Source organism: Streptomyces sp. NPDC002574, from assembly GCF_042889545.1.
Lineage (GTDB): Bacteria > Actinomycetota > Actinomycetes > Streptomycetales > Streptomycetaceae > Actinacidiphila.
This window is the reverse complement of record NZ_JBIARB010000001.1, coordinates 707,629-763,068: the sequence shown is the minus strand read 5'-3', so window position 1 is coordinate 763,068 and position 55,440 is coordinate 707,629. Positions and strand designations below refer to the sequence as shown.

Below are 55,440 nucleotides of genomic sequence, written 5' to 3'. Positions count from 1 at the left end.
AACTACATCATTCCGAGCGTCTTCAACGACAAGGTGGCCGGGGCCGTCGCGGGCGCCGTCCGCGAGGCGGCCAAGGCACAGGGCCTTACCGCGACCTCGTGACGACGCAGCGTCATCGGGCCGTATGAGAGACGCTTTTTGTGTGACTCTCCCGGGTGCCGGATTGGCGTTTCCCCCAGAAATGGGGGCAGGATGCGTACCTGGGCGGTGAGGGCCGCACCGCAGAAGCGCTAACAGCGACTTCAATGCGCCTTCCCCGACGGTCGACGTTGGGGGATTCCATGCAAGGAGAACTAGATGAACCGCAGTGAGCTGGTGGCCGCGCTGTCCGAGCGCGCCGAGGTGACCCGCAAGGACGCCGACGCCGTTCTGGCCGCGTTTGCCGAGGTCGTCGGCGAGATCGTCGCCAAGGGCGACGAGAAGGTCACCATTCCCGGCTTCCTGACCTTCGAGCGCAGCCACCGTGCCGCTCGTACCGCGCGCAACCCGCAGACCGGGGACCCGATCCAGATCCCGGCCGGCTACAGCGTCAAGGTCTCCGCGGGCTCGAAGCTCAAGGAAGCCGCCAAGGGCAAGTAAGGCCTCAGGTGTGCGAAAGGGCGGCCCCCCGAATGGGGGGCCGCCCTTTCGCACACCTGAGGCCGGCTGGGGCCCGAGGGCCCCTGCGGGTCAGCCCGCCGCGGGCAGCTCGACCTTGGCGCCGAGCTTCTCCAGCTTCTCCATGAAGTTCTCGTAGCCGCGGTTGATCAGGTCGATGCCGTGCACCCGCGAGGTGCCCTGCGCCGCCAGGGCGGCGATCAGGTACGAGAAGCCGCCGCGCAGGTCCGGGATGACCAGGTCGGAGCCCTGGAGCCGGGTGGGGCCGCTGACGACCGCGGAGTGCAGGAAGTTGCGCCGGCCGAAGCGGCAGGGGGTGCCGCCCAGGCACTCGCGGTAGAGCTGGATGTGGGCACCCATCTGGTTCAGTGCCGAGGTGAAGCCCAGCCGGGACTCGTAGACCGTCTCGTGGACGATGGACAGGCCCGAGGCCTGCGTCAGCGCCACGACCAGCGGCTGCTGCCAGTCGGTCTGGAAGCCGGGGTGGACGTCGGTCTCCAGCGCGATGGCGTTCAGCGGGCCGCCGGGGTGCCAGAAGCGGATGCCGTGGTCGTCGACCTCGAAGGCGCCGCCGACCTTGCGGAAGACGTTCAGGAAGGTCATCATCTCGCGCTGGCTGGCGCCGCGGACGTAGATGTTGCCCTCGGTCGCCAGGGCCGCGCAGGCCCAGGAGGCGGCCTCCAGCCGGTCCGGCAGGGCGCGGTGGTTGTAGCCGCCGAGCTTGTCCACGCCGGTGATGTGGATGGTGCGGTTGGTGCCCATCGTGATGATGGCGCCCATCTTCTGCAGGACGCAGATGAGGTCCTCGATCTCCGGCTCGATCGCGGCGTTGCCCAGCTCGGTGACGCCCTCGGCCAGGACGGCCGTCAGCAGCACCTGCTCGGTCGCGCCGACCGACGGGTACGGGAGCTCGATCTTGCAGCCGCGCAGCCGCTGCGGGGCCTCCAGGTACTGGCCCTCGGGGCGCTTCTCGATGACCGCGCCGAACTTGCGGAGCACGTCGAAGTGGAAGTCGATCGGCCGGCCGCCGATGTCGCAGCCGCCCAGGCCAGGGATGAAGGCATGCCCCAGACGGTGCAGCAGCGGGCCGCAGAACAGGATCGGGATGCGTGAGGAACCCGCGTGCGCGTCGATGTCGGCGACGTTGGCGCTCTCGACCTTGGACGGGTCGAGCACCAGCTCGCCGGACTCCTCGCCCTCCTGCACCGTCACCCCGTGCAGCTGGAGCAGGCCCCGCACCACGCGCACGTCGCGGATGGAGGGCACGTTGCGCAGCCGGCTCGGCTCGCTGCCGAGCAGGGCGGCCACCATCGCCTTGGGTACGAGGTTCTTCGCGCCGCGCACATGGATTTCACCCTCCAGCGGGGTGCCGCCGTGGACGAGCAGTACATCGTTAAGGCCGGTCATTGCTCTCGCGTTCCTGGAGAGGGGCAGAAAAGAGGCGGGGTCCCCGCAGGCACCAGAGGGAAATGGTAATCGGCCTTCCAGGTCCGCCGTCAGGGCTGTGAGGTCCCACTCATGTAATGGCTTCGCTACAGCACGCAGCGCGGTCGCGCGGTGCCGGAGGGTCGTCGGAACGGCTGTCCCGGGCGCCCCAGGAGTACCTGAAGCGCCGCATTGCCACCCCGCGCGGAGGAGTAATGCGGGATCATGTTGACCATGACCGAAGTGTCATCGCTCACCGGCAGGCTCCTCGTCGCGACGCCCGCCCTCGCGGACCCGAATTTCGACCGGGCGGTGGTGCTGCTCCTCGACCACGACGAGGAGGGCTCCTTGGGCGTGGTCCTGAACCGTCCCACGCCGGTCGGCGTCGGTGACGTCCTGGAGCCGTGGGCGAGCCTCGCCGGCTCCCCGCAGGTGGTCTTCCAGGGCGGCCCGGTCTCCCTGGACTCCGCGCTCGGCCTGGCGGTCGTCCCCGGGGAGCCCCGGGACGGCGAGGACGGCGAGCCGCTGGGCTGGCGCCGGGTCTTCGGCGCGATCGGCCTGGTGGACCTGGAGGCGCCGCCGGAACTGCTCGCGGCCGAGCTGGGCTCGCTGCGGATCTTCGCCGGGTACGCCGGATGGGGGCCCGGCCAATTGGAGGACGAGCTCGTCGAGGGCGCCTGGTACGTGGTGGAGTCCGAGCCCGGGGACGTGTTCTCGCCCGATCCGGAGCAGCTGTGGCGTTCGGTGCTGCGGCGGCAGCGCAGCGAACTCGCGATGGTCGCCACGTACCCGGACGATCCGTCTCTCAATTAGGCTTGCGTGCCATGAGCACTCTTGAGCCCGAGCGCGGGGCGGGCACCGGCACCCTCGTCGAGCCGACCCCGCAGGTGTCGAACGGCGATGGCGACCACGAGCGCTTCGCGCACTATGTGCAGAAGGACAAGATCATGGAGAGCGCGCTCTCCGGATCGCCGGTGGTCGCGCTGTGCGGCAAGGTCTGGGTTCCCGGCCGCGACCCGAAGAAGTACCCGGTGTGTCCCATGTGCAAGGAGATCTTCGAGTCCATGCCCGTCGGCGGTGGCGGCGACAAGGACAAGAGCGGCAAGAAGTAGCCGCCGCGGGCCCGGACAGGTGCGGCCGCCGGAACCGGGCGGTCGCACCTTTCGCGTTGCCCGCGTCCGGCCGGGCGCGGCACGGTGTCCGGGCGGCGCGGGGACCGCGGGCAGCACCGGCGCCAAGATGGCGTGAATGGTCTATGCCAATCTCGCCCCGCCCGGCAGGATGAGCGCCATGGATCTCATCCCGGCGCCCGTGGAGGCGCACCGGCACGCCGACATCGGTCACTTCGAGCTGCGCCCCGGCACGACGCTGTCCGCGGGCCCCGAGGCCGGGGGGACCGCCCGCTGGCTGCGGTCCGTCCTCGGCGCGGCGACCGGCTTCGCACTGCTGCCCGGCGACGGCGGGGGCGACGGATCGATCACCCTGCGCCTGGACCCCGAGGTCACCGCGGAACTCGGCGCCGAGGGCTACCGGCTGTCGGTGGCCCCCGGGCAGGGGGTCCGCATCGACGGCGGAGGGCCCTCGGGGCTGTTCTGGGGCGCGCAGACGCTGCGCCAGCTGCTGGGGCCCGAGGCGTACCGCAGGGCGCCGCTGCCGGGCCGGTCCTGGCGTCTGCCGTACTGCGACATCGCCGACGCCCCCCGCTTCGCGTGGCGCGGGGTGCTGCTGGACGTCGCACGGCACTTCATGCCCAAGGACGTCGTCCTGCGCTACGTCGACCTGTTGGCGGCGCACAAACTCAACGTCCTGCACCTGCACTTGACCGACGACCAGGGATGGCGGGTGGAGATCCGCCGCCACCCCAGGCTCACCGAGGTCGGCGCCTGGCGCACCCGCACCAAGGTGGGCCTGCGCGAGTCGCCGCTGTGGGACGAGCGGCCGCACGGCGGCTTCTACACCCACGACGACATCCGCGAGATCGTCGCGTACGCCGCCGAGCGGCACGTCACCGTCGTCCCCGAGATCGACATCCCCGGGCACTCGCAGGCGGCGATCGCCGCCTACCCCGAACTCGGCGTCACCGACGTGGTCGACACCACCGCCCTTCCGGTGCTGACCGGTTGGGGCATCAACCCGAACGTCCTGGCCCCGGTCGAGGGCACCCTGCGCTTCTACGAGGACGTGCTGACCGAGATCCTGGCGCTCTTCCCGTCCACCTTCGTGCACATCGGCGGCGACGAGTGCCCCAAGGACCAGTGGAAGGCCTCGGCGACGGTCCAGGCCCGGATCAAGGAGCTCGGGCTGCGCGACGAGGACGAGCTGCAGAGCTGGTTCGTCCGGCACTTCGACCGCTGGCTGGCCGACCGCGGACGGCGCCTGATCGGCTGGGACGAGATCCTGGAAGGCGGTGGCGGCGCCCGGGGCGGCGGACGCGGGCCGTCCCCGGCCGGGGACGGGACGACGGAGTACGGCCTCACGCCGGGCGCGGCGGTGTCCTCCTGGCGCGGCTACGAGGGCGGGATCGCGGCCGCCCGTGCGGGACACGACGTCGTGATGTGCCCGGAGTCACAGGTCTACCTGGACTGGCGGCAGGCCGCGGGCGACGACGAGCCGGTGCCGATCGCGCACGTGCGGACCCTGGAGGACGTCTACCGCTTCGAGCCGGTACCGGACAGCCTCGGTCCGCGCGAGGCCGCGCACGTGATCGGCGCGCAGGCCAACATCTGGACCGAGACGATGGACTCGGTCCGGGCGGTGGACTACATGGCCTTCCCGCGGCTGGCCGCGTTCGCCGAGACCGCGTGGAGCCCGCTGCCCGCGCCCGCCGAACGGGACGTCGAGGACTTCGTCGCGCGAATGGACACCCACTACGGGCGACTTGACGCACTGGGGGTCGAATACCGGCCGCCGGGCGGCCCGCTGCCGTGGCAGCGGCGTCCCGGAGTCGTCGGACGCCCGATCGAGGGCCCGCCCCCGATCGTGTGAGCCGGGCCACAACCGCCGGCCCCGGCAGGTCCGGGGCTGGCAGGGTGGATTGGTCAATCGTCGCAAGACGTGTGAAGGATGCCATTTCCCCCGCAGGATGGAGAAAGGTGCGAAGCGGACGGTTGTCCATCCGGAGGGCGGGCCCTCCTTTGCGACCCTCGCGTTGATCACCCCGGAAGATGTGCCAGAGTTGCCACGTCCGGGCTGTCAGCACGTACCGTACGGCTACCGCACCGCGGACAGCCGGGGAAGGGGCAGCTGCGTGAGCACGTACGCACGGCAGGCAATGCGCAATGTCGCGTTGCCGTCCTCGCTCGACGAGGCCGTGGCGGCCTTGGCCGCCACGCCCGCCGCCGTGCCCGTCGCCGGAGGCACCGACCTCATGGCGGCCGTGAACGCCGGGCTGCTGCGCCCCGCCGGACTCGTCGGCCTCGGACGGATCAGCGAGATCCGCGGCTGGCAGTACGCGGACGGCGCCGCGCTCCTCGGCGCCGGCCTCACCCACGCCCGCATGGGCCGCCCGGACTTCGCCGCGCTCATCCCCGCCCTGGCCGCCGCCTCCCGCGCCGCCGGGCCCCCGCAGATCCGCAACGCCGGCACCCTCGGCGGCAACATCGCCGGTGCCGCACCCGCCGGCGACTCGCTGCCCGTGCTGGCCGCCCTGGAGGCCTCGGTCGTCGTCGCCGGTCCCGAGGGCAACCGGGAACTGCCCGTCAGTCACCTGCTCACCGGTATGGACCCGCTGCGGCCCGGTGAGCTCCTGGCGTACGTGCGGGTCCCGCTGCTGCACGCGCCGCAGACCTTCCTCAAGGCCACCGGCCGCACCGGGCCCGGCCGCGCGATCGCCTCCGTCGCCGTCGTCCTCGACCCGGCCCGGCGGGGCGTACGCTGCGCGGTGGGAGCTGTCGCACCGGTGCCGCTGCGGCCGCTCGAGGCCGAACGCTGGGTCGCCGGACTGATCGACTGGGACGGCGAGCGGACGCTGGCGCCCGAGGCCCTCACGGCCTTCGGCGAGTACACCGCCGCCGCCTGCATCCCCGACCCGCTGCCGGCCCCGGACGGGGCCCCGGCCCCCGAACTGCCCGCCGCCGCCCTCCAGCTGCGGCGTACGGTGGCCGCACTGGCCCGCCGTGCGCTGGGGAGGGCACTGGCATGAGCGACGAGTACGACGACAGGACATCGGACGGGCGTATGACCGATCAGCCCCCCATGGGGACCGCCGGCCCGGAGGCCGGGGGATTCGCCCCCGGGCACGGGGTGTGGCAGCCCGTGCCCCACGGCGAGTACGACGCCGACCAGACCATGCACGTCTCCTTCGCCGCCCAGCTGTCCATGACCGAACCCGGCGCCGACCCGCTCGCCGCCCCCGGCCACGGCTACGCCCCGCAGCCCCCGCAGGGCCCCGCCGACTTCCCGGTCACGGTGGGCACCGCGGGACCCGCCGCGCCGGCGCCGGGCGACGACCCGGCGACGACCTGGGCCATCCCTGTCGTGCGGGAGGAACGCTCCGACGAGACGGCCGACTCGGGCGAGTACTCGGTGGGGGCCTTCGCCTCCGCCCCCGAGCCCGCCCCCTGGTCGGCCGGCGCCGCCCCGCAGGCACCGCCCGCGGCTCCGCGGTCCGAGGGCTGGTCGCTGCCGCCCGACGCCACCGGCCAGTGGAAGCTGCCGCTCGCCCCGGACGGCACCGCGGAGGAGTCCGGCGAGTACCGGCTGCCGGACACCGCGCCCACCTCGCCCGCGGCCGCCGAGCCCGCGCACCACGACGGCCCCGGGGACCCCGGCACCGACGGCGCCGGCGACGAGCCCGGGACCGGCGAACCGGCAACCGGCGAGTCCGGCGACCCGCACAGCGAGCACCCGCTCGCCTCCTACGTCCTCAACGTCAACGGCACCGACCGCCCCGTCACCGACGCGTGGCTCGGCGAGTCCCTGCTCTACGTCCTGCGCGAGCGGCTGGGGCTGGCCGGCGCCAAGGACGGGTGCGAGCAGGGCGAGTGCGGCGCCTGCTCGGTCAAGGTCGACGGCCGGCTCGTCGCCTCCTGCCTGGTGCCCGCCGCGACCGCCGCGGGTTCCGACGTCCGCACCGTCGAGGGGCTGTCCGCCGACGGCCGGCCCTCGGACGTGCAGCGGGCGCTCGCCGCGTGCGGGGCCGTGCAGTGCGGCTTCTGCATCCCGGGCATGGCGATGACCGTGCACGACCTGCTGGAGGGCAACCACCGCCCCAGCGAGCTGGAGACCCGGCAGGCCATCAGCGGCAACCTCTGCCGCTGCAGCGGCTACCAGGGTGTCCTGGAGGCGGTCCGCACGGTCGTCGCGGAGCGCGAGGAGGCCGCGGAGGCGGCCGACGGCGCCGACGGCGAACCGGCCGCGGAGGCCGCCCGCGTCCCGCACCCGCGCCCCTCCACCGGAGGCCAGGCGTGACCCCGCACAGCCACCGCACCCCGCACCCCCTCACCCCTCGCGGCAGCGAAAGGTACGCGCGATGACGGGCCCCGACGCCGCGACGGCCACTCCGGCCATGGGCACCTCGGCGGCCGCCGCCGAGACGCCCGCCGACGCGCACCCCCACGGCATCGGCGCGTCCCTGGCAGCCGCCGACGCGACCGCCAAGACGCAGGGCACCTACCCGTACGCCGCCGACCTGTGGGCCGAGGGCCTGCTGTGGGCGGCCGTGCTGCGGTCCCCTCACCCGCACGCGCGCATCGTCTCCATCGACACCGCGGAGGCCGTCGCGATGCCCGGCGTACGGGCCGTGGTGACGCACGAGGACGTGCCCGGCGACGCCATGCACGGGCGCCGTGTCGCCGACCGTCCGGTCTTCGCCAAGGACACCGTCCGGCACCACGGCGAGGCCATCGCCGCCGTGGCCGCCGACCACCCCGACACCGCCCGGCTGGCCGCCGCCGCCATCCAGGTCGAGTACGAGGTCCTGGAACCCGTCATCGACCCCGAACGGGCCTTCTCGGCGCCCCCGCTGCACCCCGACGGCAACCTGATCCGGCACATCCCGCTGCAGTTCGGCGACCCGGACGCGGTCGGCGAGGTCATCGTCGAGGGCCTGTACCGGGTGGGCCGCCAGGACCCCGCCCCGATCGGCGCCGAGGCCGGCCTCGCCGTGCCGCGCCCCGACGGCGGGGTCGAGCTGTACGTCGCCTCCACCGACCCGCACACCGACCGCGACCTGGCCGCCGCCTGCTTCGGCCTGGAGCAGGACCGCGTGAAGGTCGTGGTCACCGGTGTGCCCGGCGCGATGGGCGACCGCGAGGACTCCGGCGTGCAGATCCCGCTCGGGCTGCTGGCGCTGAAGACCGGCTGCCCGGTGAAGTTCGTGGCCACCCGCGAGGAGTCCTTCCTCAGCCACAGCCACCGCCACCCCACGCTGCTGCGCTACCGCCACCACGCCGACTCCGAGGGCCGGCTGGTCAAGGTCGAGGCCCAGGTGCTGCTGGACGCGGGCGCGTACGCCGACACCTCCTCCGACGCCCTGGCCGCCGCGGTGGCCTTCGCCGCCGGCCCCTACGTCGTCCCGCACGTCTTCGTCGAGGGCTGGGCGGTGCGCACCAACAACCCGCCGTCCGGGCACGTACGGGGCGAGGGCGCGATGCAGGTCTGCGCCGCCTACGAGGGCCAGATGGACAAGCTCGCCGCCAAACTCGGCCTGGACCAGGCCGAGATCCGTATGCGCAACGTCATGGCCACCGGCGACCTGCTGCCCACCGGGCAGTCCGTCACCTGCCCGGCGCCCGTCGGCGAGCTGCTGAAGGCCGTGCGCGACGCCGACCTGCCGCCGCTGCCGGTGGACGACGACGAGTCCGAATGGCTGCTCCCCGGCGGCCTGGAGGGCGCCGGCGAACCCGGCGCCGTGCGCCGCGGCGTGGGCTACGCGCTCGGCATGGTGCACATGCTCGGCGCCGAGGGCACCGACGAGGTCTCCACCGCCACCGTGCGCGTGCACGACGGCGCCGCCACCGTCATCTGCGCCGCCGTCGACACCGGCCAGGGCTTCGCCACCCTCGCCCGGCAGATCGTGCAGGAGGTCCTCGGCATCGAGGACGTCCGCGTCCTGCCCTCCGACACCGACCAGCCCCCGGCGGGCGCCGCCGCGCGCGGCCGCCACACCTGGGTCTCCGGCGGGGCCGTCGAACGCGCCGCCAAGATGGTGCGCACCCAGCTCCTCCAGCCGCTCGCCGGGAAGTTCGGCATGTCGGCGGAACTGCTCTCCATCGCCGACGGCAAGATCACCTCGTACGACGGTGTGCTCTCCACCACCGTCGAGGAGGAGCTGGCGGGCAAGGAACTGTGGGCCACCGCCCAGTGCCGTCCGCACCCCACCGACCGGCTCGACGAGACCGGCCAGGGCGACGCGTTCGTCGGCCTGGCGTTCTGCGCCGTGCGCGCCGTGGTCGACGTCGACATCGAACTCGGCGCGGTCCGGGTCGTGGAGATGGCCGTCGCACAGGACGTCGGCCGGATCCTCAACCCCGCGCAGCTGCGGGCCCGCATCGAGGCCGGCGTCACCCAGGGCGTCGGCATGGCCCTCATGGAGGACCTGCGCGCCCCCCGGGGCGTCGTCAAGCGGCCCAACCTCACCGGCTACACCCTGCCCACGGCCCTGGACGCCCCCGCGGTGCGCATCGTCAGCCTGGTCGAGGAACGCGACGTGCTCGCGCCCTTCGGCGCCAAGGCCGCCAGTGCCGTCCCGGTCGTCGTCTCCCCGGCCGCCGTGGCCTCCGCCGTCCGCGCCGCCACCGGCCGCCCGGTCAGCCGCCTGCCGATCCGCCCCCAGCACGCGGTGGTCCGCCCCCAGGCGTGACCCGCCGCGTGCGGCGGGCGATCCGCCGTCCGCGTTCCCGCGCCGGCCGCGCCGGCGTCACCCCCTTGTGCCACGCAGATGTCCGAGCCGTGCAACCTTCCCGCCGCCTCAGGAGTCTTGGCGCTGTACGTCTTTACCCGCCTATTACGAAAGGCCCCCGTGCATCACAAGAGATCCGTCGTCGCACTGGCCGGCGGCGCCTTGTCCCTCGTCGCCCTCGGCGGTCTGGTGACCCTCGCCCCGCAGGCGTCGGCCGCCGATGTCACGTGTGCGACGAACGTCTACAAGCGCACGTTCTACAAGAACACCGCGCTCTCCGGCTCCCCCGCGCGGACGGACTGCGACAGCGCCGTCAGCGAGAGCTGGTCCGGCAGCCCGGCCGCCGGTATGCCGTCGAACAACTTCGGTGTCCGCTGGTCGGTGACGCGTGACTTCGGCTCAGGCGGGCCCCTCACGTTCACCGCCTCCGCCACCGACGGCGTCCGTGTCTACCTGGACGGCGTGCGGAAGATCGACCTGTGGAAGAGCACCGGCGACACCGCCCGCTCCAAGAGCGTCAACCTCACGGTGCCCTCCGGCAAGCACACCTTGCGCGTCGACCATGCGAACTGGACCGGCGCCGCCAAGGTCAAGTTCACCTACGCGCCCCGTACGTCGGCGACGTACGACAGGACGAAGCCGCTCGCCCCCACCGGCGTGAAGACCGTGTACAACACCAAGACCCGCAAGACCACCGTCTCCTGGGCCGCCAACAAGGAGATGGATCTGGCGAATTACTCCCTCTACCGGCGGCCCGTCACCTCCACTGTCTGGACGGGGGTCACCACGACCACCGCCCGCAGCTACACCGACCCCCTCGTCAACCCCGACGACCGCACCCCCTACTACTACGAGGTGCGCGCCAAGGACAAGGCGGGCAACACCTCCTCGGGCAGTGCGGACACCATCGTCCGCCCGCTGCCCGTGGTGACCTCCCTGACCGGTACGTACAGCGGCGCGACCGGCAAGGTCACCCTGAAGTGGCCGCTCAACACCGAGCCGCAGTTCAACCACTACACGGTCCTGAGCTACGACCTGGGGAACGAGGGGTACTTCAGGTGGGTTTCGCTCGGCACGACCATGCAGAACACCTGGACCACGGGCCCCATCCCGGCCGACGGTGAGTGGCGCCACTACCGCATCCTCGTCACCAACGACGCCGGCACCACCACGCTCGGTGCGAGTTCCCTCGACGGCAGCGCCGCCAACGAGCTCTGGCTCGGCATCCCCGACGGCATCGCCCCGCAGCGGGCTCCCGAGCTGTCCCTGAGCTTCTGCACGGGCGGCGTGCGCGTGACCGCGACCGACTACACGCCGGCTCCGATCCGCGACTTCTACGGATTCGAGATCGAGCGCCGGACGGCCGGGGCGAGCGACTGGTCGGTGGTCCTGCACTCGGGCTACGACCCGCGCACCACCTTCGCCACCGTCGGCGTCTGCGACGCCCTGACCGCCGGCAGCACCTACGAGTACCGGGCCCGTACCTATGACGCGGCCGGCAACTACTCGCCCTCCAGCGACATCAAGGCGTTCACTCCCGCCGCCGGCTGACGGCCGACGGACCGGACGGACCTGGGACCGGAACGGGTGGCACCCCTCAGGGGTGCCACCCGTTCGCCTGCCCGGTCCGGGCGGTGGAGGCCGTGGCGGGAATCGAACCCACGTCACTCGATTTGCAGTCGAGCCCCTGAACCACTCGGGCACACGGCCGGGCGTCGCCGACGTATCCCGACCATAGGCGGCCCCGCCCGGGGCGGGTCAACGGATCGGGCGGGGCCGCAACAGGACTGCCATACGCCGTTCACGAAGGGCCGGGAAGCTCCCCGCTCGACAGGAACTCCTCCACCACCGGGCGGAACAGCGCGGGTTCGTCGACCCAGGGGTAGTGGCCGACGGCGTGCAGCGGCCGCAGGCGGGCATGCGGGAAGGAATCCGCGACGACCTCGCCGGCGTGCATGCCGGTGACCGCGTCGCGGCCACCGGTGAGGACGAGGACCGGGCAGGTCACCTCGCGCAGCCGGTCGAGGAGGGAGCTGCGGGCCTGCTCGTCGACTCCCTGCCAGAAACCGGCACGGGGGACCGGGTGCAACTGGGCGCCCTCGGCAGCGGCATGGGCGCGCTGTGGGGCGTCCCAGCGGCCGTACGCCATGGGGGCGACCTGCAACAGCAGTTCCCGGACCCGGTCGAGGTCGTCGGCGGTCTCCAACTCGCCCAGTGCCGCGACGGCTTCGGGCCACCAGGGCTCGCCGGCCCGGCTCTCGAAGATCGCGCGGGCGTCCTCGGGGAGGGCGCCCTGCAGGCGTGAGCCGGGCGTGACCAGGACCAGGTGCGTCAGCCGGTCCCCGTACTCGGCGGCATACGCCTGCGCGGTCGCCGCGGCGGCGTCGTGCGCGAGCAGTGCGAAGCGCTCCAGGCCGAGATGGCGGCGCAGCGCCTCCACGTCCTGCGCGAGCCGCGGGAAGGAGTACGCCAGCGGGTCGGCGGCCGGAGCGGTGTCCCCGGTGCCGCGGCTGTCCGGGACGACGAGGCGTCTGACGGTGTCCAGTCCGGCCAGGTCCCCGAGGTACGCGGCGTCGCGCCCGGGCCCGCCGGCGAGCGCGAGGAGCACCGGGCCCTCGCCCTGGTCGCGGTAGGCGATCTCGGTTCCGTCGTACGAAGTGCAGTGCGGCATGGCGTACGCCTTCCCCGGCCCGGCCCGGGCCATCTCCGGTCCTAGGCCGAAAGGCCGACCCCGGCGTTCGTGGACGCCAGGGGCAAGACGCCTCTACGCCCCTTACCCTGTCGGGGTGACGACCGCCGAAGCCGAGCCGATTCCCGGCAATTCAGACAGACCTCTGCTCCTTGAGCCGGACACCGGCACCGACACTGTGCTGGGCAGCCGCTACCGCGCGCTGACCCTCGCCATGGTCTCGGTGGTTCTGCTCATCGCCTTCGAGGCCACCGCCGTCGGCACGGCCATGCCGGTCGCCGCGCGCGAGCTGGACGGCCTGCCGCTGTACGCCTTCGCCTTCTCCGGCTACTTCACCACCTCGCTGTTCGCCATGGTCGTCAGCGGCCAGTGGTCGGACCGCAGCGGCCCGCTCGCGCCGCTCGTCGCCGGCATCGGCGCCTTCGCGGCGGGCCTGCTGATCTCCGGCGCCGCCCAGTCGATGTGGCTGTTCGTCCTCGGCCGCGCCGTGCAGGGGATCGGCGGCGGGCTCGTCATCGTCGCCCTGTACGTCGTCGTGAGCCTGGCCTATCCCGAACGGCTGCGACCCGCCGTCATGGCGGGCTTCGCCGCGTCCTGGGTGCTGCCCTCCATCGTCGGCCCGCTCGTGGCGGGCACCGTCACCGAGCAGTTCGGCTGGCGCTGGGTCTTCCTCTCCATCCCGGTCCTGATCGTGCCGCCGCTGCTCATCGGCCTGCCCGCGATGCGCAGGATGCCCGTCCAGCCGCCCCCGGACGACCGGCGCGCCCCCGACGGCCGCCGCATCCGGCTCGCCCTCGCGGTCTCGGCGGGCGCCGGTCTGCTGCAGTACGCCGGGCAGGACCTGCGACCGCTGTCCCTGGTCCTCGCGGCGGCCGGCGCGGCCCTGATCGTCCCGGCAGCCCTCAAACTGCTGCCGCGCGGCACGATCCGCGCGGCGCGCGGCCTCCCGTCGGTGGTCCTGCTCCGCGGCGTCGCCTCGGGCACCTTCCTCGGCGCCGAGACCTTCGTGCCGCTCATGCTCGTCACCCAGCGGCACCTGTCGCCGACGCTGGCCGGGCTCTCCCTCGCGTCCGGCGGCATCACCTGGGGCATCGGCTCCTGGATCCAGGGCCGCCCCCGCCTCGAGCCGTACCGGGACCGCATGGTCGTCACCGGCATGTTCCTCATGGCCGCCGCCATAGCCGGTGCCGCCCTGCCGCTCGTCTCCGGAGCCCCGGTCTGGAGCGCGGCCGCCGCGTGGGCCGTGGGCGGCCTCGGGGCCGGCCTTGTCATCTCCTCCCTGAGCGTCATCCTCTTCAAGCTCTCGGCCCCCTCCGAGGCCGGCGCCAACTCCGCCGCGCTCCAGGTCTCCGACGCCCTGGCCAGCGTCGTCCTCGTCGCCGCCGCGGGCACCGTGTTCGCCGCCCTGGGCGGCGCGACGGGCGCCTTCGCGGCGGTCTTCCTGCCGCTGTCCGTGCTCAGCCTCGCCGGCGTCGCCGTGGCGGCCAGGCTCCGTCCGAAATCCGGGTGAGTCGAGCGCGCCGGGGGACTACCGTCGCGGTGTGAAAGAGCTGACCCTCGTCTTCACCGACGCCGAGTGGGAGTCCCTCGACGACCTGGCCGATGCGCACGGCGTCCCGGTCGCCGAGCTGGTGCGCACGGCGGTACGCGCCTACCAGGACGCGGAGGCGGCCCGCGCCGCCGCATCCGGGGCGTCCCTCGCGGACGCCCACGCGGACCTGCTGCGCAGGCTCGGGGAGTGAGCGTGCGCCATCTCACTGTGGGCGAGGTCACGGAGCTCGCCCGGCTCGCGTGCGGCGGCGAACCGCCCGCGGTGCGCGAGCCCGGGCTGCTCGCGTCGGCCGTCCACCGCCCGCGCGCCCGCATGTTCGGCGTCGCCGCGTACGTGGACCTCTACGCGTGCGCGGGCGCCCTCCTGCACGGCATCGCCGGCAACCATCCGCTCGTCGACGGCAACAAACGCACCGCGTGGCTCGCGGCGGCGGTCCTCCTCGACCTCAACGGGGTCGACCTGCGGCCCGCTGACCAGGAGGCGGCCTACGATCTCGTGATCGCGGTCGCCTCGTCCGCGATCGCGGACCCGACCCTCATCGGCAACACCCTGCGCGCGTTGGCGGCCGGCTAAGTTTTTTCCCCGCCCGCCCTCCCCCAGCCTTCGGCCGGGGGTGCCCCCACCTCCCCCGCCCCCTCCGTAGGTTGTCGCGCCTGATCCCCGGTGGGGGGGGGTAGAGGCGGCACCGTGCTCGGGCCATTCGTTGGCGCGGCGCCGTCCAGGTGCCCAGCCGTCACCCCCAACACCCCCCACCGGGGATCAGGCGCATGAGCTCACCGGAGGGGGCGGGGTCGTAGGGGTGGATGTTCTGGACGGTGCGGCATATTTGTGCGCGGTATCCGGGCGGGGATGGGATGGGCAGGTGCTGGAAAGGCGCGTAAATATGCCAGTCCAGGACGTGCAGCCCCGGAGGCCCCGAACCCGGCCCACCCCGCACGCGCGCCGGGGTCACTGACTTCACAGGGCACCCGGGCGGGCGGGCGGGGAAAAAACCACCCGGCCCGCGCCCGCAGGTACGCTGGGACGGCTTCGCCCCCCAACCCCCAACCCGTCACCCGGAGACCGTGACTACCACCGCCCCGCACAGCGCCAGCGCCAGCACCTCGCACCACCTCTCGCCCGCCTTCCCCGGCCGCGCCCCCTGGGGCACGGCCGGCAAGCTGCGCGCGTGGCAGCAGGGCGCGCTCGACCGGTACATCGCGACGCAGCCGCGCGACTTCCTGGCGGTCGCGACCCCGGGCGCAGGCAAGACGACCTTCGCGCTCACCCTGGCCTCGTACCTGCTGCACAACCACCTGGTGCAGCAGATCACCGTGGTCGCCCCCACCGAGCACCTGAAGAAGCAGTGGGCGGAGGCGGCCGCGCGGATAGGCATCAAGCTGGACCCGGAGTACAGCGCGGGCCCGGTGGGGCGGGACTACCACGGGGTGGCGGTGACCTACGCGGGCGTCGGCGTACGCCCGATGCTGCACCGCAACCGCTGCGAGCAGCGCAAGACCCTGGTGATCCTGGACGAGATCCACCACGCCGGTGACAGCAAGTCGTGGGGCGAGGCGTGCCAGGAGGCGTTCGAGCCGGCGACCCGCCGTCTCGCGCTGACCGGGACGCCGTTCCGGTCGGACACCAATCCCATCCCGTTCGTGACGTACGAGGAGGGCAACGACGGCATCCGCCGTTCGTCCGCCGACTACACGTACGGCTACGGGAACGCGCTCGCGGACGGGGTCGTCCGTCCTGTGATTTTCCTCTCCTACAGCGGCAACATGCGCTGGCGGACGAAGGCCGGCGACGAGATCGCCGCGCGCCTGGGCGAGCCGATGACGAAGGACGCGATCGGGCAGGCCTGGCGCACCGCGCTGGCCCCGACGGGCGACTGGATCCCCAATGTGCTGCGGGCGGCGGACGTGCGGCTCACGGAGGTGCGCAAGTCGATCCCGGACGCGGGGGCGCTGGTGATCGCCGCCGACCAGGAGTCGGCGCGGGCGTACGCCAAGCTCATCCGGGAGATCACCGGCCACAGGGCGACCCTGGTGCTCTCCGACGACGCGGGCGCCTCGTCCCGCATCGAGGAGTTCAGCGCGAGCGAGGACCGCTGGATGGTGGCCGTCCGCATGGTGTCGGAGGGGGTCGACGTGCCGCGCCTGGCGGTGGGCGTGTACGCCACGACGATCTCCACGCCGCTGTTCTTCGCGCAGGCCGTGGGCCGTTTCGTGCGGTCGCGGCGGCGCGGCGAGACCGCTTCGGTGTTCGTGCCGACCATCCCGATGCTGCTGGACTTCGCCAACGAGATGGAGGTCGAGCGGGACCACGTCCTGGACAAGCCGAAGAAGGACGGCGAGGAGGACCCGTACGCGGAGTCCGAGAAGGAGCTCGCCGAGGCGGAGAAGGAGCAGGACGAGGACACCGGCGAGCAGGACATGCTGCCCTTCGAGGCGCTGGAGTCGGACGCGGTCTTCGACCGGGTGCTGTACGACGGCGCCGAGTTCGGCATGCAGGCCCATCCGGGCAGCGAGGAGGAACAGGACTACCTGGGCATTCCCGGCCTGCTCGAACCCGACCAGGTGCAGATGCTGCTGCAGCGGCGTCAGGCGCGGCAGATCGCGCACAGCCGCAAGAAGCCGGACGCCGAGGCGGATCTGCTGGAACTGCCCGCCGAGCGGCGGCCGGTGGTCAGCCACAAGGAGATGCTGGAGCTGCGCAAGCGGCTCAACACCCTTGTGGCCGCGTACAACCACCAGAGCGGCAAGCCCCATGGGGTGATCCACAACGAGCTGCGCAGGGCGTGCGGCGGGCCGCCGAGCGCGGAGGCGACGGCGGGGCAGCTCAACGAGCGCATCAAGAAGGTCCAGGAGTGGGCCACCCGGATGCGCTGACCGGCGGACGGTCCCGTGTCCGGCGATCTGACGTGACGTCAGCCATGCTGTGAATCTTCCGGCGTGATGGCCTGTTGGGTGAAGAATTTACGTTTCGTGAGCGGGCATGCCCGGTTGCATGACCGGATTGTGGACGAAGTCTTCCGCTGAGCGGTACGCATCGCTACCGTTCCGGTCACGCAACGCACCGTGGCAACGCAGCCTCGGGGCGCAGCCGGTACCGCCGGACCGACCGGTGGCTTCTCCGCGCTCTGCCGCGGGACCGGCAGTGCTTCCCGCGTGAGAGAAGTGCCACCACTCACGAGAAGGGGGCGTCGTGACCGCGGAGACGTCTCAGACGCTCGACCGGGGCCTGCGGGTCCTGAAGTTGCTGGCCGACACCGACCACGGGCTCACCGTCACGGAGCTCGCCACGAAGCTGGGTGTCAACCGCACGGTCGTGTACCGCCTGCTGGCCACCCTGGAACAGCACTCCCTGGTGCGTCGCGACCTCGGCGGTCGCGCCCGGGTCGGCCTCGGCGTGCTGCGCCTGGCCCACCAGGTGCACCCGCTGCTGCGCGAAGCCGCGCTGCCCGCGCTGCGCTCCCTGGCGGAGGACATCGGCGCCACCGCCCACCTCACCCTCGTCGACGGCACCGAGGCGCTGGCCGTGGCGGTCGTCGAGCCCAGCTGGACCGACTACCACGTGGCCTACCGCACCGGGTTCCGGCACTCGCTCGACCGCGGCGCCGCGGGCCGCGCGATCCTCGCCGGGCGCAGCACGCAGCCGTACGAGCCCGACCCCCGCTGCGCCGAGGGGCCCGGTTACGTGCTCACCCACGGCGAGCTGGAGGCCGGCGCCAGCGGCGCCGCGGCCCCGCTGGTGGGCGTGCCCGGCATAGAGGGGAGCGTCGGGGTCGTCATGCTGGCCGACTCGGTGCCCGAGCGGGTCGGCCCGCGGGTCGTGGAGGCGGCGGTGGAGGTCGCGGACGCCCTGCGTTAGCGGCCCCCACGGGGGAGGCCGTGGCACGTCCCACCCGGCGCGGTGAACTACATTCACCCCATGCCCTTCGCCACCGCCCGCAGCCGGACCCTCGCCGTGTGCGCGGCCCTCGTCGTCGCCCTGCTGGCGGTCGCCGCGTTCGCGCCGCTGCCGATCTCGATCGTCGTACCCGGGCTGACGGCCGACGTGCTCGGCAGCGACCACGGCAAACCGGTGATCACCGTCACCGGCACCCCGACGCGCGACACCTCCGGTCAGCTGCGGATGACGACCATCGCCGCGACGAACCCCGACGCCGTCGTCCGTCTCGGCGATGTGCTGAAGGCGTGGTTCGCCACCGACCAGGCGGCGATGCCGCGGGACGCGGTCTACCCGACCGGTGGCAGCGTCAAGGAGATCGAGAAGCACAACCAGGCGGAGATGACCGAGTCGCAGGACGCCGCGACCACCGCCGCCCTGTCGCACCTCGGGCTGTCGCCGTCCAAGGTGAAGGTCGGCCTCCACCTCGCGGACGTCGGCGGCCCGAGCGCCGGCCTGATGTTCAGCCTCGGCATCATCGACAAGATCAATGGCAATGGCCGCGGCGGCGACCTCACCGGGGGCCGGCGGATCGCCGGTACGGGGACGATCACCCCGGACGGCGAGGTCGGCGCGGTCGGCGGTGTCCCGCTCAAGGAGCAGGCCGCCCGGCGCGACGGGGCGACCGTCTTCCTCGTCCCCAAGGGCGAGTGCTCCGACGCCAAGGCCGAACTCCCCAAGGGGCTGCGCCTGGTGCCGGTGACCACGCTCGACGGCGCGATCGACGCCCTGAAGGCGCTGGGCAGCGGCGGCAGGGTCCCCAGCTGCTGAACGGCCGCCCTACGCGGCCTTGGCGTCCATCGTCCGCCAGGAGGGGAAGACCAGCGGGCACAGCGTCGCCGCGAAGTAGACCGCGCCGAGCGCGAGCAGCGTCGCCGGCAGCCCCAGGCCGTCCACCAGGTAGCCCGCGGCCAGGCCGCCCACCGGGGTGGTGAGCAGCACCCCGGCACCCAGGGTGCCGAGGGTGCGGCTGCGCAGTTCGTCCGGGACGTGCTGGAAGAGCACCGTCGACAGGATCGGGTTGAGCGCCCCCGCCGCCAGGCCGCCGACGAACATCGTCACGGCCAGGGCCTCCCATCCGGGCACCCACGCGGCGACCAGGAACCGCGGCGCACCGCAGAGCAGGAAGCACACCGTGTAGACCGGCCACCGCGGCAGCCGGTGGCCCAGCGCGCCGTACGCCAGCGCCCCGGCCAGCGCTCCCGCGCCGAAGAGGCCGGAGAGCAGGCCGAGTTGCACCGAGCCGCCGAGCTCGCGTTCGGCGTGCACGGGCAGCAGTACCGAACTCCACCCGACGTCCAGGCCGTTGGTGACCATGATCATCAGCGTGATGGCGAGCAGCAGCCGGCTCCGGACGAGGAAGGTGTATCCCTCGCGCAGTTCGGCCCGGTACGTGCGCAGGGAGACCGGCGCCCCGCCGGTGGCCGGTTCCGCGCCGGCCAGACCGCGGATGCCGAAGGCGATCAGCAGCGCGGACACCCCGAAGGTCGCCGCGTCCACCAGCAGCACCGCTTCCGCGCCCATGACGGCGATGAGCACCCCGCCCAGCGAGGCGCCCAGCATGCGCGCCCCGCGCGAGGCGCCGTCGAAGTAGCCCGCGGCGCGCCCCAGAGGCGTCCCGGCACGCTCGGCCAGGACGGGCAGCAGCACTTCGCGGGCGGTCTCACCGGGGGCGTGGAACAGCCCGCTGACCGCCATGAGCGCGCACAACTGCCAGAACCGCAGGACCCCCGCGAAGTGCAGCAGCGGTATGGCCGCCACGGCGATCCCGCACACCGCGTCCGAGACCACCGACGCCCTGCGCCGCCCGAAACGGTCGATGACCGGTCCGCCGCCGATCGCGGCGATCACGATCGGCAGCGTCCCGCAGAAGGCCGCCAGCCCGGCGCGGGCGGCGCTGCCGGTGGTCTGCAGCACGAACCACGGCACGGCCAGCACCGTGAGTGAATTGCCGCTGATCGACACGACGTTGGCTGCCAGGACCAGGTGCAGCGGGCGCCGGTCGGGCGCCGGTGCGGGTCCGCCGGTCAGTGTGGAGCCGTCGGATATGCCGGTTCCGGTGTCCATGGTTCTTCCCCCGTGGTCGGTTCGGCCGGCCGTGCGGCCGGTCGGTCAGTCCGTGGTGCGCGGGATGACGTGCAGATGGACCCGGACGGGCTCGGCCTCGGGTTCCTCCGGGGCCGGGGCCGGGTCGCGGTAGCTCTCCAGCACGGCGTGCAGTTCGGTCCGCAACGCGCGGGCGCGGGCGGGCGTGAGCCGCAGGCTGAAGTCGCTGAGGTCGAAGCTGCCCTGCCACTCCTGCGACCAGTCGTCCAATCTCGTGACCCAGGAGTCGAGCTCCGCGGCGTGGTGGAGGGCGACCCCCCGGGCGAACAGGCCGATGGCGCCGCGCACTTCGGGGTCCGGGTGGGAGAGGAACGTCCCGGCGTCGAAGCGGGTGCCGCGGTGCGCGGCCCGCCACCAGCGCTCCCGGGCCGTACCGCGTTCCGGGTCGTCCTCGACGAAGCCGTGCGCGGCCAGTTGGCGCAGGTGGTAGCTGGTGGCGCCACTGGACTCGCCGAGCCGGGCGGCGAGCCCGGACGCGGTGGCGGGCCCGTGCTCGCGCAGCGCGGCGAGCAGCCGGATGCGCAGCGGGTGCGCCAGCCCGCGCAGGGTGCGCGGGTCGAGGCTGACCGAGCCGTCGCCGTCGCCGCCGTCGTTGCCGGCGCCTTCGGCGTCCGCGGGGGAGGGGGTGTCCGTCACGGCTTCACCGTACCGAGTGCAAAGACATCTTTGCAATGCTTTCTTTGCACCCTGCCTATCCCTCCTTGATGAAGCCCTCCTCGACCAGCCAGTCCTTCGCCACTTGGCGCGGGTCCTCGCCCCGCACGTCCACCCTCGCGTTCAGCTCCCGTCCCACGGCCGTGGTCAGCTTCCGCGAGATCGGGTCCAGCAGATCCCGGATCACCGGCCAGCGCTTGAGCGCCTTGCTGTTGATGACGGGGGCGGCGTCGTAGTTGGGGAAGAAGTGCTTGTCGTCCTCCATGACCTCCAGGTGCAGGGAGGCGATCCGGCCGTCCGTCGTGTAGACCTCGCCGAGCAGGCAGGAACCCCGCTTCGGGATCTGCGTGTAGATGACCCCGGTGTCCATCTTCCGGATGTTGGAGGCGGGCACCTGCATGTCGTACGCCTTGACCATCCCGGGCAGTCCGTCGTCGCGGGAGGCGAACTCGTTCTCCACGCACAAGGTGACGGCCGAGGGCTTCCTGCGGGAGAGGGCGGCGACGTCGGAGAGGGTCCGCAGCCCGTAGGGGCGGTTCTTGGCCCGGGTGGTGGCCAGCGCATAGGTGTTGTCGAGGGTGGACGGCGGCAGCCAGGTGATGCCGTTCTTCAGGTCCGCGTCGCGGACGGCCTGCCACTGCGCCTGCGGGTCGGTGATCGGCTTGGCGTTGCCGAGGTAGGTGATCCACGCGGTGCCGGTGTACTCGTACATGGCGTCCGCGTCGCCGGAGCGGACGGCCTCGCGGGCCCCGATCGAGCCCTGGATGTTCGTCCGGTCCAGTACGTCGGCGCCGGCGGCCTTGAAGACCAGCCCGATCATCGAGCCGAGGATGATCTGCTCGCTGAAGCTCTTGGACGTCACGGTCAGGGACGCCCCCTTCAGCGGCAGGCCCTGGCCGAGGGTGCCGGGACGGACGTCGTCCGCCAGCGGGCTGCCGCTCTTGAGCCCGCAGCCCGGCGCCGCGGCGAGCAGGGCCGCGCACGTGGCCAGGGCCACGGCCGTGCGCCGGCGCGTCACGTGCCCTCCAGACCGCGCGGGCGCATCATCTGCTCGGCGAGCGAGGCCAGCCAGTCCACGAGCAGCGCCAGCACCACGGTCAGCACCGAGCCCAGGATCAGCACCGGCATGCGCTGCGTGACGATGCCGGTGGTGATGATGTCGCCGAGGCCTCCGCCGCCGACGAAGGTGGCCAGCGTCGCCGTGCCGACGTTGAGCACCAGCGCCGTCCGCACCCCGGCGAGGATCAGCGGCACGGCCAGCGGCAGTTCGACCCGCGACAGCGTGCCCAGTGCCGACATCCCGATGCCGCGCGAGGCCTCGACGAGCGTGGGGTCGATCACCCGCAGGCCCGCCATGGTGTTGGACAGCACCGGCAGCACGGCGTAGACCACCATGCCCACCAGAGCGGTGCGCGGCCCGATGCCGAGCCAGATCACCAGCAGCGCCAGCATCCCGATGGCGGGCGTCGCCTGCCCGATGTTGGCGACCGCGGTCACGACGGGCGCGGCGGCCCGCAGCCCCCGCCGGGTCAGCGCGGTACCCAGCGGGATCGCGATGACCAGCACCCAGAAGGTGGACCAGGCGGTGAGCTTGACGTGCTGCCACAACCGCACCTGCACGGTGTCGCCGGCCAGGGCGTTCTCGGCGATGGAGTCCAGGTGGACGGTGCTGATCCAGAAGTACGTGGCGACGAGCACCGCGGCCAGCACGGCGGGGGTGAGGAGGAGGTGGCGCCAGGTCGGCCGCCGCCGCTGCGGGGGGCCGGACGCGCGGGGCCGCTCGGCCTCGGGGGGCTCCGCGACGTACGGGCCGTCCGGGAGGCCCGGAGCGCCCGCGGAGTCCCCGCGGCCGGTCACGCCCGCGCTCCCGGCTCGTGGTCGGCGCCCTCCTGCTCCGCCCGGGTCAGCGGGGCGCGCAACTCCTCCAGGTCGTGCCGGTGCTCCAGCGCCGCCAGCCGGTCGGCCTCCAGCATCTCGTGGACGGAGTTGAGCAGCGTCTCCATGTCCACCACGCCGGTGAACTCCCCGCGCCGGCCGGTGACCGCGACCCGCCCGCTGCTGTCGGTCAGCACCGCCTCCAGGGCGTCGCGCAGCGTCGCGTCCCTGGTGACCGTGTCGCCGACGAGCGTCCCGGCCCGGGCGAGGGAGCCCTTGGCCCGCATGAGGTCGCCGCGCCGCAGCCACTTGTAGGGGCGGCCCTTGTGGTCGAGCAGCAGCAGTTCGTTGGTCAGGCTGGACGCCCGCAGCCGGTCGAAGATCGACTGCAGCGGGTCGTCCACGCTCACCGTCGGGAAGTCGGCGACACCCACGTCACGCACCCGGGTGAGATTGAGCCGTTTCAGGGCGGCGCCCGCGCCGACGAAGCCGGAGACGAAGTCGTCGGCCGGGTTGGTCAGGATCGCCTCGGGGGTGTCGAACTGGGCGATGTGGGAGCGTTCCCGCAGCACCGCGATGCGGTCGCCGAGCTTGATGGCCTCGTCGAAGTCGTGGGTGACGAAGACGATGGTCTTGTGCAGTTCGTGCTGGAGCCGGATCAGTTCGTCCTGGAGGTGGTCGCGGGTGATCGGGTCGACCGCGCCGAAGGGCTCGTCCATCAGCAGCACCGGCGGGTCGGCGGCCAGCGCCCGCGCCACGCCCACCCGCTGCTGCTGACCGCCCGAGAGCTGGCGGGGGTAGCGGCCGCGGAACTCGCGCGGGTCCAGGCCCACCAGGTCCAGCATCTCCGCGACCCGGTCCCGCACCCGGGCCCTGGACCAGCCGGTCATCCGGGGGACGAGCGCGATGTTCTCCGCGACCGTCATGTGCGGGAAGAGCCCGGAGGACTGGATCGCGTAGCCGATCTTGCGGCGCAGCTTCACCGGGTCCATGTCGGTGACGTCCTCGCCGCCGATGCGGATGCGCCCGGAGGTCGGCTCGATCAGCCGGTTGATCATCTTCAGGGTGGTCGACTTGCCGCAGCCGGACGGCCCGACGAAGATCACCGTCTCGCCCGCCTTGATCTCCATGGAGACGCTGTCCACGGCCGGTTCCGCGCTGCCCGGGTAGCGCTTGGTCAGCTGCTCCAGCTCGATGGTCGCGCCCGCCGCCTCAGCCACGGATCCCCCTCGGGATGGTCAGCCGCCCGATCAGCGCGTAGGCGGCGTCGAAGAGCAGCGCGAGGACGACGATGCCGATGGTGCCGGCCAGCACCTGGTTGAGGGCGTTGGCACTGCCGAGCGAGGCGATGCCGCGGAAGATCTCGTTGCCGAGGCCGGGGCCCGAGGCGTACGCGGCGATCGCGGCGATGCCCATCAGCATCTGGGTCGCCACCCGGATGCCGGTCAGGATCGGCGGCCACGCCAGCGGCAGCTCCACCCGGGCCAGCGCCGCCGGCCGCGACATGCCGATCCCGCGGGCGGCGTCCACCAGCGCCGGGTCGACCCCGCGCAGGCCCACGATCGTGTTGCGGACCACCGGCAGCAGCCCGTACAGCGTCAGCGCGGTGACCGTCGGGGGGACACCGAGGCCCAGCCAGGGGATCAGCAGACCGATCAGCGCCAGCGAGGGGATGGTGAGGATGGTCGCGGTGGAGGTGACGGCCAGGCCCGCGGTCCAGCCGCGGCGGTAGCTGAGCACGCCCACCGCGACGCCGATGGCGGTGGCCAGCACCATGCACTGGAAGACCAGGCTGGCCTGCTGGTAGGCGTCGATCAGCAGTTGCTCGTGGCGGCTGGTGAGGTACTCCCAGAAGGTCATCCGGCCTCACCACCTGCCTGCGCTCGCCCGCCGCCGCGGCGGTTACGGTTCCGCGTCCCGGGCCGCCTGCTCGACCAGCGGAATGATCCGCAGCGGGACCGGATTCTCCATGACGATCGCCGTGGCGGCCCGCACGATGCCATCAAAGCCCACAACCCGGTCGATCACACGTTGGAGATCGGCGTTGGACCGGGCCACCAGGCGGCAGAGCATGTCCCCCTGGCCGGTCGTGGTGTGCAGCTCCAGCACCTCCGGCACGGCCCTCAAGTGCGCGCGCACATCGGGGCCTTGACCCTGCTTGATCTCCAGCGTCGCGAACGCCGTCACCGGGTAGCCGAGCGCCGCCGGGTCCACCTGAGGGCCGAAGCCCCGGATCACCCCATTGGCCTGAAGCCGGTCCAGCCGCGCCTGCACGGTGCCGCGCGCCACGCCGAGCCGCCGCGAGGCCTCCAGCACACCGATCCGCGGCTCCTGCGCGAGGAGCGCGATCAGCCGTCCGTCCAACCCGTCGATTCCCACGGTCCGTCCGCCGCCCCTTCGTGATCGCCGCTGTGCCAGTGGTCACTGTGTGCAGAATGCCGCCCGCTATGCCCGATCGGCTGTACAGATTGTCCACTGCTACAGGGAACTATTGCGCACCTTGGCACCCGGGGCGAGGCTGGCGCCATGACTGAGACCCTGGATCACACTCCCGGCACCGCAGGCGACGCCGACCCGTTCCCGGTGAAGGGGATGGACGCGGTCGTCTTCGCGGTGGGCAACGCCAAGCAGGCCGCGCACTACTACTCGACCGCCTTCGGCATGAAGCGCGTCGCCTACTCCGGACCGGAGAACGGCAGCCGCGAGATCGCGTCGTACGTGCTGGAGTCCGGCGGCGCCCGCTTCGTGTTCACCTCCGTCGTCAGGGCCGGCACCGACCACGGCCGCTTCCTGGAGCAGCACGTGGCCGCCCACGGCGACGGTGTCGTGGACCTGGCCCTGGAGGTCCCCGACGTCCGCGCCGCGTACGACTACGCCCTCGCGCACGGCGCGACCGGGCTGGACGCGCCGCACGAGGTCTCGGACGAGTACGGCACGGTCGTCCTGGCCGCCATCGCCACCTACGGCGAGACCCGCCACACGCTCGTGGAGCGCGGCGCCTACAAGGGCCCGTACCTGCCCGGCTTCGTCGCCGCCGAGCCGATCGTGGAGCCCCCGGCCAAGCGCTTCTTCCAGGCGATCGACCACTGCGTCGGCAACGTCGAGCTCGGCAGGATGAACGACTGGGTCACCTTCTACAACCGCGTCATGGGCTTCACGAACATGAAGGAGTTCGTCGGCGACGACATCGCCACCGAGTACTCCGCGCTGATGTCCAAGGTCGTGGCGGACGGCACGCTGAAGGTCAAGTTCCCCATCAACGAGCCCGCGATCGCGAAGAAGAAGTCGCAGATCGACGAGTACCTGGAGTTCTACGGCGGCCCCGGCGTGCAGCACATCGCGCTGGCCACCAACGACATCGTCGCGAGCGTGCGCGCCATGCGCGCGGCGGGCGTCGAGTTCCTGGACACGCCCGACTCCTACTACGACACCCTCGGGGAGTGGGTCGGCGACACCCGCGTGCCGATCGACACGCTGCGGGAGCTGAAGATCCTCGCAGACCGGGACGAAGACGGCTACTTGCTGCAGATCTTCACCAAGCCCGTCCAGGATCGCCCGACGGTCTTCTTCGAAATGATCGAGCGACACGGTTCGATGGGCTTCGGCAAGGGCAACTTCAAGGCCCTCTTCGAAGCGATCGAGCGCGAGCAGGAGCGCCGGGGCAACCTCTGATCCCTTCGCCGTGAATTCCGGCGCCGGACCGCGCCCCCGCGGGGGAGGGCGTGGGCCGGCGCCGGCCGCGTTCCGCCGGGTGACGGCCGGGGCGCCGCCCGCCCGCGATCCCGCCGGCCGGCGTCCTTCCGCGCCGCTCCCGGCGGTGCGAGGCTGTGTGCATGGGTGATCTCATCGAACGGCTGCGCGCCGGGCTTCCCGCCGAGGCGATCCTCACCGACCCCGACGTCACCGCCTCCTACGCCAACGACATGGCGAGCTTCTGCCCGGCCGGAGCGCCGGCCGTCGTCTGCCTGCCGCGGACCGTCGAGGAGGTCCGGCACATCATGCGGACCGCCACCGCGCTGCGGGTGCCCGTGGTGCCGCAGGGCGCCCGCACGGGCCTGTCGGGCGCGGCCAACGCGTCCGAGGGCTGCGTCGTGCTGTCGCTCACCAGGATGAACCGCGTGCTGGAGATCGACCCCGTCGACCGGGTCGCGGTCGTCGAGCCCGGGGTCGTCAACGCCGCCCTGTCCCGCGCCGTCGCCGAACGCGGGCTGTACTACCCGCCCGACCCCTCCAGCTGGGAGCAGTGCACCATCGGCGGCAACATCGGCACCGGATCCGGCGGCCTGTGCTGCGTGAAGTACGGCGTCACCGCCGAGTACGTGCTCGGGCTGGACGTGGTGCTCGCCGACGGGCGCCTGCTGCGCACCGGGCGCCGCACCGCCAAGGGCGTCGCGGGCTACGACCTGACCCGGCTGTTCGTCGGCTCCGAGGGCAGCCTCGGCATCGTCGTCCGCGCCATCCTCGCGCTCAAGCCGGCCCCGCCCGCCCAGCTCGCCATGGTCGCCGAGTTCCCCTCCGCCGAGGCGGCCTGCGCCGCGGTGTGCGACATCATGGCCGGCGGCCACGTGCCGTCCCTGCTGGAACTCATGGACGGCACCACGGTGCGCGCCGTGAACGCCATGACCGCCATGGGCCTGCCCGAGTCGACCGAGGCCTTGCTGCTGGCCGCCTTCGACACCCCCGACCCGGCCGCCGACCTGGCCGCGGTGGGGGAGCTGTGCCTGTCCGCGGGCGCCACGCAGGTCGTCCCCGCCGAGGACGCGACCGAGTCCGAAATGCTGCTGCAGGCACGGCGGATGGCGCTGCCCGCCCTGGAGCGGGTGTCCACGGCCACGATGATCGACGACGTCTGCGTGCCGCGCGGGCGGCTGGCCGCCATGCTCGACGGGGTCGCCGCCATCGCCGCCAAGCACGAACTGACCATCGGTGTCTGCGCCCACGCCGGCGACGGCAACACCCACCCCGTCGTCTGCTTCGACGCCGCCGACCCCGAGGAGTCCCGGCGGGCCCGGGAGTCCTTCGACGAGATCATGGCGCTCGGTCTCGAACTCGGCGGCACCATCACCGGCGAGCACGGCGTGGGCGTGCTGAAGAAGGAGTGGCTGGCCCGCGAACTCGGCCCGGTGGGCGTGGAGATGCAGCGCGGCATCAAGGCGGTCTTCGACCCGCTCGGCATCCTCAACCCGGGCAAGCTCTTCTGAAGCGGCGCGCCGGGCGCCTGGCCTAGGCGTCCGGCGACTCGTCCAGCCCGGACCACGGGTCGCGCAGCCACAGGTCGTCCCGCGGCTCACCGGCCGTGCCGGCGGTCGGGGCCAGCAACTCGTCCAGGCGCTCGTCCATGGCCAGGTGGTCCAGCTCCGTCCCCGGCGGCACCACGCGCAACGTCCGCTCCAGCCACGCCGCCACCGGCATCGACGCCGCCTCCAGCAGCGCGTTCCCGTCCGGCGAGCTCAGCGCCATGCAGATGACGCTGCGCCCGTCGGTCTTGGTCGGCCAGATCCGCACGTCGCCGTGACCGCAGGGCCGGAACACCCCCTCGACGAGCAACTCCCGGGCGAAGGTCCAGTTCACCGGGGACTGCGACCCGATGTGGAAGGCGATGTGCACGGCGAAGGGGTCCTCGACCCGGTACACCAGCCGGGCCGGCACGGCGATGCTGCGCTCCGGCGACAGCACCAGGTTCATCTCCAGTTCCCGTTCCACCACGGTCTGCATGGCGTCGTCGTCCTTTCCTCGGCACAAGGCCCCTGGCGGTACTGCGCGGCGAGGTGCTGCGCGGGGCCCGCACCGGGAGAGAGCGCATCGGGCACTCACCATTACGCGGCTTCCCATGATCGGGAGGACTTTTCACGAAGCTCCGGCGACAGATGCATGCATGCGGTACACACCTGGTTCGCCGGCCGCGGCACGGCTCCTGCGGGACGACGGCTCCCCCCGTTCCCCTGAGCGGCTGTCAGGCGGGAAGCGTAGCCGGTCCGGTGCGATGAAATGCCCTGGAATGCCGATCCCGGGCCGGCCCTCGTTTCTTTCTTCCGGGGGGTCGGTTCTTCGTTAATGTCCTCCTTGGACCGCCCGAGGCGGCGGACCGGTCGAGCGCGCGGTCGTGATGGGACGTGATGGGAGTTGTCACCGATGACCTCCGGAATCAGCGGCGGGGGTGTGCCCGGCCCCGGGTACTACCCGGACCCGTCCATCCCGGGTTACATCCGGTACTGGAACGGTTCCGCGTGGGTCCCCGGCACGAGCCGCCCGGCGCCGCAGGCCGGTGAGGACCTCGCACCGCCCACGGGCGCGCCGTTGGCGGTGCCCGGCCCGGCGGTGGCCACCGCCCCTCCGGCGCCCGTGACGCCCGCCCCGCCCGCGCCGCCGGTGCGCCGTACTCCCGCGATGGACGAGTCGGGCCCGATGTTCCTCGACGAGGACCCGCAGGCGCCCGCCGCCGAACGCGGCCCGGCCGGCTCGGAATGGGCGGCCGACCCGGCTCGGCAGCAGCCGTCCCCGCGGGTGTCGTGGGGCGCACAGGAGCACGGGGGCGCGCCCGGGGCCGCCGCGTCCGCCCCCGCACCTGCCCCCACGCCGACGCCCACCTCCGTGTCCGCCCCCGCAGCCGCGCCCGCCCCGGCGCCGTCGCCTTCGCCGGTCCCCGCGCCCCCGCCGGCCCCCGGGCCCGCCCCCGCCCCTGCCATCTCCTCGGCGCCCACAGCGGGCGCCCCCGTGGCGCGGAGCGCGAACCCCGTCCCGTGGGCCCAGCAGGTGCAGGAACTGGCCCGCCAGGGGCAGCCCCATGTGCCCGCGCAGACCGGCACCGCGGGCGACGGCGGCGAAGCCGCAGGCACGCCCGGCACGCCCGCGTCGCGGCGCCCCGCCGCCGAGGACCCGTTCGCCTCGGCGCGGGAACAGGCCCGCCCCGGCTCGCTCGGCAAGCGGCTGGTCGCCCGCGTCGTCGACTCGCTGCTGATGGGCGCCGTCGTCGCCGCGGCCGCCGTGCCGCTGGGCACCGCCGCGTACGACCACGTCCAGGACAAGATGGACGCCGCCCGGGGGAGCGGCCGGACGGTCACCGTGTGGCTGATCGACGGCACGACGGGCACGCAGCTCGGCATCCTCCTCGGTGTCGCGCTCGTCGCCGGTGTGCTGTACGAGGTGCTGCCGACCGCCAAGTGGGGCCGCACGCTCGGCAAGAAGCTGCTCGGCCTGCGCGTGCTGGACGTCGAGACCCAGTACGAACCGGGCTTCTGGCAGGCACTGCGCCGCTGGCTCACGCACACCGTGCTGGACGCCCTGGTGATCGGCTTCCTCGGCCTGCTGTGGTGCGCCTTCGACCGCCCGTGGCGCCAGTGCTGGCACGACAAGGCGGCGCGCACCTTCGTGGCCGCGGACCGCTGACCCCCGACAACCGACAGCCGATACCGACACCCGAACGGACCACGCCGGAGGCGTCCCCACGGCGTCCGGGTTTCACTCGGGGCATGAGCACCGACCGGCCCGAGGACCCGTTCGCGAAGCCTCCCGAGGAGCCGCAGCAGCCCTCCCAGCCTCCGCCCGCCGGCGGGGGCCCGTACGACCAGCCGCCCCCGGTCTACCCCGGCAGCCCGCAGGGCGGTCCGTACGACAGCCCGTACGGCGGTGCGCCCACGCCCGACCCGCTGGCGGGGATGCCGCCGCTGGCGAACCGGGGCCGCCGGCTGCTCGCCCGCATCGTCGACGGACTGATCATCGGCATCCCGATCTACGCCATCACCTGGGCCTTCTGGGGCGCCTACGACTACAACAGCGGCGTGGGGCAGGGCTTCGCGGAGGGCGTGATCTACGCGGTGGTCTACCTCGTCTACCAGGTCCTGATGCTCACCCGCCGCGGGCAGAGCCTGGGCAAGATGCTGCTCAAGGTGCGGGTCGGCATGCTGGCCGACGGCGCCAACCCCTCGACCCCGGCGGCACTCAAGCGGGAGGCGGTCTACTCCCTGGTGCCGATCATCCCGTGCTGCGGCTCGATCTTCTGGATCATCGAGGTGCTGTGGTGCACGTGGGACAAGCCCTATCGGCAGTGCCTTCACGACAAAGCCGGGCAAACCGTTGTCGTCTCCGCGCGCTGACGCCGGCCCGTGACGATCGTCGCAGGGCCGTGACGTAATGCCACTATGCGGGGTCATGCCCGACTGATTTACTCACTCTATGAGTTCGAATCAACCGCCCGGTTACGGTTATCCGCAGGGCGGCTCGGGGGGTCAGGATCCGTACGGCCAGAATCCGTACGGCCAGCAGCCTCACCCCCAGGGCCAGAACCCCTATGACCAGCAGCAGCCGCCGCCGTTCCCGCAGCAGCCCGCGTCGCCCTACGGCTACCCGCAGGCCCCGCCCGCCGGTTACGGCCAGATGCCCGTGGACCCGGCCCTGGCAGGCATGCCGCCGCTGGCCGACAGCGGGCAGCGCTTCCTCGCCCGGCTGATCGACTTCGGCATGTTCTTCGTGGCGCTGATCATCCTCCTGGTGGTGACGGGCACGTCGGTCATGGACACCGGCGCCTTCCTCGGCATCGAACTGCTCGTCTTCGGCGGCCAGTTCATCTACGAGGCCCTGATGCTGCAGTCCACCGGGCAGACCATCGGCAAGAAGGTCATGAAGATCCGCGTCGCGAAGCTCGCCGACGGCAGCCCGCCCGGATCCGCGGCCTGGGGTCGTGCAGCGGTGTACTCCTTCATCGGCGTGGTGCCCTGCGTGGGCGTCATCCTCTCGCTGCTCAACGTGCTGTCGCACCTGTGGGACAAGCCGTACCGCCAGTGCTGGCACGACAAGGCGGCCAAGACCGTCGTCGTCAAGGTCTGACCGACGGCAGGACTCGTACGACGGCCCCGGAGCGAAGGCTCCGGGGCCGTTGTCGTTCTCGCGACGCGGATCAGTGGCGCAACGAGTGCTCCTCGACGCGGCGTTCGGCGGTGCTGCGCACCCGCGGGCGCGGGACCGGCGTGGCGGCCTGGGCACCGCGGGCGCGGCGGCCGGCGGCCGGGATGGGCACGGTGACGGCGACCAGGACGCCGAGCAGCAGCCCGGCGGCCGCGACGACCGCGACGCCGGTGCCCGAACGTGCCTCGGACAGCAGCAGCATCGCCAGGGTCGAGAGCACCACGGTCGCGGAACCGTAGGAGATCTGGGCGGGGGTGGGACGCGGCATGGCGGATCCGTCCTTGTGTACGTCGATGGTGTCGAAGCGTCGGCCAGGGCGGTCTTTCGGATGGTTCACACGTGGCACGCCATCCACCGACTCTACGTTTCGGGATGCCCGGACGGAACGTCCGGTAAGCGTGACCTAACCCACGGTGCGGAAGCATGGGGGGCGCAAGGGGTCGCATCGCGATCTCCACAGGGCCCAACGATCCTCGCCGCCCGGCCGCTTGGGCATGCCGGATCGTCCGCTATACGCAACGGACCGGTCGCTCACCGTACTTGCCGGTCATAAGCAAGTCAAGATCTGTCTTTTCTCGCGTCACTCCGGTGCAATGGCCTCACCCTAGGGAGGTCAAATCACAGTGATAAGCCACCGACGGACGATCAGATCCGCCGCTCTGGCCGTGGCGATCGCCGCAATAGGTGCCACCGCCTTCCCCGTCGCGGCAGCCCAGGCCGACTCTCAGGCCGGCAGCGTCGTGCGCAAGGACCCGGCTCGGTCGGAGCGTGTCGCGCACGACCTGAAGGGCCCGCTGAGCGAGCGTCAGGCGTCCCAGCGCCAGCAGGCGATCGAACAGGTCATATCCGGCAAGTCCAAGGTCGAGGACCGCGGCGCCTCGGGCGTGGTGAAGCTCGGCAAGAAGAAGTACGTCGAGCTCAAGCGCGAGAAGACCGACAAGATCTTCGTGATCCTGGCCGAGTTCGGGGACAAGACCGACCCCGCGTACGGCGGCACGACCGGCCCCGCGCACAACTCGATAGCCAAGCCCGACCGTCGCGAGGACAACAGCACGGCGTGGCAGGCGGACTACAACAGCCAGCACTTCCAGGACCTGTACTTCTCGCACTCCGCCAACAAGGAGTCGATGGCGAAGTACTACGAGAAGCAGTCCTCCGGTCGCTACTCGGTCGCCGGCGAGGTCGCCGACTGGGTCAAGGTCGACTGGAACGAGGCCCGTTACGGCAGCAACAAGTGCGACACCTGCACCTGGAACCTCGTCGCCGACGCGGTGAACAAGTGGGTCGACGCGCGCAAGGCCGCCGGTGACTCCGCCGCCACGATCAAGGCGAAGCTGGCCGAGTACGACCAGTGGGACCGCTACGACTACGACGGCGACGGCAACTTCAACGAGCCCGACGGCTACATCGACCACTTCCAGATCGTGCACGCCGGCGAGGACGAGTCCGCCGGCGGCGGCGCCCAGGGCGAGGACGCGATCTGGGCCCACCGCTGGTACGCCTTCGGCACCGACGCGGGCGCGACCGGCCCGGCCGGCAACCTGCTCGGCGGCACCCAGATCGGTGACACCGGCGTGTGGGTCGGCGACTACACCGTGCAGCCCGAGAACGGCGGCCTCGGCGTCTTCGCCCACGAGTTCGGCCACGACCTCGGTCTGCCGGACCACTACGACACCACCAACACCGCCGAGAACTCCACCGGCTTCTGGACCCTGATGTCCTCCGGTTCCTGGCTCGGTACCGGCAAGGACGCCATCGGCGACCTGCCCGGCGACATGACGGCCTGGGACAAGCTCCAGCTGGGCTGGCTGAACTACGCCACCGCCAAGGCCGGCACGAAGTCGGCCACCACCCTCGGTGTCTCGGAGTACAACACCAGGGACAAGCAGGGCCTGGTCGTCACGCTCCCGAAGAAGACCGTGGTCACGGAGCTCGCGACCCCGGCCGAGGGCACCAAGCAGTGGTGGAGCGGCAGCGGTGACAACCTGAGCAACACCCTCACCCGCGATGTCGACCTCACCGGCAAGTCCTCCGCGAGCCTGGCCCTCAAGGGCTGGTACGACATCGAGGAGAACTACGACTACCTCTACACCGAGGTGTCCACCGACGGCGGCGCCACCTGGGCCGCGCTGGACGGCACCGTCGCCGGCGCCCCGCTCCCGCGCGACGCCAGCGGCAAGCCGGCCCTGACCGGTACCGCCGCCTCCTACCAGGACATGGCGTTCCCGCTGGACGCGTACGCGGGCAAGTCGGTCAAGCTCCGCTTCCGCTACCAGAGCGACGGCGGTGTGGCCCAGAAGGGCTTCCTGGCCGACGCGATCACGCTGACCGCCGACGGCGCCACCCTGCTCAGCGACGGCGCCGAGAACGGTGACAACGGCTGGACCGCCGACGGGTTCACCGTCAAGGGCTCCACGTTCTCGTCGGAGTACCCGCAGTACTACATCGCCGAGAACCGGCAGTACGTCTCGTACGACAAGACCCTCAAGGTCGGCCCCTACAACTTCGGTTGGGCCACCACCAAGGAGAACTGGGTCGAGCACTACGCGTACCAGAACGGCCTGCTGATCTGGCTGTGGGACACCTCGATGAACGACAACAACGTCAGCGCGCACCCGGGCGCGGGCAAGATCCTCCCGATCGACGCCCACGCCAAGCCGCTGCTGTGGAAGGACGGCACGCTGCAGCGCAACCGCGTGCAGGCCTACGACTCCACGTTCTCGACGCACCGCACGGACGGCATCACCCTGCACAAGAACGGTGTCGCCACCCGGATCCCGAGCCAGGCCGGCAACCCGGTGTTCGACGACAAGAACACCTACTGGTACTCCACGAACCCGACAGGCGGTGTGAAGGTGTCCTCCACCAACACCCGCATCTCGATCGTGCACGAGGCCAGGGACGGCAGCACTATCACGATCAAGGTCGGCCCGTCCCACAAGTGATCACGCATCGCTCGAAGTGACCTGATCGGCCCCCGTCCCCTGGTGGACGGGGGCCGATCCGCAGATCATGTGCTTATGGCCAGCGGCGGGTTCACCAGGCTCCCGAGCGGCGACGTCATCGTCGCCCTCCGGCTGCCCTCGCCCGGCGGCACCCCGGACGACCACATACGGGTGATCGTCGTCTCCGCGAACCGGCAGCGCGCCCTGACCCGGCTGCGCAACCTGGGCTTCCGCACCGCCCGCCTGGCGGGCAACCTCGAGCCGCCCACCGGCGACGAGATCAACGCCGTACTGCACCATCCCGACGGCCTGGTCTGGCGGCGCATCCCGGCCGCCCCCGCCGAGCCCTGGCAGTCCATCGCGGCCCTGCTGGGCCCGACCGCCCGGCGCCCCGCAAGGTCCTAGGACGGCAGCGCCCGAGGCGCCAGGACCTAGGCGGCGTCCACGACCGGCTTGCCGGTCAGCTCCACGCCGGCGGCCCGCAGCTCCTCCGTCGCCCGGTCCGTCGTCTCCCGCATCACCCCGGCCGTCAGGTCCAGCAGCACCCGGGTACGCAGGCCCGCGCGGACCGCGTCCAGCGCGGTGGCCCGGACGCAGTGGTCGGTGGCGATGCCGACCACGTCGACCTCGCTCACCTTGTGCGCGCCCAGCCACTGCGCCAGGCCGGCGCCGTTCTCGTCGGTGCCCTCGAAACCGCTGTACGCGCCCGAGTAGTGGCCCTTGTCGAAGACCGCGTCCACCGCGCCGGAGGCGACCGCCGGGGCGAAGTTGGGGTGGAAGCCCACGCCCTCGGTGCCGGCCACGCAGTGCACCGGCCAGGTGTGGATGTAGTCCGGCCGCTCCGAGAAGTGGTCGCCTGGTTCGATGTGGTGGTCCCGGGTCGCCACCACGTACCGGTAGCCGGCCGTGGCGTCCCCGATCAGGTCGGTGATCGCGGCGGCCACCCCGGCGCCGCCTGCGACGGCCAGGCTGCCGCCCTCGCAGAAATCGTTCTGCACGTCCACGACGATCAAAGCCCGGTGCATCAGGGATCCGTCCTTCCGTTGCTCGCGGTCCATCGACTGTACGTAGTGCGTCGCCTTCGCGGCAGGGCGCCTCAGTAGGTGACGTACTCCGTGGGCAGCGTCGGCTCGCCGCGGGAGAGCTGGGTGGCCGACAGCGGCAGGCCGGCGCGGGCCTCCACATGCCGGGTGCGGGCGGCCTCCAGCGGCTCGCGGGCGACGACCTTGCCGCCGGTCACCAGCGGTACCAGCAGCTGCCGGTCCGCCAGCGCCGCCGGCACCGGCCCGGTCCCGAGGACCTCGGCCTCCGCGACGCCGTCGGCGTCCAGCCGGCGCGCCGCCCACTTGCGGCCGCCGACGCTGGTCTTGCCGCCCATCGACTTCTTGGCGACCGGCACCAGCGGGGCGTCCGGGGCGTCGGAGGCGGCGCGGGCGACCAGCTTGTAGACCATCGAGCAGGTCGGGTGGCCGCTGCCGGTGACCACCGAGGTACCCACGCCGTACGCGTCCACCGGAGCCGCCGCCAGCGAGGCGATGGCGTACTCGTCCAGGTCGGAGGTGACCACGATCCGAGTGTCCTTGGCGCCGAGGTCGTCCAGTTGCTGCCGCACCCGGTGGGCGAGCAGCAGCAGGTCGCCGGAGTCGATGCGCACCGCGCCGAGCTCCGGGCCGGCGATCTCGACGGCCGCGCGGACCGCCTCGGCCACGTCGTAGGTGTCGACCAGCAAGGTGGTGCCGCGGCCCAGCGACTCCACCTGGGCGGTGAAGGCGTCCCGCTCGTTGTCGTGCAGCAGGGTGAAGGCGTGCGCGCTGGTGCCGATGGTGGGCAGGCCGTACCGGAAGCCGGCGGCCAGGTTGCTCGACGACACGAAGCCGCCGACGTAGGCGGCGCGGGAGGCGGCCACCGCCGCCAGTTCGTGCGCCCGGCGGGCGCCCATCTCCATCAGCGGACGGCCGCCGGCGGCCACCGCCATCCGGGAGGCGGCGGCGGCGATGGCGCTGTCGTGGTTGAGGATCGACAGCACCACCGTCTCCAGCAGGACGGCCTCGGCGAAGGTGCCCTCCACCCGCAGGATCGGCGAGCCGGGGAAGTACACCTCGCCCTCGGGGTAGCCGAGGACGTCACCGCGGAAGCGGTAGTCCGCCAGCCACTCCAAGGTGGCGGCGTCCACGACCCGCTCGCGCTCCAGGTAGCCGAGGATGTCGTCGTCGAAGCGGAAGTTCTCCACGGCGTCGAGCAGGCGCCCGGTCCCGCCGACGACCCCGTACCGCCGCCCCTCGGGCAGCCGGCGGGTGAACACCTCGAACACCGAACGGCGGTCGGCCGCGCCGCTGCGCAGCGCGGCCTGCAGCATGGTCAGCTCGTACCGGTCGGTGAAGAGCGCGGTGGAGGGGACGGCCACGGGCAGCCCCAGGTCTGCAGAGCTCATGGCCAGGATGCTACCCCCAACTCTCGTCAGACTGACGATTTCTCGGAGGCCGGTTTCCCTGCGGGCGTGATCTGGTGACAGCATGGGACCCGTGAGTGTCGCCCCCGTAGAGATCGAGCGGACCGAGTCGAGCGAGGCCCCCTTCGAGGCGCCGTCCCCGGACGTTCCCTGGGTGACCGTCGTCCACAACGACCCGGTCAATCTGATGAGCTACGTGACCTACGTCTTCCAGGCGTACTTCGGCTACCCGAAGGACAAGGCCACCAAGCTGATGCTCGACGTCCATCACAAGGGGCGGGCCGTGGTCTCCAGCGGCACCCGCGAGGAGATGGAACGTGACGTGCAGGCGATGCACGGGTACGGGCTGTGGGCCACGCTCACCCAGGACCGCTGAGCACCGCACGGCACGACGCCACCGCACCGCGGAGCGCCTCACCGCGGAGCACCGCACGCAGACCACCGCACGCAGACCACCGCCATCGAGCACCACCGCCGAGCACCATGAGGACGGCTGAGACACACATGCCCGGGTACTTCGAGTCCACGCCCGGTGGCACCGCCGCCGTCGCGCTCGACGAGGTCGAGATCTCCATCCTGCGCAACCTGGCCGTTCAGCTCCTGGAGCTGATCGGGCCCGGCGACGGCGACGGCGGCACCGACGACGGCGCACCGGCCGACCCCTTCGCCGGGCTCTTCGAGGACGGCCCGACCAAGCCCCCGCGGGACCCGGCCCTGGCCCGGCTGTTCCCCGACGCGTACGAGGAGACGGCCGACTCCGCGGAGTTCCGCCGCTTCACCGAGAACGACCTGCGCGCCCGCAAGCGCGGCGACGCCCTCGCGGTGGTGCGCAGCCTCGACGCACTCGACCCGGGCCGGCGCGGGGGAGCGGTGCTGACCCTGGCCCAGGCCGAGGCGCTGCAGTGGCTCGGCACCCTCAACGACCTGCGGCTGACCCTGGGGTCCCGGCTGGAGGTCACCGACGACGAGGAGAACGAGCTCTACCACCTCCCCGACTCCGACGAGCGCAAGCCGCTCGTCCTGGCCTACCTGTGGCTCGGCGGTCTGCAGGAGAGCCTGGTGGCCACCCTCCAGGTGTGACCGCGGAGCCCGCCGAGCGGGCTCCGTTCGCCCCGCGGCCGTCCGTCGTACCCCCGCCGTCCGCTCAGAGGACGCTCAAATCCGGATAACGATCGCGTCACCGCGACCGGCCGCATTCCCATTCGGCGCACCTTTTGTCCGCTTCCCCCTGTGGCGTGTGACACATTTGCGCTGCGTGCCCGACGCCCGCCCCGTGATACGAATCCTCGACCACCGGCCGTGACACCACCCATGTCGCGGTCGGTCGCGTGGCCGGTCGACCCCGGCGTGCACCTCCAACCATCCGGGGGGATCGGAGCCCGTTCCGAGCCGTACACGGCCGGCCGGGCATGGAGAAAGGCACAGCAGACATGACCTCGACGCAGGTCGAGCACGAGTCCGGCAGCGGGGCCGAGGGAACCGCGACCACCGAGGGCTACAAGCGGGCGCTGAACTCCCGCCAGGTCCAGATGATCGCCATCGGCGGCGCCATCGGCACCGGCCTCTTCTACGGCTCCAGCACCGGCATCGCGAACATCGGCCCCAGCCTGATCGCGTGCTACGCCGCCGCCGGCGTGGTGATCTTCTTCATCATGCGGGCCCTCGGCGAACTCCTGACCTACCGCCCCACCTCCGGCAGCTTCGCCGACTACGCCCGCGAGTTCTTCGGGCCGTTCGCGGGCTTCGCCACCGGCTGGTCGTACTGGGCGCTGTGGGTCACCGCCTGCATGTCCGAGGTCACGGCCGCGGGCGCGTACATCAACTTCTGGTGGCCGTCGATCCCGGTCTGGTCCACCGCCGCCGCCGCGCTCGTGGTGCTCTTCGTCGCGAACCTGGTCTCGGTCAAGCTCTTCGGCGAGCTGGAGTTCTGGTTCTCCACCATCAAGGTCACCGCCATCATCGCGATGATCGTCATCGGTGTCGGCGTGCTGACCTTCGGCTTCTCCGCGGTCGGCGACACCGCCTCGGTCACCCACCTGTGGGCCGACGGCGGCTTCGCGCCCAACGGCGCCTGGCAGGCGATGCTCGCCATGCAGGGCGTCATCTTCGCCTACCTCGGCGTCGAACTCGTCGGCATCACCGCGGGCGAGGCCGAGAACCCCAAGCGGACCCTGCGCAAGGCGATCAACACCCTCCCGGTGCGCATCGGCATCTTCTACGTCGGCGCGCTGATCGTCCTGCTGTCGGTCTTCTCGTGGACCAAGTACACCCCCGGCGTCAGCCCGTTCGTCCAGGTCTTCGCCCAGGTCGGCATCCCCGGCGCGGCCGGGATCATGAACTTCGTGGTGCTCACCGCCGCCCTGTCCTCGTGCAACTCCGGTATCTACTCCACCGGCCGCATGCTGCGCGGCCTGGCCGTCAACGGCGAGGCACCCCGGACCATGGGCAACCTCAGCGACCGGCACCTGCCACTGCCGGCACTCGTCGGGTCCACCCTGGTCATGGGCATCGGCGTGATCGTCAACGTGGTCTCGCCGGGCAAGGCCTTCCTCTACATCACCTCGGTCGCCACCTGCGCGGGACTGTGGACCTGGATCATGATCCTCGCCGCGCACCTGCGGTACCGGTCCAGGGTCCGCGCCGGGCTGCTGCCCGCCTCCGACTTCCGGATGCCGGGCGCCCCCGTCACCAACTGGCTGGCCATCGCGGCCCTGGTCCTGGTCGTCGTCCTCATGGCGATCGACGCCGACACCCGGCTCGGCCTGTACGTGTGGCTCGTGTGGTCGGCCGTGCTCGCCGTCGGCTACCAGGCCGCCAAGCGGCGCAACCGCACCGACGCGCCGCTGGCCCTCGCCCAGGAGTAGCCCCCGGCGCCGGTCCGGTGCGGTCCGCTTCCGGGCCGGCGTTCCCGCGGAGGCCCCCGTACCCCGTACGGGGGCCTCTGCTTATCCTGACGACCATGCTGACCCTCACGCGTGCCCTGCACGACGCGCTCGTCGCCCACGCCCGCGCCGACCACCCCGACGAGGCGTGCGGCGTGGTCGCGGGACCGGCCGGCACCGACCGGCCCGAGCGGCACATCCCGATGCTCAACGCGGCCCGCTCGCCCACGTTCTACGAGTTCGACTCCGGGGACCTGCTCAAGCTCTACCGCGACCTGGACGACCGCGACGAGGAGCCGGTGGTCATCTACCACTCGCACACCGCCACCGAGGCCTACCCCTCGCGCACCGACATCTCCTACGCCAACGAACCCGGCGCGCACTACGTGCTGGTCTCCACCGCCGACACCGACGACGCCGGGCCCTTCCAGTTCCGTTCCTTCCGGATCGTGGACGGCGAGGTCACCGAGGAACCCGTCGAGATCGTCGACGCCTACATCTGAGACAGCGCGGTCCGCATCATGGGATGCCCATCTCTGACCGCCGGGGGGAATCGATACGATGACCCCATGGTTCTCCACGACGTGAGCGACAAGGCGCCGGGCACCCTGCTCGTGGCGCGGCTGTACGTCGACTTGTGCCGCCTCGCCGGCGCGGCATGTCCCCGCCCCTGACGCGCCGACCGCCCCTGCTCGCGCGCTCCGGACCGCCCACCGGACCCCGTCCGCCGGGCCGCGCACACCGGGACGCCGCACCGCCGCCCGCACCACACGACGCCCCTTCCGACTGGAGCCCCGCATGGCCATCGAGGTCCGCATCCCGACCATCCTTCGCAGCTACACCGGCGGCGCCAAGGCCGTCGACGGCAGCGGCAGCACGATCGACGAGCTCCTGACCGACCTCGACACCCGCCACGCCGGCATCCGCGAGCGCATCGTCGACGAGAACGCCGCGGGCCGGCTGCGCCGCTTCGTGAACGTCTACCTCAACGACGAGGACGTCCGCTTCCTCGACGGCATCTCCACCAAGCTGACCGACGGCGACAGCGTCACCATCCTCCCCGCCGTCGCCGGTGGAATGTCCTGATGCGGTACGACAGCCCGCTGGCAGCCGTCGGCAACACCCCGCTGGTACGGCTGCCGCGCCTGTCGCCCTCCGCCGAGGTCGGCGTCTGGGCCAAGCTGGAGGACCGCAACCCCACGGGCTCGGTCAAGGACCGCCCGGCCCTGCACATGATCGAGCAGGCCGAACGCTCCGGACGCCTCACCCCCGGCTGCACGATCCTGGAGCCCACCTCGGGCAACACCGGCATCTCGCTGGCCATGGCCGCCCGGCTCAAGGGCTACCGCATGGTCTGCGTCATGCCCGAGAACACCTCGTCCGAGCGGCGCGAACTGCTCGCGATGTGGGGCGCGGAGATCATCCCGTCCCCGGCCGCCGGCGGGTCCAACACCGCCGTGCGCGTCGCCAAGGAACTCAGCGCGCAGCACCCCGACTGGGTGATGCTCTACCAGTACGGCAACCCCGACAACGCCGGTGCCCACTACGCGACCACCGGCCCCGAGATCCTCGCCGACCTGCCGTCCCTCACCCACTTCGTCGCCGGGCTCGGCACCACCGGCACCCTCATGGGCGTCGGCCGCTACCTGCGCGAGAAGGTCCCCGGCGTGCAGATCGTCGCCGCCGAGCCGCGCTACGACGACCTCGTCTACGGACTGCGCAACCTCGACGAGGGCTTCATCCCCGAGCTCTACGACGAGTCCGTCCTCACCACCCGCTTCTCCGTCGGCTCCGCCGACGCCGTCCGCCGCACCCGTGAACTCCTCCAGCAGGAGGGCATCTTCGCCGGCGTCTCCACCGGAGCCGCCCTGCACGCCGCCCTCGGAGTCGCCCGCAAGGCCGAACGCGCGGGCGAGCGGGCCGACATCGTGTTCGTCGTCGCCGACGGCGGCTGGAAGTACCTGTCGACCGGCATCTACACCGCCGAGTCCACCGAGGCGGCCGTCGCCGCCCTGCACGGCCAGCTCTGGGCCTGAGCCCCACGCACCCCCTCGCGGCGCCCCCGTCCCGGTGAAGTCCCGGCGACGAGGGCGCCGTACTGGTGATTCCGCCCACAACGGGGCTCCGCAGAGGAGCACGCGCAGCCCGTGCGCCTTACGCTCAAGAACACATGGCGGGTCGCTCCCGCCCTCCCCCCACCCCCGTACGGAGTGGGGCACACTGGCGCGTCAACGCAAGACCCCCGGAACAATCCACGGAGGTTTCTGCACATGAAGCTCACCGTCGTCGGCTGCTCGGGGTCGTTTCCGTCCGCGGACTCGGCCTGCTCCAGCTACCTCGTCGAGGCCGACGGCTTCCGGTTGCTGCTCGACATGGGCAACGGCGCCCTCGGCGAGCTGCAACGCCACTGCGGTCTCTACGACCTCGACGCCGTTCTGCTGAGCCATCTGCACGCCGACCACTGCATCGACATGCTCGGATACTTCGTCGCCCGCTACTACCGTCACGAGGGCGGCCCCGCCCACGCCATCCCCGTCTACGGACCGGACGGCACCGAGCGCCGCCTCGCCAGCGCCTACGGGGACGTGCCCGACGAGAAGTGCATGAGCGAGGTCTTCGACTTCCGCACCCTGGAACCCGGGGTGTTCCGGCTGGGCCCCTTCACCGTCACCGCGGACATGGTCAGCCACCCCGTCGAGGCCTACGGCTTCCGCATCGAGCACGCCGGCCGCACCCTCACCTACTCCGGTGACACCGGCCGGAGCGACGCCCTGCTGACCCTGACCGAGGGCACCGACCTCTTCCTGTGCGAGGCCTCCTTCACGCACGGCAAGGAGGACATCCCCGGCCTGCACCTCAACGGCCGCGAGGCCGGCGAGTACGCCGACCGCGCCGGTGCCGGCCGCCTGGTCCTCACCCACATCCCGCCGTGGACCGACCCCCAGGTCAACCTCGACGACGCCCGCGCGGTCTACGACGGCCCGGTGGAGCTGGCGAAGGCGGGCGCGGTCTACGAGATCTGACGCCTGCGGCCCGTACCCCGCACGCGACGAGGCCCCCGGAACCTGCTCGGTTCCGGGGGCTTCTTGCATGCGCGCGTTTCCTGCGCGCGTTTCCTGCGCGCGCGGCCGCGATCGCTAGGCCTTCGTGAGGTCCTCGACCTCCTCCTCGGGTTCGCGGCCCGGGGTGGGGAGGTTGAACTTGACGATCGCGAAGCGGAAGACCAGGTAGTAGATCACCGAGAAGCACAGACCGATCGGGATGATCAGCCATGGCTTGGTCGCCAGGTTCCAGTTCAGGATGTAGTCGATCGCGCCGGCCGAGAAGGTGAAGCCGGCGTGCACGCCCAGCGCCCAGGTGACCGCCATCGACGCCGCGGTGAGTACCGCGTGGATGGCGTAGAGCAGCGGCGCGATGAACATGAACGAGAACTCGATCGGCTCCGTGACACCGGTGACGAAGGAGGTCAGCGCGAGCGAGAGCATCATGCCGAGCACGGCCTTGCGGCGCTCGGGGCGGGCCGTGTGGGCCATGGCCAGGGCCGCGGCCGGGAGGCCGAACATCATGATCGGGAAGAAGCCGGACATGAACTGTCCGGCGCTGCCGTCACCGGCGAAGAACCGGGTGAGGTCGCCGTGCACGACGGTGCCCGAGGCGTTGGTGAAGTCACCGAGCTGGAACCAGGCCACCGAGTTCACGAACTGGTGCATGCCGATCGGGATCAGACCACGGTTGATCAGGCCGAAGAGCGCGGCGCCGACCGAGCCGAGCCCGGTCATCCACTCGCCGAAGTTGCTGATCGCGTCGCCGATGGGCTCCCAGACCAGACCGAAGAAGACACCGACCAGGGTGCCGACGAAGGCCATGATGATCGGCACGAGCCGGCGGCCGTTGAAGAAGCCGAGCCAGTCCACCAGCCGGGTGCGGTGGTAGCGCTGCCACAGGACGGCGGCCAGCAGGCCCATCACGATGCCGCCGAGCACACCCGGGTTGTTGTACGTGGCGGCGATGTCCGCGCCGCTCTGCACCTTCGCCTCGGTGACCGGGAAGGCCTTGAGGACGTTGCTGTAGACCAGGAAGCCCACGAGAGCCGCGAGCGCGGTGGAGCCGTCGGCCTTCTTGGCGAAGCCGATGGCCACGCCTATGCAGAAGAGCATCGGAAGGTTGTCGAAGACGGCGCCGCCCGCGGTCGCGAAGACGGACGCCACCTTGTCCCAGCCGAGGCCGTCGGCCCCGAAGACATCGGGCTGACCCAGGCGGAGCAGGATGCCCGCCGCCGGCAGGACGGCGATCGGCAGCTGGAGGCTGCGGCCGATCTTCTGCAGGCCTTGGATAAGGCCGGAGCCCCGCTTCTTGGCTGCGGGAGCCGCCGTCGTGGTGGCGGTCGTCATGGAGTTCCTCCTGGTCTGAACCACTCAGTGGTGTAGACCAGTCTTAACACGCACTTGACGCGCAGAGGAACGTTTGGCTCCGTGTGGTCTAGACCACAGTTCGGAGCGTGACGCCTCCGCTACGCCTTGAGGTTGTCCCGCGTCATCTCCTCCGCGACCTCCTCCGGCTCCCGCCCCGGCGTCGCCAGGTCGAACCGCGTGATCACCAGCCGGAAGAGCGCGTAGTACACCACCGCGAACACCAGCCCGATCGGGATGATCAACCACGGTCTGGTCGCCAGCGACCAGTTGACGACGTAGTCGATGAGACCGGCCGAGAAACTGAAACCGTCGTGCACCCCCAGCGCCCAGGTGACCGCCATCGAGACCCCGGTCAGCACCGCGTGGATCGCGTACAACGCCGGCGCGATGAAGAGAAAGGAGTACTCGACCGGTTCCGTGATCCCCGTGACCAGCGAGGTCAGCCCCACCGACAGCATCAGGCCGCCGACCTCCTTGCGGCGCTCGGGACGCGCGCAGTGCGTGATCGCCAGCGCCGCGGCGGGCAGCGCGAACATCATGACCGGGAAGAAACCCGAGGTGAACTGCCCCGCCGTCGGGTCGCCCTGCAGGAACCGGTTGATGTCCCCGTGCACCACCTGACCGTCCGGCTTGGTGTAGTCCCCGAACTGGAACCACACGAAGACGTTCAGGAACGTGTGCAGACCCACCGTGAGCAGCGCCCGGTTCGCCACACCGAAGATGCCCGCCCCCCACGACCCCAGATCGCTCAGCCACTGGCTGAAGCTCGTCAGACCGCTCCCGATCGGCGGCCACACCCACAACGACAGCGCCGCGAAGACGATGGCGACGAAGGACATGATGATCGGGACCAGCCGGCGCCCGTTGAAGAAGCCGAGCCAGTCCACCAGCCGCGTGCGGTGGTAGCGCTGCCAGAAGAAGGCGGTCAGCAGCCCGATCACGATCCCGCCGAAGACCCCCGGGTTCTGGTACGCGGCAGGGGCCGCCGCCGCGGGCGTGCCCGGCGGGATGCAGGCACCGCTGATCATGCTCGCCTGCACGAACACCGTCCCGCGCGGACAGTCCTGCGGGAACTGGTGCAGCACCCCGTAATAGACGAGGAAGCCCACGACCGCCGCCAGCGCCGTCGAACCGTCCGCCTTCTTCGCCATCCCGATGGCGACCCCGACCGCGAACAGCAGCGGCAGCCCCAGCGAGCCGTCCAGCAGCGCGCCCCCCGCGCCTGCGAACACCCGCGCCACGTTGTCCCAGCCCAGGCCCTCGGCGCCGAAGACATCCGGCTGGCCCAGCCGGTTCAGGATGCCCGCGGCCGGCAGCGCCGCGATGGGCAGCTGCAGGCTGCGCCCCATCTTCTGCAGCCCCTGGAAGAGCGTGCCCGTCCACCTGCGGCCGGGCCGCGGACCGGCGGCGGCATCCGAGCTCATGGGCACTACCTCCTGGCGGGTAATGTGGTGTAGACCAGTTGAGGCGCGGCTGTGTCAGAGATGCATCCCCGCAAATGCGGTCCACACCTGCACTACCGTGTGAAATCGGACCGAACGGCCGAGACAACCAGGAGCTGCACATGGCCAGCAAGGCAGAGAAGATCGTCGCCGGGCTCGGCGGACTCGACAACATCGAGGAGATCGAGGGCTGCATCACCCGACTCCGCACGGAGGTCGCCGACCCCTCCCTCGTCGACGAGGCCGCGCTCAAGGCCGCCGGCGCCCACGGCGTCGTCAAGATGGGCAACGCCGTCCAGGTCGTCATCGGCACCGACGCCGACCCGCTCGCCGCCGAGATCGAGGACATGCTCTGATCCCGGCCCACCGGCCCTGATCACCCGCAAGGGGCCCGTTCCGCAACCGGCACGGGCCCGCGGTTCACTTACGGCTAGGCTCGTCGCCATGTCTCGTATCGACGGCCGCACACCCGACCAGCTCCGCCCCGTCACCATCCAGCGTGGCTGGAGCAAGCACGCCGAAGGATCGGTGCTCATCTCCTTCGGCGACACCAAGGTCCTCTGCACCGCCTCCGTCACCGAAGGCGTGCCCCGCTGGCGCAAAGGCAGCGGCGAAGGCTGGGTGACCGCCGAGTACTCCATGCTGCCGCGCTCCACCAACACCCGCGGCGACCGCGAATCCGTACGCGGCAAGATCGGTGGACGCACCCACGAGATCTCCCGCCTCATCGGCCGCTCCCTGCGCGCCGTCATCGACCACAAGGCACTCGCCGAGAACACCGTGGTCCTCGACTGCGACGTCCTCCAGGCCGACGGCGGCACCCGCACCGCCGCCATCACCGGCGCCTACGTCGCCCTCGCCGACGCCGTCACCTGGATGCACGGCCGCAAGCTGCTGCGCGCCAAGGCCCAGCCCCTGAAGGGCACCGTCAGCGCGGTCAGCGTCGGCATCATCGACGGCGTCCCCATGCTCGACCTCTGCTACGAGGAGGACGTCCGCGCCGAGACCGACATGAACGTCGTCTGCACCGGCGACGGCCGCTTCGTCGAGGTCCAGGGCACCGCCGAGGGCCAGCCCTTCGACCGCAAGGAACTCAACTCCCTGCTCGACCTGGCCGTCGGAGGCTGCGTCGAACTCGACGCACTGCAGCGCGCGACCCTCGAAGAGCTCGAACAGATCACCAAGGGCTGACCAAGAACCGGTCCGGGGAGTGCAACCCGGCGGCGGCGCGACGCGTGTTCAGTGACATGCACCCACGCACCCGCCGCCGCCTCGCCGCACTCGCCGCCGCCACCGCGCTCGGCGCCGCCGCCCTCACCGGCTGCGGCGCCGCCGACGCCGTCAACGCCGTCGACAAGGCCCTCGACTGCGCCACCGTCGCCGCCCAGGTCGCCGGAGACGTCCAGAACCTGCAGAACGCGGTGAGCAACGCCGGCAACGACCCGCAAAGCGCCGCCGCCGCGCTCGACCAGATCGCCGACCACCTCGCCGCCCTCGGCGACAGGACCGACAACGCCGACGTCACCAAGGCCGTGGGCGACCTCGAGAAGGCCGTCGACAACGCCCGCACCGCCGCCGACGCCGGCCGGGTCCCCGACATCACCCCTGTCGCCGACGCCGCCGGCGGACTCTCCAAGGTCTGCACCACCGGCTGACCGCCACCGGGATAATCGAGACCATGCCGCACACCCGCCTGGTCCTCGCCACCCGCAACGCCCACAAAGTCGCCGAGCTCCACGCCATCCTGGCCGACGCCGGGCTCGGTGTGGAACTCGTCGGCGCCGACGCCTACCCAGAGATCCCCGACGTCAGGGAAACCGGCGTCACCTTCGCCGAGAACGCCCTCCTCAAGGCCCACGCCCTCGCCCAGGCCACCGGCCTGCCCGCCGTCGCCGACGACTCCGGCCTCTGCGTCGACGTCCTCGGCGGCGCCCCCGGCATCTTCTCCGCCCGCTGGGCCGGCAAGCACGGCGACGACCGCGCCAACCTCGAGCTGCTCCTCGCCCAGCTCTCCGACATCGACCACCCCCACCGCGCCGCCCACTTCATGTGCGCCGCCGCCCTCGCCCTCCCCGACGGCACCGAGCACGTCGTCGAGGGCCGCCTCCTCGGCACCCTGCGCTTCGAACCGCACGGCCCGAACGGCTTCGGCTACGACCCGATCCTCCAGCCGGTCGGCGAGTCCCGCACCTGCGCCGAGCTCACGCCGGCCGAGAAGAACGCCATCAGCCACCGCGGCCAGGCGTTCAGGGCGCTGGTGCCGGTGGTGCGGGAACTGGTGGGGTGATCCATAAACTCGTGGCCTGCGAGCCCAATCTTGGATTCGCAGGCCACTGTGGTGCGGCGGAAGGGATTCGAACCCTCAAGCCCGATCAAGGGCCACAGATCCTAAGTCTGCCGCGTCACCTCTGCGCCACCGCCGCTAGCCGCCACCCATGGTAACGGGTGGCGGCTGGGGTATTCCATACGGTTTATCGGCGGGTGGCGCGCATACCTCCCCGGCACCATGTGTCCGTGACGGCGTGGCAGTTCGGGCAGAGCAGCCGAAGGTTCTCCGACCTGTCGTCCAGTCGGTCGCCGTTGATGTGGTCGACTTCCAGAGTCATTGATCTGCCGTGCCAGATCTCACCGACACCGCATTGCGCGCACCGGGCGGGAACGCCTGTTTCCGCGAGAGCCCTGCGCAGGAGTACGGCCGCGGTGCGGTATCCGCTGGTACGTGCGACCAGAATGTCGGCCGCCGACCTGCGGTGCCTGGTCCCGTGCTTGTTCCCGTGGGCCTGGCCGAGGAAGTGGCTGGTGTCCAACCCGTCCTCGGCCAGCCAGGAATGGAGCAGAGCGCGGCTTCGAGTGCTGTCGCTCCGGCCGATGCGGCGAAGCGTCTCGGCCACGGACACGGAGTGCGCGACGGCTGCCTGGAGCTCCGCCGGTGTGGGCCGCGGCCGTTTGCGGCCGCGAGCGGAAGAGTTCAAGAAGTGGGAGATGTCGATTCCGAAGTCGGCGAATCGCTTTTCGAGGTAGCGGTGCAGCTTCGCGTAGGGGGTCCGGCCGAGCCAATCCACGGCCTCTTCTATGGAGCGGCATTGTGCCGCCGCCTGTACCAACAGTTCGCGTGTGTACGGGGCGCCGGAGTTCACCGGACCCCGTTTCGGGCGCGAAGCTTGCCCCGCCCTCGATAGGTGTCCGTGGTCGAGTGACAGTTGGGGCACAGGAGACGGAGGTTGGGCAGACGGTTGTCGCGCCAGTCGCCGCTGAGGTGGTCGACCTCCAGAGGCAGTGGGCGGTCGCACCACTCGGGTCCGGTGCCGCAGAGCGCGCAGCACTCGATCACACCGGTGGCCAGCATCGCTCGCTTGAGCCGATCGCTCTGCATGCGGCGGGCGGTGCTCGGGTCCTGCTCCACCAGGACCTCTTGGGGGGAACGGCCGCGTGAACCACGGGACGTGACGAAGAAATGCGACGTGTCGATGCCGAACGCGCGAATGCGGCGGCTGATGTGCGTGTGCTGACCGCCCACGACCTCGACCCCCAAGTGACGCAGCACCTCGGTCATGTTCGTACAGGCGGCGACAGCGGACGCGAGGACTTCCCGCGTCCAACGGCCCCCTTCCCGTTCGAAGTGCGAGGTGTCCACACCCAACTTCCTCAGTCGGGCCCGGATGTATGTGCGGGTCGGGCTCTTCGGGTCCAGGCCGAGTCTGCTCAGGGCTTCCGACAGTGTTCGTGAGGACGCCACCGCGTCGTCCAGGAGTTCACGGGTCCAGCGACTTGTGGGCATTTCCACCCCAATGCGATCTGGTGTTGCACTTTCGCACGGAATAACGACCCGTTCGTACGACGGTTACGCCGCCCGGGGAATATGCCAAGGGCGCCCGGCGCAGCGTGCGCCGGGCGCCCTTGGGGGAGGGCCGGGAGGCCTAGGCGTCCTTGAGGACCTGGCGCTGGCGGCCGAGGCCGTCGATCTCGAGCTCGACGACGTCACCGGCCCGCAGGTACGGCTTGGGCTCGGGGCGGCCGAGGGCGACGCCGGCGGGGGTGCCGGTGTTGATGACGTCGCCGGGGTAGAGGGTCATGAACTGGCTGAGGTAGCGGACGACTTCGGCGACCGGGAAGATCTGGTCGGCGGTGCTGCCGTCCTGCTGGAGGGCGCCGTTGACCCACAGGCGCAGCCCGAGCGCCTGGGGGTCGGGGACGTCGTCGGCGGTGACGAGCCAGGGGCCGAGGGGGTTGAAGGTCTCGCAGTTCTTGCCCTTGTCCCACTGGCCGCCGCGTTCGATCTGGAAGGCGCGTTCGGAGACGTCGTGGGCGACGGCGTAGCCGGCGACGGCGGCGAGGGCTTCCTCGGGGGAGGCGGCGTAGCGCAGTTCGCGGCCGATGACGACGGCGAGTTCGACCTCCCAGTCGGTCTTGAGGCTGCCGCGGGGGACGAGGACGGTGTCGTCGGGGCCGACGACGGTGTCGGGGGCCTTCATGAAGAGGATCGGCTCGGTGGGGATGGCGGCGCCGGTCTCGGTGGCGTGGTCGTGGTAGTTGAGGCCGATGCAGACGATCTTGCCGATGCCGGCGAGCGGCGGCCCGGTGCGCAGGTCGTCGGCGTCGAGGGCGGGCAGGGTGCCGGCCGCGGCGGCCTCGCGGATGCGGTCGAGGGCGGCGGGGTCGGCGAGGAGGGTGCCGTCGATGTCGGGGGTGAGGGAGGACAGGTCGCGCAGGACGGCGTCCTGGTCGAGAAGGGCCGGGCGTTCGGCTCCGGCGGGGCCGACTCGCAGCAGCTTCACGAGACTCTCCGGTGGGTCGAGGGGCGGCTGGTTCATTTCCGATGGGGGCGGTCATCGGAGGTCTTGGGTGATCCTCCAGCGGAGGGGGTGTCACCCGCAACCCCCTTCCCATGGTGTGGGCGGTGCAGCCACGCGCGCTCGGCGGCGGTCCAGGTGGTGGACGTGGCGAGGTAGAGCGCGGCGGCCGGCGGCATGATCGCGGCGGGGACGAGGGTGGCGAAGGAGAGCAGCGGCAGGTGCCGGGCGAGGCCGGTGGCGTCGGGGGCGGCTTTGCGGGCGCGGCGGTAGGAGAGCAGGGCGACGGCGGCGACGACCGCGAGGACGGCGGCGTGGACGGGGGCGCCCCAGTGTGCGCCGAGGTGGGTGCCGTGGGCCGCGTGGTAGAGGACGAAGAAGGCCGGCAGTTGGAGCAGGGTGGGCAGGATGCCGGCGAGGGGTGAGGTGCCTTCTGCGGTGTGGAGTGCGGCCAGGGCGCGCTGGAGTTCGTGGGGGTCGCGCTCGTGGGTGCGGCGCAGTTCGGCGACGCGGGGGGCGAGGGCGGCGCGGGCGCGTTCGCCGCGTGCGGCGGCCCGGGCGAGGGGGTGGAGGGCGAGTCGTACGAGGAGGGTGAAGGCGATGACGGCGGCGGCCGGGGCGGCGGCGTGGCCGGTGAGCGGGGCCAGGAGGCCGGTGAGGGAGTTCAGGGCGTGCGGGAGCTGCGGGAGTACGGACATGGTGGCGGGAACCCTCCGCGGGTCTCGTCGTGCCGGACGGGGTGGTGTCGGCGTGACGGACGGCGTGCGGACTGCGGGGTGGCAGGTGCGCTACGCGGCCGTCGGGACGGGACGGCCGGGTGCCCGGGGGCGTGGGCGGCCGGAGGCGTCGGGGTCGCGCTGGGGGAGGAAGGCGGTGCGGCGTTCGCGGTCGCGCAGGGCGGTGCGCACGTGTTCGCGGGGGACGGGCGGGGCGCAGGCGACGGCGTGGAGGGCGCGGCCGAGCAGGATCGCGGCAGCGGCGGTGGTGGCGGCCGCGGCGAGTGCGGTGGTGAGCCCGGTGTGGGTGAGGAGCAGTCCGGTGAGGAGGGCGAGGGTGGCCAGGGCCGTGACGGCGTGGGCGCGCAGTGCCGTGGCCGGGGTGCGGGTCACCGGGTCCTCCTTTCCGTCCGCCGGTCGCTTCTCGTGAGGTGATGACGTTCGTGGGGCCGGTGGAGTTCCGTGGTGGCGGTACGGGTTCCGTCGACCCGGCGGGAGGAATTCCTCCGATGTCTGGCCGTGTGCGGTGGGGGGCCGCCGGTGGGCTATCCGGCGAGGACCCGCGACACCGTGTAGATGGCCAGGCCGGCCAGGGCGCCGACGACCGTGCCGTTGATCCGGATGAACTGCAGGTCGCGGCCGACGTTCGCCTCGATCTTGCGGGTGGTCTGCTCGGGGTCCCAGCCGGCGATGGTGTCGGTGATCAGTGCGGTGATCTCGTCGCGGTAGGTGGTGACGACGTAGGTGGCGGCGTCCTCCAGCCAGCCGTCGATCTTGGCGGTGAGCCGCGGGTCCTCGGTCATCCGCGCGCCCAGTGACAGCAGGGAGGCGCGGGCGCGCAGCCGCAGTTCGCTGTGCTCGTCCTCGGCCGCGGCGACGATCATGCTCCGTACCGAGCCCCACGCGGACTCGATGAGGTCCTGGACTTCGTGACGCTCGATGAGGTCCTTCTTGAGGCGTTCCACGCGCCTGCGGGTGTCGGGGTCGGACTGGAGCTCGGTGGCGAAGTCGGCGAGGAAGCGGTCGAGGGCGCCGCGCGCGGGGTGTTCGGGCATGTCGCGCATCTCGGCGGTGAAGCGCACCAGTTCCTTGTAGATGCGCTCGCCGACCTTGCGGTCGACGAAGCGCGGGGTCCAGCCGGGTGCGCCGCCCTGGACGGCGTTCATCACCGAGTCGCCGTGCTCGTTGAGCCAGTCGTGGGCCCGTACGCAGACCAGGTCGACCATCCGCCGGTGGCCTCCGTCGGCGACGATCCGTTCCAGCATCTTCCCTATGCCGGGGGCGATCTCCTGTGCGTCCGCCCGGCGGGTGATGGCTTCGCCGACCACGGCCTGGACGTCGGAGTCGCGCAGTACGGTCAGGGCGCCGCGCAGCGCGGCCGCACCCTGTTCGGTGACGCGGTCGGCGTGCTCGGGGTCCTCGAGCCAGGTGCCGAGGCGGTGGGCGATGCCGACCTTGCGCAGCCGGGTGCGCACGACGGTCTCGGACAGGAAGTTCTCGCCGACGAAGTCGCCGAGGGTGCGGCCGAGGGCGTCCTTCTTGGTGGGGATGATGGCGGTGTGCGGGATGGGCAGGCCTAGCGGCCTGCGGAAGAGCGCGGTCACGGCGAACCAGTCGGCGAGCGCGCCGACCATGCCGGCCTCGGCGGCGGCGGCGACGTAGCCGCTCCAGGCGCCGGCTCCGGCGGACTCGGCCCATTTGGCGAGGCCGTACACCAAGGTGGCGGCCAGCAGCAGCCCGGTGGCGATCACCTTCATGCGCCGGACGCCGCGCCGCCTGCCCTCGTCGGCGGGGCTGTAGGAGAACGCCGGAGTCGCGCTCTCACCCGTTCCGGTCACCGGAGTCCTCTCCATCCCTCGCACCCGTCTCCTTTCCGTGTATGGGTATTGCGCACGCCACACTCACCAGTTGGAACGAACAACGGGTTCCCGACATCCAACACGGCAGACGGTCGGGTCCGGCGTCTTCCATGGGATCATGAGTGGGGGCGGATCGCGCCGGTTTCCGAGACCCCCTGCACAGGAGTTGAGCACTGCATGGCCAGAACGACCGGTTGTGCCCTGCTCGCCGGACTCACCGCCCTGGTGGCGGTCGTGTCCGCGGCGATCCTCGTCACCGTCGGCCGTACGGACGTCACGGCTCGCGCCGGGCGTCCGGCCATGGCGGCCGGCAGCGCCCGTACCGCCGTGCCGGCGGCCTCGGGTTCGTGGGTCGGCACGTGGTCCACCTCTCCCGTCGCCGCTGAGCCCTTCGCTCCGGAGGGATACCCCGGATGGTCGATCCGCAACGTGGTGCACACCAGTGTCGGTGGCACCTCGGTGCGGGTGCATCTGTCCAACGCCTTCGGCACCGAGCCGCTGGTCATCGCGCACGCCAGCGTCGCCCGCGCCGCCGGGGCCCGGAGCGCGGCGGCGGTCGAGGACTCCATGCGGATGCTGACCTTTGCCGGGCGGGGGTCGGTGTCGATCCCGGCGGGCGGGGTCGTCGTCAGCGACCCGGTGGCGCTGACGGTGCCGCAGCGGGCCGACCTGATGGTCACCACGTACACGGCGCTGCCCTCGGGCCCGGTGACCTCCCATCCGCGGACCCGGCAGATCTCGTTCATGGCGCGCGGTGAGCGCACCGCGCAGGTCTCGGGACGGTCGTACACGACGCGGAGTTCGTTCTGGCGGTACGTCAGCGCGGTGGACGTCTTCACCGAGCACGCGGCCGGCGCGGTGGTGTTCTTCGGTGACTCGATCACCGACGGCATCACCTCCACCGTGGGTGCCAACCACCGCTGGCCCGACTACCTGGCGGCCCGTCCGCAGGCCTCCGGTGAGCGGCGGCTGCGCCTGGGCGTCCTCAACCAGGGCATCAGCGGCAACCGGGTGCTGCGCGACGGCGACGACGGGGCCAATCCCAGTGCCCTGGAGCGGCTGGACCGCGACGCGCTGTCCCAGACCGGTGCCCGCACGATGGTCGTGGAGCTGGGCATCAACGACATCATCCGGCCGCCTCGGGAGACCAGCGCGGAGGCCGTGGTCGACGGGCTGCGGCAGATCGTGGCGCGCGGCCACGCGCACGGGATGCGGGTGATCGGGGGGACGCTGCTGCCGCTCGAGGGTCACGGGGTTGCCTACAACCCGGCGACCGAGGCCGTGCGGCAGCAGGTCAATGCGGCGATCCGGGCGGGCACGGTGTACGACGCGGTGATCGACTTCGACAAGGCGCTGCGTGACCCGTACCGTCCGACGAGGATGCTGGCCGCCTACGACTCCGGCGATCATCTGCACCCCAGCGACGCGGGCTTCCGCCGGATGGCCGAGGCCGCCCGGCCGGTGCTGCTCGGGGGTTCCGCCGCCGCCGCGAAGGCGTGACGGGGCCGGGAACGCACGGACTGCACGGACTGCACGGACTGCACGAGGACTTCAGAGGACGGCGATGACGGATCACGCGGGCGGGCTGCCCGGTTACGCCGAGCGTTTCACCGAGCCCGAGGGCTATCTGGACTTCGCCCGTTACGGGCCGCCCTCGCGTGACGTGCTGGAGGTCACGGCGGCCGCGCTGGCCACGTCCGCCGAGGCCGACCACACCACCGTCAACGACTTGATGCGGGCCGAGCCGCGGGCGCGTGCCGCGGCGGGCCGGCTGGCGGGCACGGACGCCGCGCACGTGGCGCTGCTGCCCAACGCCTCCACGGGGCTGTTCCATGCCGCTTTCGGGCTGGCCGGGGGCGCGGTCCTGGTGCCCGCCGCGGACTTCCCGGCCAACCACTATCCGTGGCGGCGCAGCGCGGCCCTGGGCCGTGCGGTGCCGCGCTGGCTCGACGCGGCGCCCACCCCGGACGCGGTGCGGGCCGCGCTGAGCGACGAGGTGGTCGCGGTCTCGGTCAGCGCCGTGGACTTCCGCACCGGTTACCGCGCCGACCTGGCCGGGCTCCGCGAGGTCATCGGCGACCGGCTGCTGATCGTCGACGCCATGCAGGCCTTCGGTGTCGCCGAGCTGCCCTGGCAGGCCGCGGACGTCGTGGTCGCCGGTGGCCAGAAGTGGCTGCGGGCCAGCTGGGCGACGGGCTTCGCGGCGCTGTCGGACCGGGCCCTGGAGCGGTTGGAGCCGACGTTGTCGGGCTGGACGGGGGTGACGGACGTCGGCGTCTTCGACGACGTCGAGCATCCGCCGGCCCCCGACGCGCTGCGCTGGAGCATCACCAATCTGAGCCCGGTGACGGCCGCCGCCTTCGCGGTGGCGCT

Annotated in this window: 57 protein-coding genes and 2 tRNA genes (2 of these 59 cut by a window edge); 36 read left to right on the top strand and 23 right to left on the bottom strand. The window is 71.9% G+C overall.

The genetic code is table 11. The annotated features are described in order from the left end of the window. Positions 1-102, top strand: partial view of an NAD-dependent malic enzyme gene (locus tag ACFYXS_RS03660; RefSeq protein ID WP_389243361.1) — the end only. It extends 1,320 nt beyond the left edge of the window; 102 of the gene's 1,422 nt are visible here — the last part of the coding sequence; its start codon lies beyond the left edge, outside the window; it ends in the stop codon at positions 100-102. A gap of 195 nt (positions 103-297) precedes the next feature. Beyond that, entirely contained in the window at positions 298-579 is a 282-nt protein-coding gene (locus tag ACFYXS_RS03655; protein WP_018564081.1) for an HU family DNA-binding protein, read from the top strand. Positions 580-669: 90 nt separating this feature from the next. Here the strand turns inward: ACFYXS_RS03655 and murA are convergent, their stop codons facing one another. Continuing rightward, entirely contained in the window at positions 670-2,004 is a 1,335-nt protein-coding gene (gene murA, locus ACFYXS_RS03650) for a UDP-N-acetylglucosamine 1-carboxyvinyltransferase (RefSeq protein ID WP_389243358.1), read from the bottom strand. Between the two features lie 252 nt (positions 2,005-2,256). Here murA and ACFYXS_RS03645 point away from each other — a divergent pair, with 252 nt between their 5' ends. From ACFYXS_RS03645 to ACFYXS_RS03615, 7 genes are all read left to right on the top strand, one after another. Beyond that, positions 2,257-2,835: a YqgE/AlgH family protein gene (locus ACFYXS_RS03645; protein WP_389243356.1), complete on the top strand. Its 579-nt coding sequence runs from the start codon at positions 2,257-2,259 to the stop codon at positions 2,833-2,835. 11 nt (positions 2,836-2,846) lie between these two features. Continuing rightward, positions 2,847-3,134 (top strand): DUF3039 domain-containing protein, encoded by a 288-nt coding sequence (locus ACFYXS_RS03640; protein WP_389243354.1) that lies wholly within the window; start codon positions 2,847-2,849, stop codon positions 3,132-3,134. Positions 3,135-3,312: 178 nt separating this feature from the next. Then, positions 3,313-5,007 (top strand): beta-N-acetylhexosaminidase, encoded by a 1,695-nt coding sequence (locus tag ACFYXS_RS03635; RefSeq protein ID WP_389243352.1) that lies wholly within the window; start codon positions 3,313-3,315, stop codon positions 5,005-5,007. 262 nt (positions 5,008-5,269) lie between these two features. Then, positions 5,270-6,163, top strand: coding sequence for an FAD binding domain-containing protein (locus ACFYXS_RS03630; RefSeq protein WP_389243350.1), 894 nt, complete (start codon positions 5,270-5,272; stop codon positions 6,161-6,163). Beyond that, entirely contained in the window at positions 6,160-7,431 is a 1,272-nt protein-coding gene (locus ACFYXS_RS03625; RefSeq protein WP_389243348.1) for a 2Fe-2S iron-sulfur cluster-binding protein, read from the top strand. The genes ACFYXS_RS03630 and ACFYXS_RS03625 overlap by 4 nt, the downstream gene beginning before the upstream one ends. A gap of 61 nt (positions 7,432-7,492) precedes the next feature. After that, complete coding sequence (locus ACFYXS_RS03620; RefSeq protein ID WP_389243346.1) at positions 7,493-9,823, top strand: xanthine dehydrogenase family protein molybdopterin-binding subunit; 2,331 nt, start codon at positions 7,493-7,495, stop codon at positions 9,821-9,823. Between the two features lie 159 nt (positions 9,824-9,982). Next, entirely contained in the window at positions 9,983-11,413 is a 1,431-nt protein-coding gene (locus tag ACFYXS_RS03615) for a PA14 domain-containing protein (protein WP_389243344.1), read from the top strand. An 84-nt stretch (positions 11,414-11,497) separates the two neighbouring features. Here ACFYXS_RS03615 and ACFYXS_RS03610 read toward each other — a convergent pair. Continuing rightward, positions 11,498-11,572 (bottom strand) — tRNA-Cys (locus ACFYXS_RS03610). Between the two features lie 91 nt (positions 11,573-11,663). Then, complete coding sequence (locus tag ACFYXS_RS03605; RefSeq protein WP_389243342.1) at positions 11,664-12,533, bottom strand: alpha/beta fold hydrolase; 870 nt, start codon at positions 12,531-12,533, stop codon at positions 11,664-11,666. Positions 12,534-12,648: 115 nt separating this feature from the next. Here ACFYXS_RS03605 and ACFYXS_RS03600 point away from each other — a divergent pair, with 115 nt between their 5' ends. The 6 genes from ACFYXS_RS03600 to ACFYXS_RS03575 all read left to right on the top strand — a co-directional run bounded on the left by ACFYXS_RS03600 (position 12,649) and on the right by ACFYXS_RS03575 (position 18,807). Beyond that, positions 12,649-14,061, top strand: coding sequence for an MFS transporter (locus ACFYXS_RS03600; RefSeq protein ID WP_389243340.1), 1,413 nt, complete (start codon positions 12,649-12,651; stop codon positions 14,059-14,061). A 31-nt stretch (positions 14,062-14,092) separates the two neighbouring features. Then, a complete protein-coding gene (locus ACFYXS_RS03595) occupies positions 14,093-14,293 on the top strand; it encodes a hypothetical protein (RefSeq protein ID WP_389243338.1) in 201 nt (66 codons plus the stop codon). Between the two features lie 2 nt (positions 14,294-14,295). Beyond that, positions 14,296-14,676 (top strand): type II toxin-antitoxin system death-on-curing family toxin, encoded by a 381-nt coding sequence (locus ACFYXS_RS03590; RefSeq protein WP_389243336.1) that lies wholly within the window; start codon positions 14,296-14,298, stop codon positions 14,674-14,676. Positions 14,677-15,167: 491 nt separating this feature from the next. Then, positions 15,168-16,976: a DEAD/DEAH box helicase gene (locus ACFYXS_RS03585; RefSeq protein WP_389243334.1), complete on the top strand. Its 1,809-nt coding sequence runs from the start codon at positions 15,168-15,170 to the stop codon at positions 16,974-16,976. 316 nt (positions 16,977-17,292) lie between these two features. Then, positions 17,293-17,958, top strand: coding sequence for a helix-turn-helix domain-containing protein (locus tag ACFYXS_RS03580; protein ID WP_319664479.1), 666 nt, complete (start codon positions 17,293-17,295; stop codon positions 17,956-17,958). A 60-nt stretch (positions 17,959-18,018) separates the two neighbouring features. Next, positions 18,019-18,807, top strand: a complete 789-nt coding sequence (locus tag ACFYXS_RS03575; RefSeq protein WP_389243331.1) for a S16 family serine protease — start codon at positions 18,019-18,021, stop codon at positions 18,805-18,807. Between the two features lie 9 nt (positions 18,808-18,816). Here ACFYXS_RS03575 and ACFYXS_RS03570 read toward each other — a convergent pair whose 3' ends face one another. The 7 genes from ACFYXS_RS03570 to ACFYXS_RS03540 are packed head-to-tail and all read right to left on the bottom strand — an operon-like array spanning position 18,817 to position 25,050. Continuing rightward, positions 18,817-20,103 (bottom strand): MFS transporter, encoded by a 1,287-nt coding sequence (locus ACFYXS_RS03570; RefSeq protein WP_389243329.1) that lies wholly within the window; start codon positions 20,101-20,103, stop codon positions 18,817-18,819. Between the two features lie 45 nt (positions 20,104-20,148). Next, positions 20,149-20,778, bottom strand: a complete 630-nt coding sequence (locus tag ACFYXS_RS03565; protein ID WP_389243327.1) for a helix-turn-helix domain-containing protein — start codon at positions 20,776-20,778, stop codon at positions 20,149-20,151. A gap of 55 nt (positions 20,779-20,833) precedes the next feature. Further along, positions 20,834-21,814: a glycine betaine ABC transporter substrate-binding protein gene (locus tag ACFYXS_RS03560; protein WP_389243325.1), complete on the bottom strand. Its 981-nt coding sequence runs from the start codon at positions 21,812-21,814 to the stop codon at positions 20,834-20,836. Beyond that, entirely contained in the window at positions 21,811-22,653 is an 843-nt protein-coding gene (locus ACFYXS_RS03555) for an ABC transporter permease (RefSeq protein ID WP_389243323.1), read from the bottom strand. The genes ACFYXS_RS03560 and ACFYXS_RS03555 overlap by 4 nt, the downstream gene beginning before the upstream one ends. Beyond that, positions 22,650-23,891, bottom strand: coding sequence for a betaine/proline/choline family ABC transporter ATP-binding protein (locus tag ACFYXS_RS03550; RefSeq protein WP_389243321.1), 1,242 nt, complete (start codon positions 23,889-23,891; stop codon positions 22,650-22,652). The genes ACFYXS_RS03555 and ACFYXS_RS03550 overlap by 4 nt, the downstream gene beginning before the upstream one ends. Further along, on the bottom strand, positions 23,884-24,531 hold the full coding sequence (locus tag ACFYXS_RS03545) for an ABC transporter permease (RefSeq protein WP_319664471.1): 648 nt from the start codon (positions 24,529-24,531) through the stop codon (positions 23,884-23,886). The genes ACFYXS_RS03550 and ACFYXS_RS03545 overlap by 8 nt, the downstream gene beginning before the upstream one ends. Positions 24,532-24,573: 42 nt before the next feature. Beyond that, positions 24,574-25,050: an Lrp/AsnC family transcriptional regulator gene (locus ACFYXS_RS03540; protein ID WP_319664470.1), complete on the bottom strand. Its 477-nt coding sequence runs from the start codon at positions 25,048-25,050 to the stop codon at positions 24,574-24,576. Between the two features lie 147 nt (positions 25,051-25,197). Between ACFYXS_RS03540 and hppD the strand changes: the two genes are divergently transcribed. Together hppD and ACFYXS_RS03530 are read left to right on the top strand one after the other, a co-directional pair. Continuing rightward, a complete protein-coding gene (gene hppD, locus ACFYXS_RS03535) occupies positions 25,198-26,343 on the top strand; it encodes a 4-hydroxyphenylpyruvate dioxygenase (RefSeq protein WP_389243318.1) in 1,146 nt (381 codons plus the stop codon). 161 nt (positions 26,344-26,504) lie between these two features. Beyond that, a complete protein-coding gene (locus tag ACFYXS_RS03530; RefSeq protein ID WP_389243316.1) occupies positions 26,505-27,872 on the top strand; it encodes an FAD-binding oxidoreductase in 1,368 nt (455 codons plus the stop codon). Between the two features lie 22 nt (positions 27,873-27,894). Here the strand turns inward: ACFYXS_RS03530 and ACFYXS_RS03525 are convergent, their stop codons facing one another. Further along, positions 27,895-28,386: an SsgA family sporulation/cell division regulator gene (locus tag ACFYXS_RS03525; protein ID WP_319664466.1), complete on the bottom strand. Its 492-nt coding sequence runs from the start codon at positions 28,384-28,386 to the stop codon at positions 27,895-27,897. Between the two features lie 417 nt (positions 28,387-28,803). Between ACFYXS_RS03525 and ACFYXS_RS03520 the strand changes: the two genes are divergently transcribed. The 3 genes from ACFYXS_RS03520 (at position 28,804) to ACFYXS_RS03510 (ending at position 31,494) form a co-directional block, all read left to right on the top strand. Next, positions 28,804-30,057: an RDD family protein gene (locus ACFYXS_RS03520; protein ID WP_389243313.1), complete on the top strand. Its 1,254-nt coding sequence runs from the start codon at positions 28,804-28,806 to the stop codon at positions 30,055-30,057. Between the two features lie 83 nt (positions 30,058-30,140). Further along, a complete protein-coding gene (locus tag ACFYXS_RS03515; protein ID WP_389243311.1) occupies positions 30,141-30,764 on the top strand; it encodes an RDD family protein in 624 nt (207 codons plus the stop codon). Positions 30,765-30,843: 79 nt separating this feature from the next. Beyond that, entirely contained in the window at positions 30,844-31,494 is a 651-nt protein-coding gene (locus ACFYXS_RS03510) for an RDD family protein (protein WP_389243309.1), read from the top strand. 70 nt (positions 31,495-31,564) lie between these two features. On the opposite strand, the gene ACFYXS_RS03505 is transcribed toward ACFYXS_RS03510, so the two are convergent. Beyond that, a complete protein-coding gene (locus tag ACFYXS_RS03505; RefSeq protein ID WP_389243307.1) occupies positions 31,565-31,840 on the bottom strand; it encodes a hypothetical protein in 276 nt (91 codons plus the stop codon). 355 nt (positions 31,841-32,195) lie between these two features. On the opposite strand from ACFYXS_RS03505, the gene ACFYXS_RS03500 reads away from it, so the two are divergent. Together ACFYXS_RS03500 and ACFYXS_RS03495 are read left to right on the top strand one after the other, a co-directional pair. Continuing rightward, entirely contained in the window at positions 32,196-34,517 is a 2,322-nt protein-coding gene (locus tag ACFYXS_RS03500) for an immune inhibitor A domain-containing protein (protein WP_389243304.1), read from the top strand. 75 nt (positions 34,518-34,592) lie between these two features. Next, on the top strand, positions 34,593-34,922 hold the full coding sequence (locus tag ACFYXS_RS03495) for a hypothetical protein (protein ID WP_389243302.1): 330 nt from the start codon (positions 34,593-34,595) through the stop codon (positions 34,920-34,922). A gap of 26 nt (positions 34,923-34,948) precedes the next feature. Here ACFYXS_RS03495 and ACFYXS_RS03490 read toward each other — a convergent pair whose 3' ends face one another. Beyond that, the gene (locus ACFYXS_RS03490) at positions 34,949-35,542 is read right to left on the bottom strand and encodes an isochorismatase family protein (protein ID WP_389243300.1); all 594 of its coding nucleotides are present in this window, start codon (positions 35,540-35,542) and stop codon (positions 34,949-34,951) included. A 71-nt stretch (positions 35,543-35,613) separates the two neighbouring features. Beyond that, the gene (locus ACFYXS_RS03485; RefSeq protein ID WP_389243298.1) at positions 35,614-36,948 is read right to left on the bottom strand and encodes a nicotinate phosphoribosyltransferase; all 1,335 of its coding nucleotides are present in this window, start codon (positions 36,946-36,948) and stop codon (positions 35,614-35,616) included. Between the two features lie 82 nt (positions 36,949-37,030). Between ACFYXS_RS03485 and clpS the strand changes: the two genes are divergently transcribed. The 8 genes from clpS (at position 37,031) to ACFYXS_RS03445 (ending at position 42,871) form a co-directional block, all read left to right on the top strand. After that, entirely contained in the window at positions 37,031-37,342 is a 312-nt protein-coding gene (gene clpS, locus ACFYXS_RS03480) for an ATP-dependent Clp protease adapter ClpS (RefSeq protein WP_389243296.1), read from the top strand. A 128-nt stretch (positions 37,343-37,470) separates the two neighbouring features. Further along, on the top strand, positions 37,471-38,046 hold the full coding sequence (locus ACFYXS_RS03475; protein WP_389243294.1) for a DUF2017 domain-containing protein: 576 nt from the start codon (positions 37,471-37,473) through the stop codon (positions 38,044-38,046). A 350-nt stretch (positions 38,047-38,396) separates the two neighbouring features. Then, positions 38,397-39,830 (top strand): amino acid permease, encoded by a 1,434-nt coding sequence (locus tag ACFYXS_RS03470; RefSeq protein WP_389243292.1) that lies wholly within the window; start codon positions 38,397-38,399, stop codon positions 39,828-39,830. Positions 39,831-39,925: 95 nt separating this feature from the next. Further along, positions 39,926-40,351: a Mov34/MPN/PAD-1 family protein gene (locus ACFYXS_RS03465; protein WP_389243290.1), complete on the top strand. Its 426-nt coding sequence runs from the start codon at positions 39,926-39,928 to the stop codon at positions 40,349-40,351. A gap of 66 nt (positions 40,352-40,417) precedes the next feature. Then, a complete protein-coding gene (locus ACFYXS_RS03460) occupies positions 40,418-40,522 on the top strand; it encodes a putative leader peptide (protein ID WP_319664451.1) in 105 nt (34 codons plus the stop codon). A gap of 124 nt (positions 40,523-40,646) precedes the next feature. After that, complete coding sequence (locus ACFYXS_RS03455) at positions 40,647-40,934, top strand: MoaD/ThiS family protein (RefSeq protein WP_389243287.1); 288 nt, start codon at positions 40,647-40,649, stop codon at positions 40,932-40,934. Beyond that, the gene (locus ACFYXS_RS03450) at positions 40,934-41,884 is read left to right on the top strand and encodes a PLP-dependent cysteine synthase family protein (protein ID WP_389243285.1); all 951 of its coding nucleotides are present in this window, start codon (positions 40,934-40,936) and stop codon (positions 41,882-41,884) included. The genes ACFYXS_RS03455 and ACFYXS_RS03450 overlap by 1 nt, the downstream gene beginning before the upstream one ends. A 234-nt stretch (positions 41,885-42,118) precedes the next feature. Further along, positions 42,119-42,871: an MBL fold metallo-hydrolase gene (locus tag ACFYXS_RS03445; protein WP_389243283.1), complete on the top strand. Its 753-nt coding sequence runs from the start codon at positions 42,119-42,121 to the stop codon at positions 42,869-42,871. Positions 42,872-42,985: 114 nt separating this feature from the next. Here the strand turns inward: ACFYXS_RS03445 and ACFYXS_RS03440 are convergent, their stop codons facing one another. After that, positions 42,986-44,239 carry a PTS transporter subunit EIIC gene (locus tag ACFYXS_RS03440; RefSeq protein ID WP_389243281.1) on the bottom strand — a complete coding sequence of 418 codons (1,254 nt, stop codon included), beginning with the start codon at positions 44,237-44,239 and terminating at the stop codon, positions 42,986-42,988. Between the two features lie 119 nt (positions 44,240-44,358). Then, positions 44,359-45,684 carry a PTS transporter subunit EIIC gene (locus tag ACFYXS_RS03435; protein WP_389243279.1) on the bottom strand — a complete coding sequence of 442 codons (1,326 nt, stop codon included), beginning with the start codon at positions 45,682-45,684 and terminating at the stop codon, positions 44,359-44,361. A 140-nt stretch (positions 45,685-45,824) separates the two neighbouring features. Between ACFYXS_RS03435 and ACFYXS_RS03430 the strand changes: the two genes are divergently transcribed. The 4 genes from ACFYXS_RS03430 to rdgB all read left to right on the top strand — a co-directional run bounded on the left by ACFYXS_RS03430 (position 45,825) and on the right by rdgB (position 47,989). Next, positions 45,825-46,058 (top strand): PTS glucose/sucrose transporter subunit IIB, encoded by a 234-nt coding sequence (locus tag ACFYXS_RS03430; RefSeq protein WP_319664442.1) that lies wholly within the window; start codon positions 45,825-45,827, stop codon positions 46,056-46,058. An 88-nt stretch (positions 46,059-46,146) separates the two neighbouring features. Continuing rightward, on the top strand, positions 46,147-46,893 hold the full coding sequence (gene rph, locus ACFYXS_RS03425) for a ribonuclease PH (protein ID WP_389243276.1): 747 nt from the start codon (positions 46,147-46,149) through the stop codon (positions 46,891-46,893). A 56-nt stretch (positions 46,894-46,949) separates the two neighbouring features. Continuing rightward, positions 46,950-47,357: a hypothetical protein gene (locus tag ACFYXS_RS03420; protein ID WP_389243273.1), complete on the top strand. Its 408-nt coding sequence runs from the start codon at positions 46,950-46,952 to the stop codon at positions 47,355-47,357. A gap of 23 nt (positions 47,358-47,380) precedes the next feature. Then, on the top strand, positions 47,381-47,989 hold the full coding sequence (gene rdgB, locus ACFYXS_RS03415) for an RdgB/HAM1 family non-canonical purine NTP pyrophosphatase (protein WP_389243271.1): 609 nt from the start codon (positions 47,381-47,383) through the stop codon (positions 47,987-47,989). A 49-nt stretch (positions 47,990-48,038) separates the two neighbouring features. On the opposite strand, the gene ACFYXS_RS03410 is transcribed toward rdgB, so the two are convergent. The 7 genes from ACFYXS_RS03410 to ACFYXS_RS03380 form a co-directional block, all read right to left on the bottom strand. Next, positions 48,039-48,125: transfer RNA gene (locus tag ACFYXS_RS03410), tRNA-Leu, on the bottom strand. A 48-nt stretch (positions 48,126-48,173) separates the two neighbouring features. After that, the gene (locus ACFYXS_RS03405; RefSeq protein WP_389243520.1) at positions 48,174-48,308 is read right to left on the bottom strand and encodes an HNH endonuclease; all 135 of its coding nucleotides are present in this window, start codon (positions 48,306-48,308) and stop codon (positions 48,174-48,176) included. Positions 48,309-48,835: 527 nt separating this feature from the next. Beyond that, positions 48,836-49,480: an HNH endonuclease gene (locus ACFYXS_RS03400; RefSeq protein WP_389243268.1), complete on the bottom strand. Its 645-nt coding sequence runs from the start codon at positions 49,478-49,480 to the stop codon at positions 48,836-48,838. Between the two features lie 139 nt (positions 49,481-49,619). Next, entirely contained in the window at positions 49,620-50,477 is an 858-nt protein-coding gene (locus ACFYXS_RS03395; protein WP_389243265.1) for a fumarylacetoacetate hydrolase family protein, read from the bottom strand. A 32-nt stretch (positions 50,478-50,509) separates the two neighbouring features. Further along, on the bottom strand, positions 50,510-51,190 hold the full coding sequence (locus ACFYXS_RS03390; protein WP_389243263.1) for a YidC/Oxa1 family membrane protein insertase: 681 nt from the start codon (positions 51,188-51,190) through the stop codon (positions 50,510-50,512). Between the two features lie 90 nt (positions 51,191-51,280). Then, on the bottom strand, positions 51,281-51,601 hold the full coding sequence (locus ACFYXS_RS03385) for a DUF6412 domain-containing protein (RefSeq protein WP_389243260.1): 321 nt from the start codon (positions 51,599-51,601) through the stop codon (positions 51,281-51,283). A 152-nt stretch (positions 51,602-51,753) separates the two neighbouring features. Further along, positions 51,754-53,061: a DUF445 domain-containing protein gene (locus ACFYXS_RS03380; protein ID WP_389243258.1), complete on the bottom strand. Its 1,308-nt coding sequence runs from the start codon at positions 53,059-53,061 to the stop codon at positions 51,754-51,756. Between the two features lie 183 nt (positions 53,062-53,244). Here ACFYXS_RS03380 and ACFYXS_RS03375 point away from each other — a divergent pair, with 183 nt between their 5' ends. After that, positions 53,245-54,567, top strand: coding sequence for an SGNH/GDSL hydrolase family protein (locus tag ACFYXS_RS03375; protein ID WP_389243255.1), 1,323 nt, complete (start codon positions 53,245-53,247; stop codon positions 54,565-54,567). 64 nt (positions 54,568-54,631) lie between these two features. Next, positions 54,632-55,440: the 5' portion of an aminotransferase class V-fold PLP-dependent enzyme gene (locus ACFYXS_RS03370; protein WP_389243253.1), read on the top strand. 304 nt of this gene lie beyond the right edge of the window; the window shows 809 of its 1,113 coding nt (coding positions 1-809); it begins with the start codon at positions 54,632-54,634; the stop codon falls past the right edge of the window.

What these genes read in the sequence shown, in the direction of transcription:
- ACFYXS_RS03655 (WP_018564081.1), top strand. Translation starts at nt 298, where the DNA reads ATGAACCGCAGTGAGCTGGTGGCCGCGCTGTCCGAGCGCGCCGAGGTG.
- murA (WP_389243358.1), bottom strand. Translation starts at nt 2,004, where the DNA reads ATGACCGGCCTTAACGATGTACTGCTCGTCCACGGCGGCACCCCGCTG.
- ACFYXS_RS03645 (WP_389243356.1), top strand. Translation starts at nt 2,257, where the DNA reads ATGACCGAAGTGTCATCGCTCACCGGCAGGCTCCTCGTCGCGACGCCC.
- ACFYXS_RS03640 (WP_389243354.1), top strand. Translation starts at nt 2,847, where the DNA reads ATGAGCACTCTTGAGCCCGAGCGCGGGGCGGGCACCGGCACCCTCGTC.
- ACFYXS_RS03635 (WP_389243352.1), top strand. Translation starts at nt 3,313, where the DNA reads ATGGATCTCATCCCGGCGCCCGTGGAGGCGCACCGGCACGCCGACATC.
- ACFYXS_RS03625 (WP_389243348.1), top strand. Translation starts at nt 6,160, where the DNA reads ATGAGCGACGAGTACGACGACAGGACATCGGACGGGCGTATGACCGAT.
- ACFYXS_RS03620 (WP_389243346.1), top strand. Translation starts at nt 7,493, where the DNA reads ATGACGGGCCCCGACGCCGCGACGGCCACTCCGGCCATGGGCACCTCG.
- ACFYXS_RS03605 (WP_389243342.1), bottom strand. Translation starts at nt 12,533, where the DNA reads ATGCCGCACTGCACTTCGTACGACGGAACCGAGATCGCCTACCGCGAC.
- ACFYXS_RS03575 (WP_389243331.1), top strand. Translation starts at nt 18,019, where the DNA reads ATGCCCTTCGCCACCGCCCGCAGCCGGACCCTCGCCGTGTGCGCGGCC.
- ACFYXS_RS03570 (WP_389243329.1), bottom strand. Translation starts at nt 20,103, where the DNA reads ATGGACACCGGAACCGGCATATCCGACGGCTCCACACTGACCGGCGGA.
- ACFYXS_RS03545 (WP_319664471.1), bottom strand. Translation starts at nt 24,531, where the DNA reads ATGACCTTCTGGGAGTACCTCACCAGCCGCCACGAGCAACTGCTGATC.
- hppD (WP_389243318.1), top strand. Translation starts at nt 25,198, where the DNA reads ATGACTGAGACCCTGGATCACACTCCCGGCACCGCAGGCGACGCCGAC.
- ACFYXS_RS03530 (WP_389243316.1), top strand. Translation starts at nt 26,505, where the DNA reads ATGGGTGATCTCATCGAACGGCTGCGCGCCGGGCTTCCCGCCGAGGCG.
- ACFYXS_RS03525 (WP_319664466.1), bottom strand. Translation starts at nt 28,386, where the DNA reads ATGCAGACCGTGGTGGAACGGGAACTGGAGATGAACCTGGTGCTGTCG.
- ACFYXS_RS03520 (WP_389243313.1), top strand. Translation starts at nt 28,804, where the DNA reads ATGACCTCCGGAATCAGCGGCGGGGGTGTGCCCGGCCCCGGGTACTAC.
- ACFYXS_RS03515 (WP_389243311.1), top strand. Translation starts at nt 30,141, where the DNA reads ATGAGCACCGACCGGCCCGAGGACCCGTTCGCGAAGCCTCCCGAGGAG.
- ACFYXS_RS03510 (WP_389243309.1), top strand. Translation starts at nt 30,844, where the DNA reads ATGAGTTCGAATCAACCGCCCGGTTACGGTTATCCGCAGGGCGGCTCG.
- ACFYXS_RS03505 (WP_389243307.1), bottom strand. Translation starts at nt 31,840, where the DNA reads ATGCCGCGTCCCACCCCCGCCCAGATCTCCTACGGTTCCGCGACCGTG.
- ACFYXS_RS03495 (WP_389243302.1), top strand. Translation starts at nt 34,593, where the DNA reads ATGGCCAGCGGCGGGTTCACCAGGCTCCCGAGCGGCGACGTCATCGTC.
- ACFYXS_RS03490 (WP_389243300.1), bottom strand. Translation starts at nt 35,542, where the DNA reads ATGCACCGGGCTTTGATCGTCGTGGACGTGCAGAACGATTTCTGCGAG.
- ACFYXS_RS03485 (WP_389243298.1), bottom strand. Translation starts at nt 36,948, where the DNA reads ATGAGCTCTGCAGACCTGGGGCTGCCCGTGGCCGTCCCCTCCACCGCG.
- clpS (WP_389243296.1), top strand. Translation starts at nt 37,031, where the DNA reads ATGGGACCCGTGAGTGTCGCCCCCGTAGAGATCGAGCGGACCGAGTCG.
- ACFYXS_RS03475 (WP_389243294.1), top strand. Translation starts at nt 37,471, where the DNA reads ATGCCCGGGTACTTCGAGTCCACGCCCGGTGGCACCGCCGCCGTCGCG.
- ACFYXS_RS03470 (WP_389243292.1), top strand. Translation starts at nt 38,397, where the DNA reads ATGACCTCGACGCAGGTCGAGCACGAGTCCGGCAGCGGGGCCGAGGGA.
- ACFYXS_RS03465 (WP_389243290.1), top strand. Translation starts at nt 39,926, where the DNA reads ATGCTGACCCTCACGCGTGCCCTGCACGACGCGCTCGTCGCCCACGCC.
- ACFYXS_RS03460 (WP_319664451.1), top strand. Translation starts at nt 40,418, where the DNA reads ATGGTTCTCCACGACGTGAGCGACAAGGCGCCGGGCACCCTGCTCGTG.
- ACFYXS_RS03455 (WP_389243287.1), top strand. Translation starts at nt 40,647, where the DNA reads ATGGCCATCGAGGTCCGCATCCCGACCATCCTTCGCAGCTACACCGGC.
- ACFYXS_RS03450 (WP_389243285.1), top strand. Translation starts at nt 40,934, where the DNA reads ATGCGGTACGACAGCCCGCTGGCAGCCGTCGGCAACACCCCGCTGGTA.
- ACFYXS_RS03445 (WP_389243283.1), top strand. Translation starts at nt 42,119, where the DNA reads ATGAAGCTCACCGTCGTCGGCTGCTCGGGGTCGTTTCCGTCCGCGGAC.
- ACFYXS_RS03440 (WP_389243281.1), bottom strand. Translation starts at nt 44,239, where the DNA reads ATGACGACCGCCACCACGACGGCGGCTCCCGCAGCCAAGAAGCGGGGC.
- ACFYXS_RS03435 (WP_389243279.1), bottom strand. Translation starts at nt 45,684, where the DNA reads ATGAGCTCGGATGCCGCCGCCGGTCCGCGGCCCGGCCGCAGGTGGACG.
- ACFYXS_RS03430 (WP_319664442.1), top strand. Translation starts at nt 45,825, where the DNA reads ATGGCCAGCAAGGCAGAGAAGATCGTCGCCGGGCTCGGCGGACTCGAC.
- rph (WP_389243276.1), top strand. Translation starts at nt 46,147, where the DNA reads ATGTCTCGTATCGACGGCCGCACACCCGACCAGCTCCGCCCCGTCACC.
- ACFYXS_RS03420 (WP_389243273.1), top strand. Translation starts at nt 46,950, where the DNA reads ATGCACCCACGCACCCGCCGCCGCCTCGCCGCACTCGCCGCCGCCACC.
- rdgB (WP_389243271.1), top strand. Translation starts at nt 47,381, where the DNA reads ATGCCGCACACCCGCCTGGTCCTCGCCACCCGCAACGCCCACAAAGTC.
- ACFYXS_RS03405 (WP_389243520.1), bottom strand. Translation starts at nt 48,308, where the DNA reads ATGACTCTGGAAGTCGACCACATCAACGGCGACCGACTGGACGACAGG.
- ACFYXS_RS03400 (WP_389243268.1), bottom strand. Translation starts at nt 49,480, where the DNA reads ATGCCCACAAGTCGCTGGACCCGTGAACTCCTGGACGACGCGGTGGCG.
- ACFYXS_RS03390 (WP_389243263.1), bottom strand. Translation starts at nt 51,190, where the DNA reads ATGTCCGTACTCCCGCAGCTCCCGCACGCCCTGAACTCCCTCACCGGC.
- ACFYXS_RS03380 (WP_389243258.1), bottom strand. Translation starts at nt 53,061, where the DNA reads ATGGAGAGGACTCCGGTGACCGGAACGGGTGAGAGCGCGACTCCGGCG.
- ACFYXS_RS03375 (WP_389243255.1), top strand. Translation starts at nt 53,245, where the DNA reads ATGGCCAGAACGACCGGTTGTGCCCTGCTCGCCGGACTCACCGCCCTG.